We start from the raw sequence: 55973 nt of genomic DNA, 5'->3' as shown, positions 1-55973 counted from the left end.
GTGCTCGCCAACGACCGGAACGATCCCGGCGAGGCCACCGCCTGGTACCGGAAGGCCGCCGAACTCGGCAGCGTCCCCGCGTACAGCAACCTCGGCAGGCTCGCCGCCGAACACGGGAACTTCCAGGAGGCCGAGCACTGGTTCCGCGCGGCCGCTGACACCGGTGATCAAGCGGGGCAACGGGATCTGGACGAGCTGTACCGCAACGCCGGTGCCCGGCACCGTCAGCGGTTCTAGGCCTTCCAGTTCCGCGTCGCCGCGAACCCTTGGCGCAGCCGCTGGAGTTTGCGGCTGCGGTACGGGTCCTCGCCGTCGTCGAGCCGCCACCGCTCCTCGACACCGGCGCGGAACACCGCGAGCCCCTCGAAGCCGAGCCCGCCGGTGAAGTCCGCGATGCTCACGTCGACGCGCCCCGAACCGTCGAGATCGAGACGTAGCAACCACTCCGCGAGTTCCTTGGGCTCCGGCGGCGAGTCCGCGCAGGCCTCCGCGTACAACGCGAGCGCCGCCCGGACCTCTTCGCCGAGCGCGCCGAACGAGTCCTCGACGAAGTCCAGCGCCTCCACCACCAGCTCGACGATGCGGCACAGCAGCGGCCCGTCCATCACCTCTTTGGCCGTGGCGAGCACCTCGCGGACCTTCTCGGTGTACGCGAGCGTGCCCTGGAAGCCGACGAAGCCGCGCAACCGCAAGGTGCCCTCGATGTGACGCCGCAACGCGTCGAGGTCTTCGCGACCGGCCTTGAGCGAGAGTTTGCGGAACAGGACGGGGTCCTCGTTCGCGTGCCCGACGAGCAGTTCGATCAGCTCGGCGCGGTCGAGGGTTTCGACGTACCCGCGGATGTCGGCCGCGCCGCCGTCCGCCACTCCCTCCAGGACGAGCAGGCCGACGGCGACGCAGTGCTTGCAGAAGAACCCGTCCGCCGCGTGCGGACAGGAACACTCGCCGACCAGCTCGCCGTCGACGTCGCGCAACCGGACCGTGTACCGGTCGGTGCCGCTGACCACCGCCGCGACCCCGCCCGCGACGTCGTCCAGCGTCTCGACCGCCTCCAGGTACTTGGCCCCGCGCGCGAACGACACGTCACCGGCTTGCCTGCGGAGATCGTCCTCGCTGAACCACGTCACCGGCCCATTGAACCCCCTCGGGTCCGCGGCCCGAGGAACAACCCGCCGCTCGCGTCGAGGACCTGCCCGGTCACCCAGCGCGCGTCGTCGGACGCGAGGAAGGCCACGACGTCCGCTATGTCGTCTGCGGTACCGAGCCTTCGGTGCGCGGTGAGGCTCGCGATCGCGGCTTCCAGCTCCGGCGTGAAGACCTCTCGGTTGTCCGGGGTCTTCGTGGCGCCCGGCGCGACGACGTTGACCGTGATCCCGCGGGGGCCGAGTTGCTGGGCGAGCGTGCGGCTCATCGTCTCGAGCGCGCCCTTGGTCATCGCGAAGGACGTCTGCGCCGGGTTGGCCATCCGCGTGGCGACCGAGGACACGGTGATGATGCGGCCGCCGTCGTTCATCCGCGCTCGCTGGATGAGGAAGTACGGCGCGCGGACGTTCACCGCCATCAGGTGGTCGAAGCTCTCGGGCGTGTCCGTCTCGATCGGCCCCGCCGGCGGCGCGGCCGCGTTGTTGACCAGGATGTCCAGAGTGCCGATGCCCTCCAGGGCTTTGCCGATGCCCTCCATGGTCGACAAGTCGGCCTGGCCGCTGTCATGCCCTCGGACTTTGACGCCGTCTCTCTCGAGCCTCCGCACGATCGCCGCCCCGATCCCGCGCGAGCTTCCCGTCACCAATGCCGTCTTCATGCGCACCCCAGATGTTAGTGACTAACACTTTGGTAGTGTCTACCACGTGAACCTCCGCGACCGCCAGCGCGCCGAAACCCGGCTTGCCATCCAGACGCACGCGATCCGCCTCTTCGGCGACGTCGGTTACGACGCGACCACCGTCAACGACGTCGCCACGGCCGCCGGCGTCTCGGCGATGACGGTGTACCGGCACTTCCCGACGAAGGAGGACCTGGTGCTCTACGACGAATACGACCCGCTGACCGCTTCTGCCGTCGCAGCCCAGCCTGCTGGGCCCTTGCCTGCGCGGATCGGTCGCGCTTTGGAGTCGACCGCGGCTTTGGGTTCGTCGCAGGAGAAGGCGTTTCTGCTGGCGCGGCTGCGGCTGATGATCTCGGTGCCGGCGCTGCGGGCGCGGCATCTGGACAGCCAATACGCGACGGCGGATGCGATCGTGGCCGCTCTTTGTGGGCCTTCTCCGGAGTCTGACGAGGAGTTTCAGGTGCGGGCTACGGCGATGGCTTGCCTGGGGGCGGCGCATGTGGCGCTGATCCGGTGGGCTGGGACGGATGGGGAGGCCGACTTGCCGGGGTTGATCCGGCACGCCCTGAGCAATGTGTTCGGGCACCAACTCTCCGAGCCTGACTGATCGACCTCAGACTGCGCCCTTACCGTGCACCATGCGCCTGCGACAGGGTCGACGGATGACGAGAGCGATGAACTTCTTCGAGGCGGCTGGCGACTCGAAGACGCGGCCCACCCAGTTGAATGTGGCTACGAGGTTGTTCGCGCCCCTGCCGGCCCATTGCCGCAGTTGAGCACGCATGGATCCGACGATGGGCATTCGGAGAAGGAGGTCGGTCAGTCACTGCAATTCCATCGCGAAAGCGCTGAGCGACGTGTCGCAACTATCCGGACACTTTCCAGGCTAGCGACAACCAACCTGGACAGGAGACATTACACACGGCGCGTCGGGTCCGCCAAGCCAATCCGTCCGCGGTATGCTTCCATAGTGGCTGAACACATAGCGCGTGACCGAACCTCCGTTGAGTTGTTCGCGGGTGGCGGCGGCTTGGCGATGGGTGTCGAGCGGGCCGGCTTCCGCCCCTTGTTGTTCAACGAGTTCGCGAAGTACGCCTGCGAGACACTCAGGGCGAATATCGCGAAGCGACGCAAAGCGGACGAGACCCACGACCCGTCTACCGGGGATGAGGCGCCTCTTGTGATACCGGCCCCCGGGGATGACATTCCGCTCGTGGAGGGTGACGTACAAGGCCTTGACATGGCTTACCTAAATGGTCGCGTCGATGTTCTAGCCGGGGGCCCGCCGTGTCAACCGTTTAGCCTTGGCGGAGTGGCTAAGGGCGACGAGGACAAACGGAATATGTTCCCCCAGATGTTCAGGGCAGTTAGACAGATGCAGCCGAAGGCTGTCATCTGCGAAAACGTTCGCGGCCTCTTGAGGCCGTCCTTTAAACCGTACTTCGACTACATTTTGCGCGAACTCGAGTTCCCTTTTGTTGAACGAGTCCCGGGTTCGAGCTGGCAGGAGCACGATGAGGCCCTGAAGGCCGCGAAGGAGCGCGGGGACGTTGCCGCCGACAAGCGTTATGACGTGGTCATGACCCCAGTCAACGCCGCCGACTACGGCGTACCGCAAATTCGTAATCGGATTATAATTGTTGCATTCCGCGCGGACCTTGCAGTTGATCTAGATACTTTTCGAAAGATGCTCACTCCACAATATTCAGAAGCGGCCTTGTTTCGATCGATACTGAACGGCGAATACTGGGAACGACACAAAAAGGTCCCCAAGCATGTTCGGGATCGCGTTACCGCAGGCATACCCAAGAACATTCCTCTTGACAATGGCACCAAACCATGGCGAACTTTGAGGGATGCGATCGAGGGAATCGATGTTGAGGGCATCAAGCTACCGCCTCTTCCTCCCATCTCGTGGAAGAAATTGGATCGCGTAGATTACGATCCTGACGGTCTTCGCTATCATGTCGGGTGGCCGGGCGCTCGGATCTACGCCGGACATACTCCTAACGAATACGATCGCCCGGCGAAAACCGTCAAAGCAGGTGTTCACGGCGTCCCCGGCGGGGAGTCGGTAATGCTGACAGATGACCGGGAACCTGATCCGCAATCTCCCACGGGCTTCCGATATAAGCACCGCTACATGACCGTTCGAGAAACAGCTCGGGTTATGACGTTTCCCGACAAATGGCAACTCGCAGGCCCACGCGGTGAACAAATGCGACAACTTGGCAACGCGGTGCCTGTTCTACTAGGGGAGGTCTTTGCGAAAGCCGTCGCATCAGCGCTTGACGATGCGGAGTCTCGCGCATGACCTCAGCACGCAATGGTCAAAGCTCATGGAAGGAGAAGTCACCGCCAGTTCGCGCCTGGAAGGGTCGAGCGGGACGGAGTCGGGACGCCTTAGCGGCGGAGCAAGATCGTGCCTCTAAAGGCCGCCATCGGCGATTTGTAAATCTCGGCGACGGGCGCTACGCGCGCGCCTCAGTCGAGCTCAAAGTTCTTCCGAATACTCGCCGTATCCGCGCATATCTTCGCTGGTCAGACAAAGGAAGATCTCCTGCTAAATATCTCGGACAGGTAGATCACGATACTCGTTTCGCCAATCTGGTCGAGGCCTGGGAAATGGCCTGGGCCAAGGGACTCACGTCCGAACAACAACTTCCCGACAACTCGTGGGCGTCCTCACCGTCGGTCAGGGCTTCGATGCGAGGCAACCGAGGCAAGGACACCAAGCCGGAAATACGGCTGCGGAAGGTACTTCACGCGCTCGGACTTCGTTACCGCGTTTCGATAAGACCACTTTCGAACCTTAGAAGGACAGTCGACGTGGCTTTTCCTGGACCACGCGTTGCCGTATTTGTTGACGGTTGCTACTGGCACGGCTGCCCAGATCATTATCGACCCGCGACTACGAACGCAGAATTCTGGCGGAAGAAGATTGAAACCAACCAAGAACGGGATCTTGAAACAACAAGACGTCTAGAGGATGCTGGATGGCGGGTTTTGCGCTTCTGGGAACACGAAGATCCAGAATCTGCAGCTTGTCGCGTGTTCTCACTCGTTCGCGAATAGCCGCCATATAGTTGGCTGACCGGGTTATGCCACGACAAATATCACAGCTAGGACCGGACCGCCCACGACCCGAATGGACCTCTCGGATCACGTAATGAGGCGCTCGAGAGTTCTCAAAAGAACATGATATTCCCCGACGTCCCCGTTGATCTAGGATAACTATGTCTCGACTCGACTTTCAGAACCTCCGAAACCCGACCGATTCATCCCCCTTGATCCAGCGCAATCGGCAGACTTCTACGGGGAGCGGCTCGAACAAGAGAAGGACCACGCGTTCCCGCCAGCGCCCTTCGTGGCGCTGGCCTTTATTCTCTATATTACGTCGGTGATCGAGTCAAGGTCTACCGTCCATTAGCGGAAGCGTTCAAAAAGGCCATCACGTACCCGTGTATGTCGGCAAAGCCGAAGCGGGCAACAGCGAATACGGCTATGAACCAAACTATGATGCCACCAAGCTCTTTGAACGCATAAACAAGCATGCGAAGTCAGTTTTCGAGGTCGAAAATTCGGCTGCCGGGGGAAACCTGAGCCTAGATGACCTCAGAGTGAAATTCCTATTCTTGGACCACTCTTGGATTTCACTAGGGGAACGTGCACTACTACGCGCGTATAGACTAGCTTTTTGGAATACCATAGTCAACGGCTTTGGTTCAACCCTCAGAGGACAGCTCGCAGAAACGCTCGATCGGCCTGGGATACCCTTCACCCAGGCCGAGGGCGTGCGGAACAAATACCACATCGGAAATTTACGTTGCAGCAAATTAGGGATCGAGTGACCTAAGTAGTGAAAATATCATTAAATCCCGAGGGTGATGCGCGTGAGGAATTGATACGGCTCTTTACGTTTAGACGAACGCCCATGATTTGGACGCCAGCGAACAAATGGACAAGGATCAGCGGATACTAGTTTCGAACGAAGACAGGTTTCTTTCCGGGATAGAACGCATAGGATTGCCGACTCCTAAGTATAGAACTACATCGCCAGCCCTAAATACCGTTTGAAGAAGACTTATAGGGTCTCTTACCTCGCCTCAAGTTTAGGTAGATCACAGAGCCGGCGTCCCATAAGTAAACTCGTTCGATTACAGGAACTTCCATGCAAGAGAAACATACAGATTTAAAATTAGCGTGGCCCGCCTTCGCCTTCAGCTCTGTCAGCGGTAAGTCTTCAGCGCGTGAGGATAGGGGCCATCCTTGGGATACATGATCACGTAGCCAGGTAGCGCTGTAATGCGCCAAGCATCATTGACATCGCTGATCCTAGGTGCGATAAGACCAAAGAGATCGTCGGCACTCATCGCGTCGCGAGGCACGTCGACACGTATCTTTTCATGGATATAAGACTTCTCGTAGCGAAAAAGGAATGGTAAATCACTCTTGATGTACTTCAAGAGGTTTGAGGCCTTGTAAGGGCCGGCTTTGATTTGTTCGCACTTCACTTCCAAATTAATCGGATGCGTAGCATCGAAATGATCGGCATCCACCTTGGTGGTATCCCGTTCTTTTCCTGGGTCCTTACTCCCAAAGCCCATGAAGTTCCATCGAGCGGTTTTCTCCGCACGATACTTTGTAATCAGTAGCTGCTCAGGAGATACGGCGTGCATGTCCTCATGCACATAGAGACAGGTGAATGTCATGCGGCCGACGTAGAGGCGGCCACCCAATTTGTCGTGGTGCTGACGGAGTCGTTTAGGCAGTGGTTCCGTGTCTTGCGCTTTACCGACATAGACCAGGATATCGTCCTCGTAGAGCTGATAGACACCTGGCTTTGACTGCACCGCCGACAAGTACCTGGGCTCCAGAGGGTCCGGTGTTAGCGCAGCCAGCCCTTCAGCTAACTGGTCCGCCAACGCCTTCGTGATGCTTAACCGAAACTCACCCGATGCCGGCATATCGACTTCTCCCCTCGCCGGTCAACTACGTCGCCTTCTGCAGGATAGCGACTATGCGGCGCTCGTCACACCGAAATAGTGGATCGGAGTCGAGAAGTGGAACGCACGGCCCCGTCGCGGGTTGATGGCGACGACGAAGGTGCAAGCTAAGGCTCGAGGATCGGCTTGCTTAGAACGACTCTACTGAGGCTTGCGTCTCGCGGCCAAACGAGACTGGAAGCTGGACCGACAAAAAGGCCCTCCCGCGAACGGGAGGGCCTTAGTGCTGTCTCAACCAGACGTGCGCCCGAAGGGATTCGAACCCCTGACCTTCTGATCCGTAGTCAGATGCTCTATCCAGCTGAGCTACGGGCGCTTGTTCAGTTATCAATCTAGCACCTGCCGAAACAGGGGCCAGCGGAGGCTCCGGGATTTGAACCCGGGAGGGGGGGTTACCCCCAACCGCATTAGCAGTGCGGCGCCATAGACCAGACTAGGCGAAGCCTCCCAGGTCGAACGACCACTGCCCAGATAGGTTACACACCCCATGGATCCCCGCGAAAGGGGCCCCCCTTAGACCCGTCACAGCGCTCTGAGCAGCAGCGGAGAGCGTCCGCCGAGGCCTTCGGCTTCACGACGCGCGGTAGGTCGCGGGCCACGGGGTAAGTCAAGTAGCGCGGGACCCAGCGGGGCTGGAACTTCACGTTGAAGCGGTGGAGGGTCTCGATCTGGATCCAGCGTGAGAAGAATCGCAGTGTCCGGGCGGATAGGCGGGCGACGGCCGGCGCTGATGCGTTGGCCTTGTTCCAGGACTGCGTGGAAGGCGGCGAAGTTCAGGGAGACTGCTGTGCGGGGGTCGTCAGGAGCAGTTCGGAGATCATCAGCTCGTTGTCGGCGGTCCTGTCGCGGCGCATGACGTCCAGCGAGAGGCCCTTCTCGGCCCAGGGGACGAACTGAAGCAGACCGCGAACGCGCCCCTCGTGCTCGGCAGTCACCAGGACCGAGCCCGCGTCGCCCATCCGTCCGAGCGCCATCGAGAAGCCGCGTTCGGTGTCCGTGCCCCGCCAGGTGGCGGCCAAGGTCCGGAGATCCTCCAACTCGGCGGGGAGCAGGTCTTCGGCTTGGCGGACGCCTCGCATGACGCGGCCGTCGAGGGTGAAGGGTTCCGTGTCGACGACGGCTTCGTCGCCGATCTCCAGGACCTCGAGGCCGAGACGTGCCCAGACGGTCGCGCCCAGTTCCGAGCAGCCCATGGTCGCGGAGTTCCACGCGTACCGGCGGCAGACGTCTAGGTACTCCTCGATCGCGTCCGGCCACGCTTCCGGGTCACCAAGGGGGTCCGCCGGGCACAGCGCGACACCGGCGATCACGCGATAGGTGACCGCGGCCTTCCCCGACTTCGAGAAGACGACGAACTTGTCCCGGCGCAGGGCGAAGTATCCCAGCGAGTCACGCTCGTTTAGCAGCGCCCTGAGCCGTTCGACCTCGTCGACGGTCAGCTCGGGCGCGGGTTCGGCCGAGCGGAGGAGGAAGTACGCCGACAGGTCCTCCAGCCACAGCGCGGGAAACACCACCGGACCGCGCGCCACCGTCCGGTGACAGCGATGAAGTAGCGCCGCGTCGCGATCAGGGCGATCAGCAGCGCCAGCGACACGAGACCGGCGCCGAGGACGCCGCAGCCCGAGGTGCGACACCGTCAGCAGTACGGCGGCGGCGACCGCGAGTTGCCAGGCCCGCCGCTTCCGCCGGTTGAGGCCGGCGGCGAGCAGCACCAGCAGCAGCACCGGTCACCAGCGCTCCCGTCGCCGCGCCGCCCGGCCGGGACCAGCACCGAGACCAGGGCCAGCAGTCCGGCCAGCCGCGTCACGCAGGTGACCACCACCACCGGACGTGGCACCCGCCAAGTCCCGCCCCTACGTTCAGCTCCTCGCCAGCTCCACGAACGGTACAAGGGCGTCGGGGTTCAGCAGCGCATCCCGGCTGACGGCGCGGTCAGGTGAAACACCCGAAAGGATCTTCTTCACCGGAACCTCGCATTTCTTGCCGTTGAGCGTGCGGGGCACCTCGGTCACCTGGACGAACCGGTCGGGCACGTGCCGCGGTGAGAGGGCCCCTCGCAGCTCCTTGCGCAAGGCGGGCTCGACCTCGTCGAGCGAGGCGCCCTCGGCCAGGACGAGGAAGCACAGCAGCTGCCCGTCCTCGTTCCCCGCCGCCGACGTGTCGATCACCAGCGAGTCCGCGACCTGGTCGAAGGCCTCGACGACCCGGTAGAACTCGGCCGTGCCCATCCGGACGCCGCCGCGGTTCAAGGTCGAGTCGCTGCGCCCGTAGATGACCGCGGAGCCTCGCCCGGTGATCCGGATCCAGTCGCCGTGCCGCCAGATCCCCGGGTACATCTCGAAATACGCCTCGCGCAGCCGCGAGCCGTCCGGGTCGTTCCAGAAGAACACCGGCATCGACGGCATCGGCTCGGTGATCACCAGTTCGCCGACCGTCTCCACCACCGGCTTCCCGGCCTCGTCGAACGCGGCGACGGCGGCGCCGAGCGCGCGGACCGAAAGCTCGCCAAGCCATACCGGGACGTCCGGGGCGGCGACGACGAACGCCACGCACAGGTCCGTGCCGCCGGACACCGAGCAGATCTGGACGCGTTTGCCGACCTCGTCGACGATCCACCGGAAACCCTCGACGCTCAGCGGGGCACCGGTGGAACCCAAGGCGCGCAGCGCGGTGAGGTCGTACCGTTCCGCCGGTTTGATCCCGGCCTTCAGGCAGCTCTGGATGAACGGCGCCGACGTGCCGAAGTAGGTGATGCGGTGCCGTTCGGCCAGATGCCACAACACGTTCAGGTCCGGATGTCCCGGGCTGCCGTCGAAAAGCACGATCGTGGTGCCCGTCAGCAAGCCGGAGATGAGGAAGTTCCACATCATCCAGCCGGTGGTGGTGAACCAGAAGAACCGGTCACCCGGGCCGAGATCGCTTTGCAGGGCAAGGGATTTGAGGTGTTCGAGGGTGATCCCGCCGTGCCCGTGGACGATCCCCTTCGGCAGGCCGGTGGTCCCCGAGGAATACAGGACCCACAGCGGGTGGCCGAATTCGACCGGTTCGAAAACCAGTTCCGCGCCCGCGTTGCCGGTGAGCAGGGTGTCCCAGTCGAGTGTGCCGTCGAGGCGGCCGCCGGCGTAGTCGATCAGCACGGTCGCTTCGAGCGTGGGGATCTCGTCCCGCAGGGAGTTCACCGTCGGCCTGCTGTCGAACCACCGTCCATTGTAGACGTAGCCGTTGACGGCGATCAGCACCTTCGGCTCGATCTGCGCGAAGCGGTCGCTGACCGCGCGCACCCCGAAGTCCGGCGAGCACGACGACCAGATCGCGCCGAGGCTCGCGGTGGCGAGGAAGGCGATCAGCGTCTGCGGGCAGTTCGGCGCCAGCGCGGCGACTCTGTCCCCTTTGGACACTCCCAGCTTCCGCAGCCCTTCGCGCGCGGCGGCGACAGCGGAACGCAGGGCGCCGTAGGTCAGTTGCGAGGAGAGGCCGTCTTCGCGGTGGAAGATCACGGCGATTTCGTCGTCGGCCTTCGCGGCGCCCGCGACGCCGGGCATGAGCGAGTTCTCGGCGTAGTTCAGCGTGCCGCCCTCGAACCAGCGCGCGTTCGGCATCTCGCCGGTGAGCACCTCACCGGGCCGGTCGTGCCAGCGCAGGCCGAGGAATTCGCCGACGGCCGACCAGAATTCGGGCACGCGCCGGACGGAGAACTCCCACAACTCGTTGTAGTCGTCGACTTCCACGCCGCGTTCGGTGCGCAGCCACTGGCGGAACGCGTCGATCTTGGTGTCGGACAGGCGGCTCGGCTCGGGGCGCCAGAGCACTTCTGGGGCGTCGGCGTTGTGCGTCACCCCGCGATGTTAACCCTCGTTAACCGACTTAGCGAGCCCCCGTGAACAGCTCGTACGCCATCGTCTTGAGCCGCCCTGCGTCAAGCGGAGTAACGGTGAGCCAGCCTCGGTCGCGGCGAAGCCCGTAGCGGCCATCGGGGGTGTCCACCCAGGTCAGCGTGCCCTCGCCGCGCACCCAGCGGCCCTCCCACGACTTCCTGGCCGCCCCGAGCCGTCCGCTGCCGATCCGCTGCGTCGCGATCCGCACCAGCACGATGACTTCGGGTTCGCGCAGCCCGGCGTCGCGCAGGACGTCGGAGAACGCGGGCTGCCCGCCGCGCTCCCCCGCCTCGCACGCCGCCGTGTAGTCGTCGACGCGCAGGTTGACCGAGAGACCCCGCCCCTGCTCACACGGCGGCAACGCCTGCAGCAGGGTCGCGGCGACGAGTGGTTCCCGCAGGGCCGACAGTTCGACATCGGTGCCGGCGACCCCGATCGCGACGGCGCCCCGATCGGACACGCAGCCGACGGCCCGGTACGCCGGATCGCCGTCGAGCCGCAGATCCAGCGTCAGTTCGCTGTTCGCGAGGGTGTGCAGCAAACCCAGCAGTTCCGGCGCGGGGGCCGCCACCGTGCCGAGGCCGCGTTCGGACAACGTCCCGCTCGCCGTGGCGACCAGTTCCGTCCGGAACTCCGGTGTCCGCCCGACGTGCGGAACCTCCAGCACCGCGGGCAGTTCGTCGCGTCCGTGCGCCGACCACAGCAGGAACAGCTCGCCGATGTGCAACCGGATCCAGTCCATCAGCGGCCGCCCCTCGGGTCTTCGCCGATGACCGGCGGGGTCACCTGCCCGCCGAGGCCCCAGACGTCCGAATCCTCGACGAGGTAGTCCGGCGCCTTGTGTCCTTCCTCGTCCTGCCGCCCTTGCTGGGGCGCCATCCCCATCGGCATTCCGCCGAAGCCACCCATGCCCGCGGCCGCGGTCCGTGTCCCGGCCACCTGACCCGGCTGCCCCGACGGCCCGAAGCCGCCGGCACCGGATCGGCCGCCCTGTCCGAGCTGTTCGTGCGTTCCGGCGGAGGCGCCGGGCGGCGGCGGTACGAAGGCGCCGCTGCTCGCGCCGGGCGTGCGCGGTGCCTCGACCGGCTCTCGCACCTGGATAGGGGCGGCCTCGTCGGCGCCGCTGCTGCGGGTCGAGTCGTCCGCCGATGTCTCCGGTACCGGCTCGGGTTCGGGCTTCGGCTCCGGTTCTTCGGGTGTCTCGAGGATCCGCGGCTGCTTGCCGTACGACGTGAAACGAGGGACGTTTTCGTAGACCTCGCCGGAGTTCCGCTGCATCCGCGTCATCACGTCGGCGGCCTGTCGGTGCAGGTCCTGCGAACTCTCGTCGGTCGGCTCGGCGACGATCCGCCCTGCCGCGGCGAAGTCGGACTCCGGTGGCTTCGACGCCGACATCGCCTGCGTCGAATCGGAGACCGGGATCGGGTGGCGTTTCGACGACTCCGGCACCTTGGGGCGGGGCGCGTAGCCCGGCGGCTCGGGCATCACGCGCCGCGCGGTGTCGGCGATGTCCGCCTGGCGGCGCACGCAGTTCGCGACGTTCTCCGCGCGCCAGCCGGTCTCGCCCGCCCAGTCGACGAGTTTGATCGCGGCGTCACGGGCCCTGTCCGCGCCCTCGCCCGTCCACCCGTCGGCGGTGGCCACGATGGCCGCCCTGAGCTCGGAACCGACCCGGTCGAGTAAGCCGCTGATCTTCGCCCACTGCGCGGCGACGGCTTCCGCGCCCGCCAGGTCCAGCTCGTTGTGGACCATCTCGTAGAGCTCGCGGTGCGGGTAGCTCATCCAGTCGATGTCGGCGGCGAGGTGATCGGGGCCCGGTCGCGGCTCGGGCTCGGGCGGCGGCCACGGCGTGGGCAGGATGCGCATCAGTGCTCGTCCTTCCGCTCGGTTTCGACGATGTCTTCCATGTCGAAGCGGCGGGCGACCCGTTCGAGCTGCTCCTGCCCTTCCTCGTCCGCGGCGACGTACATCTTCCGTGCCGCCATCACGGTGAGCTGGAGGTCCTTGAGCACCACGGCGAAGTCTTCGAGGACGGGCACGGCGGCCTCGGTCCCTTCGGTCGCGGCACCCTGGAAACGATCGCTCATCGTGCGCCCGACGAAGTTGTCGCCCAGTTTCAAGGGCACCTTGAACTCCGTCGAATCCTTGATCAGCGCGTTAAGCTCTTGACGGGCCTTCATCAGCGCGTCGATGAGCTTCTTGGCGGCGTCTTCGGTGACCTTGACGGTCCCCTTTTTGGCATCGGTCCTGGTGTTCCGGATCTGACCCGCCACCGGAGCCAGCGCCGGAGCCGAGGCTCCGAAAGCGGCTTGTGGCGTCACGGGCACCTTGGGTGACTGTGCCATTTGACCCTCCCCTGTCACATCTCAGGGAGAATGCTAGCGCGAATGACGTCATCGCAGGTGGGCGTCGAACCAATTCAGCGTGCGCTGCCAGGCCTCCGCGGCCGCGGCCGGGTCGGCGTCGAAGCGGTGATTGGCGCCCGGGTAGTGGACGACGTTCGTCGCGACGTTCGCCGTCGCCGCCGCGTCACGCAGCTGTTCGACCTCGGCGCCTCCGGCCTCGTCACCGGCGTCGCCGTACATGCCGAGCCACGGACTGGTGAGCCGTCCGGCGATCTCGACCAGGACCGGCAGCTCGGTGACCCCCTGCCCGCCGACGCTGACCGCGGCACCCAGCCTGCGGTTCGATGCCACGACCAGTGCCGCCGTCCCGCCGAGATCGAAACCGACGACACCGACCAGATCCGCCTCGACACCGCGCTCGGCGAGCCAGGCGAGCGTCGCGTCGGTGGCTTCGAGCAGATCCTGCTGCGTGAGGTTGTCGCGATCGAGGTGCGGGGTGACGGTGAGCCAGCCTTCGCCGGCGAGACCCGCGAGAAGCAGGCTCAAACCCTCTTCGACCTCTTCAGCCTCTTCATGCAACACCACGAGCCCGCCACGGACGACGCCATCCGGTTCGGCGAAGGTCAAACGCGACGTGCGGCCGTCGGCATGCTGGTGTTCCACGGTGGTCGTCAGGGTCATTTCTCCATCAGACCACTCTTAGGTAAATATTCGGGGCTTGCCGTTGCGCGGGAGGATACGGTGTCGGAGCCGTCCCCCAGACGTAGGAGCGCCGAAGATGTCCCCTGTTTCGCCGCGTGCGGATCTCGAATCGTTGCCGAAGTACGTCCCTGGCCGGACAATCCAGGGCGCGATCAAGCTTGCGAGCAATGAGGTCCCCGGTGGGCCACTGCCGAGTGTGGCGCAGGCCATAGTCGAAGCGGCACAAGGCATCAACCGGTACCCGGACATCACGGCGTCCGCGCTCGTCGAGCGGCTGGCCGGCGAACTGGGCGAGCCCGTCGAGCGGATCGCCATCGGCTGCGGCTCGGTTTCCCTTTGCCAGCAAATGATCCAGGCCCTGTGCGGGCCGGGTGACGAGGTCATCTTCCCGTGGCGTTCGTTCGAGGCGTACCCGATCGTCACGCAGGTCGCGAACGCCGTCAGCGTGAAGGTGCCGCTGACAGCCGGGCACGGGCTGGATCTGGAGGCGATGCTCGCCGCGATCACGCCGAAGACGCGCCTGGTCTTCGTGTGCAACCCCAACAACCCGACCGGGACCGTCGTGCGGCGGGCTGAGCTGGAGCGTTTCCTCGACGCCGTGCCCGCGGGTGTGCTCGTGGTACTCGACGAGGCCTATAAGGAGTTCGTGACCGACGCCGAGGTGCCGGACGGCGTCGAACTGGCGCGTGGCCGGGACAACGTCGCGGTGCTTCGGACGTTCTCGAAGGCGTACGGCCTCGCCGGGCTCCGCGTGGGCTATGCGGTGGCGCCGGAACCGATCACCGTCGCGCTGAAGCAGGTGTACGTCGCCTTCTCGGTGAACATGATCGCCCAGGTGGCGGCCATCGCCTCGCTCGACGCGGCCGGTGAACTGCTGGAGCGCTGCAAGGAGATCATCTCGGAGCGCACCCGCGTCCGGGATGCCTTGGTGGCCCTGGGTTACGAGGTTCCGGAGACGCAGGCGAACTTCGTCTGGCTGCCGCTGGGCGAACGGACGGCGAAGTTCGCCGAGCACGCGCTGGAGCGGAAGCTGATCGTGCGCCCGTTCGCGGGCGAAGGCGCGCGCGTGACGATCGGGACGCCCGAGGAGAACGACCTCTTCCTCGAAGCGGCTGGGGATTTCCCGCGCTGAGGCGTTGTCGTGTCGCGTGATCCTGCTTGCTTGACGTTGGGTTTCGTTCCTCAGGCGGCGATCTCGCGTGACTGGGCGGAGATCGCGCGTGATCAGACGGCGATCTCCCGTGACTCAACGGCGATCTCCCGTGATCAGGCGGCGATCTCGCGTGACTCGACGGCGAACGCGCGTGACCAGACAGCGAACGCGCGTGACTGGACGGCGAACGCGCGTGATCAGACAGCGATCACCCGTGACTCGACGGCGAACTCGCGTGATCAGACAGCGATCACCCGTGACTCGAGGGCGAACTCGCGTGACCAGACGGCGATCACCCGTGGTTGAGGACGGATGCACCCGGCGGAATCCGACTGCGAGGGTGTCGTCCCTCCAGTCACGCGCGATCTCCGTCCAATCACGGGTAAGACCTGCAGGATCACGCGACACTAGGGCCGAGTCGCCACTCACGCGCTATTTGAGGAGTAGCTGCACCATCGCGGCGAGACCGATCACGACGATCAAGCCCCGCAGCACCTTCGGCGAAAGCCTGCGGCCGATCTTCGCGCCGATCTGGCCGCCGATCGTCGACCCGACCGCGAGCAACGCGACCACGGGCCAGCTGACCGGCGCGATGAAGGCGTAGATCGCGCCGGCGACGATGTTCACGACGGCCGACAGCGCGTTCTTGATGCCGTTGAGCCGTTGCAGCGACTCGGACATCAACATGCCCATCACGGCGACCAGCATCACGCCCTGCGCGGCCGTGAAGTATCCGCCGTAGATGCCGATCAGGAAGATCAGGAACAGCAGGAGCGGCCCGATCTTGTGGACCTTCCCGTTCTCCTCGCGGCGCTTCGCGACCCAGCCCGCCACTCGCGGCTGGACGATCACCAGCACCACCGCGAGCCCGACCAGCGCGGGCACGACGGTCTCGAAGGCGTCCTTCGGCAGCGAGAGCAGCAGGATCGTCCCGCAGATCGCACCGAGGAACGACGCCACGGCGAGCCTGACGAGCTCGGGCCAATAGCCCTTGAGCTCCTGGCGATACCCGATCGCTCCGCTGACCGTGCCGGGGGCGAGGCCGATCGCGTTGGACGTCGTCGCCGTCAGTGGCGAGTAGCCGAGGGCGACCAGTACCGGGAAGGTCACCAGCGTGCCCGAGCCGACGACCGTGTTGATGGTGCCCGCCCAGAGCCCCGCGACGAAGATCAGGATCGCGTGCCACCACGTCATAAAGCGCTCACTTCGGCACCCTAAGCACCGTCGCCTCCTTTCGCGCTCTGGATGTGTCTAGTCGAACAATCAACTGACCGATATGTCTTTTTCCACCTCCGGCAGGTGGGCCGCGGTGATCTCCGCGTCCACCGTCCAGCCGAGTGCCAGGTACAGCGCCCGCCCCTCTTCCGTCGCGACCAGGACCGCCTTGTCCGCCCCGGCGGCGACCGCCACCTCGTCGAGCCGGCGCATGACGAATCGGCCCAGCCCGCGCCGCTGGTGCTCGGGCTCTGTCACGACCTGATCGACCACCGCCGTGCCGCCGGCGATCGCGACCCGGCCGGTGGCCGCGCGCGAACCGTCGGGCGCACGCACCACGACGTCGGTGACCACGCCATCGCCGACCAGCTCCGCCCGGTACGGCTCGGGCGCGGCCATGACGGGCCGCATCGCGAGCGAGGTGCTCATCAGGTACTCCGGCGGGCCGACCGTCCAGTTCGGCGGGACCGTCTCCGCCACCTCTTCACGCGGACCGCTCACCTTCAGCCACGTCCCGGGCGCGGTGAGCGCGCGAGCCCGCCGCGCCACCGATCCGACGTCCGCCAGCACATATCTCACGCGATGCCCCGGACGCCCGACGTCGAGCCGGTAGCCGTCCGGTTCGGCCACCGGAACCCCGACGCCACGGGAAAGCGCCCACCCGTGCACCCATGCCTTGATCAGTCCTGCCACCCCAGTCATCACTCGATGATGACACCGGCCACCGACAATCCCGGGCGGTTCGCCGGACCTGCGAGGATGGGGCGGTGGCCGACGACGAGCGCGAGCAGGTGTGGAGTGCGACCGTCGATCATCTGCGCGCGATGATCGACTCGGGCAGGCTCCCCGCCGGGTCGAGGCTGCCCGCCGAACGGGCGCTCTGCGAACAGCTCGGGATCAGCCGCGGTTCGCTGCGGCAGGCGTTGCGGGTGCTGGACTCCATCGGCTACGTGCAGGTGCGGCCGGGTTCGGGCACGTATGTCCGCGAGAACCTCGACGAGAAGCCGCTGCGCGGCTGGTTTTCCGAGCACGAGCAGCTGGTCGAGAAGCTGTTCGACCTGCGGACGATCGTCGAGCCGACCCTGGCGGAGCGACTCGCGCTCGATCACACGCCGCGGGTGCTCGAGCGACTGGAGAGCACCGTCGACGAGATGGACCAGGCCGCGGCCGACGACGACATGCTGCGCGTGATCGCGGCCGACGCGGAATTCCACCGGGTGATCGCGGGCAACGCGGGCAACGACGACGTCACCGATCTGCTGCGGTCGGTGCTCTCACTGGTCGGCGAGGAGCGGCGGGCGGCGTTGCGGCTGCCGGGGCAGATCCGCAAGGCCGTCGACGAACATCGCGCGATCCTCGAAGCCATCCGCGGTTCGGACGCGGCGGCCGCGCGGGAGGTCACCCGGCGGCATCTGCTCGACGCCAAGACCTACGTCCACGACTACACGTCACGGGATTGACGTTTCCTTGACGGCGGGACCGGTTCGGCGCGAGTATTATTTTCAGAAGATTATGAAACTTCTGACGGGGGTGTGCGGTGGAGAAGGTCCGGTTCACCGAAGAGAAGGCGACGATGCTGGCCACGCTGTACGGCCGGGCGCTCGACGCCCGCAGTGACCGGCCGATCCTCGGCGACAAGGCCGCCGACGAGGCCGTCAAGCGGATCGACTACGACTTCGGTTCGCTCGGCGTGAACCCCGACATGGGCTTGACCGTCGCGATGCGAGCCAAGCCGATGGACGACTGGGCCGCGGACTTTCTCCGGAAGCATCCGGACGCGACCGTCGTGCAACTCGGCTGCGGGATGGACAGCCGCGTGTACCGCGTCGACCCGCCGCCTTCGGTGCGGTGGTTCGACGTGGACTACCCGGAGGTCGTCGACCTGCGCGGCCGGATCTACCCGGCGCGGGACGGATACCGGACCATCGGGTCTTCGGTGACGGATTTCGGCTGGATCGACCAGATCCCGTCGGACAAACCCGGCCTGGTGATCGCCGAGGGACTGACGATGTACCTCCAGCCGTCCGAAGGCGAGGAATTGCTGCGGCGGCTGATCGCGCGTTTTCCGCAGGGCGGCGAGATGGTCTTCGACGTCTTCAGCAGGCTGGGGATCAAGCTGCAAAAGCTGAATCCCGTGGTGCGCAAGGCCGGAGCGACGTTGTACTGGGGTATCGACGAGATCGCCGAACTCGAACGGCTGGGGCTGACGCTGCTCTCGAAGCTCGACTCGACAGACTACGCGACGCCTGAGGTGAAGGACCGGCTTTCGGGGTCGATGCGGGCGCAGTTGTGGTTCGCGGGACTGTTCCCGGCGTTCAAGAAGATGGGGCGGATCCTGCGATTCCGGTTCTGAGGCGCGTGGCGTTTTTTCCCAGTACAGGAAGGCCCCTTCCTGCGATCTAGCGTGATCAGACGGCGATCTCGCGTGATTGAGGACGGAGGACACCCAGCGGAATCCTGCTACGGGTGTGTTGCCCCTCCAGTCACGCGAGATCGCCGTTCGATCACGGTTAAGACCTGCAGGATCACGCGACACTGGGCGCAAGAAAGGGCCTTCCCCCGCTTCAGGTGAGCCAGGGCGCTGGGTGCCCGCTCACGAGGGTCAGCGGGACTCCAGTACCCGCTCCACGAACCGGTGCAGTTTGTCCTCCAGCCGGAGCACGCGTTCCTCGAGCGTCAGCGTCTCCGACGGCTGCGGCACGTCCGGCTTCAGCTCGCCGCGGATGTACTGGCTGCAAGCGAGGTTCGCGCACGCGTAGATGCCGAGCGTGTTCCCCTCCCGCCCGGGTTTCCCCGCGCGGCGGCCGGAGAACAGCGCGATGTCGGACAGCGGATGTGTCGTCGTGCACAGGCCGCATATGTTGCTCAGCAGGACTCGGCCTTTCGGCCGGGGCGCGGCGCGAAGGGACAGTCCGACGGTTTCCCCTCGATAGGGCAGCACGAGATACGCCCTGGCGGCGGCCTTCGGATCGCGCCAGCCGAGGAATTCCCGTTCCTCCCAAGGGATCTCGTCCGGCCGGGCAGGCAGCGTGACTCCCTTGGCTTCGCCCCGCGTGCAGTTCACGAAGGACGCCCTGATCTCGTCCTGACCCAGCGGTTCCATACCGGCAAGGTAGCCACCGCACCCGGGAACGGGCCAACCGTTTTCCGGCGGAGGTCATACGATCACCGGGTGCGCGGGAAGACGATGTCGAGCCGGTTCCGGCTGGTGCTCAGGACCAGTCTCGGTTTCGCCGCGCTCGGCATCGGCTCCAGTGTGTGCGGCGCCGGGGTCGTGGCGTTGCTGCTGCTCCTCCAGGGCCTGCCGAGCGAGGTCGGCGACCGCGGCTGGATCCTCGGGGTCACCGCGGCCGGGATCGTGGCGCTGTCGCTGGTGGTCGGCACCCTGTGGACGGCGTGGTTGCAGCGGCGCACGGCGGTCTGGTTCGTCTTCGGCCGCCCGCCGACCGGCGCCGAAGCCGCGCGGGCGCTGCGGCTCCCGGTCGACATGGGGATCGTGAGCGGGACGCTCTGGCTGATCGGCACGATCGTGCTCGGCTCGCTCGCCAGGGTGCTCGGATCGTGGATGGACGCCCTCGGGATGGCGCTGGTCATCGGGCTCGGCGGGCTGACCACCGTCGGCCTCACCTACCTCGCCGCGGAGTGGGTCGCGCGGCCGGTGATGACGATCGCGCTCAAGGTGACGCCGCCGACCGGGACACTCAGGGTCACCGTGCGGACCAGGGTGGTCGTCACCTGGTCGCTGGCGAGCGGGGTCCCGTTCCTCGGCGTGCTGCTGGTGGCCACGCCGCCGGACCTCGGCCAGGGCGACCACGTCGCGAGCCTGATCATGCTTTCGGTGATCGGGCTGAGCGTCGGCGCGATCGGGACGGGCCTGCTCGCGAAGGCCGTCGCGACCCCGCTGCACCGGCTCCGGGTCGCGCTGGACGAGATCGCGCGCGGCAACAAGGAGGTCGTCGTCGAGGTCGATGACTCCAGTGAGATCGGCCTGCTCCAGACCTCGGTCAACGACCTCGCCGCCGGGCTCCGCGAGCAGGATCGGATGCGGGATCTGTTCGGCAGGCACGTCGGGGACGAGGTCGCCCGGCACGCGCTCGAGTACGGCGCCTCCCTGTCCGGTGACGTGCGCGAGGTGACGGCCCTGTTCGTCGACGTCGTCGATTCGACGGCGCTGGCGAGCCGCACCCCGCCCGAAGACCTGGTGACGATGCTCAACCGGTTCTTCACCAGCGTCGTACACGCGGTCGGGGCCCGCGGCGGGCTGGTCAACAAGTTCCAGGGTGACGCCGCGCTCTGCGTCTTCGGTGCGCCGACCCGGCTCGCGGACGCGCCGACGGCGGCGCTTTCGGCCGCGCGGGCGATCCGGGACGCCGTCCAGAAGACCGGCGAGCTGGACCTCGGCATCGGAGTCGCGAGCGGACGGGTCTTCGCCGGTCAGCTCGGTACGAGCAGCCGGTTCGAGTACACCGTCATCGGCGACGCGGTGAACGAGGCCGCGCGCCTGACCGAGTACGCGAAATCGGTGGACGGCCGGATCCTGGCGAGCGAGGCGGTGCTCAAGGCCGCGTTGGAGAGTGAGCGCTCACACTGGAAGCCGTACGCGGAACTCGAGCTGCGCGGGCGCCAGGAGCCGACGCACGCCTGGGAGGCGAGCGCGCTCAACCCGGAATGACGTCCGGCCAGCGCAGCAGCGTCGAGCCCCAGGTGAGCCCGGCCCCGAACGCCCCCATCACGACCCGGTGCCCGGGCTGGAGCGTCCCGTCCTTGACGGAGTCGGCCAGCGCGATCGGGATCGACGCCGCGCTCGTGTTGCCCACCTTCTCGATGTTCGAGTACATCACGTCGTCCGCGAGCCCGAGCTGCTTCGCGCAGGTCTGCAGGATGCGGATGTTGGCCTGGTGCCCGATGAACCGGTCGATGTCGCCGACCATCCAGCCCGCGGAAGCCAGCACCGCGCGCGCCGATTCGGCCATCCGCGCGCAGGCGTGCCGGAAGACGGTCTGGCCCTGCATCACCAGGTAGTGGTCACGCGGGTCGTCCGAGCGGCGGTTCTTCGCGCCACCGGCCTCGACCCACAGCAGCTCCGCGAGTTCGCCCTCGCTGTGCAGGTCGAACGGGCCGAGCGCGCCGAGTTCGTCTTCCTCGCCCGCGCGCAGCAGAACGGCGCCCGCGCCGTCGCCGAAGATCGGCACGGTGCCGCGGTCGTCCGGGTCGACGAGCGAGGTGAAGACGTCCGCCCCGATCACCAGTACGCGGCGCGCGATGCCGGCGGCGATCAGCCCGGCGCCGGTGGCGAGCCCGTAGATGAACCCGCTGCACACGGCGTTGACGTCGAACGCGGCGACGCCGTTCAGGCCCAGTTTGGTCGCGACCTGCGGCGCGCTGGCCGGGCACGGCTGGTCGGCCGTCGACGTCGCGAGCACCACGGCGTCCGCGCCGCCCTCCCCTGCCGAGATCAGCGCCCGGCGCCCCGCCTCGACCGCGAGGTCCACAGTGGACGTCCCGGGGTCGACGACCCGGCGCTCGGCGATCCCGGTCCGCGAGCGGATCCACTCATCGGAGGTGTCCAGCCGCTGGGCGATCTCTTCGTTGCCCACCACGCGCGGAGGCAGCCACGAGCCGAGACCGGCGATAACGGCCGCCTGAGATGAGGGCACCAAGAAATCCTTTCGCGCGGAAAAAGAGGGGTCTGCCATTCACTTGTAAGCGCTACCATTCAGTAGACCCGTCAGTTGTGTTCCGGGTCACAATTCAAAGAATTCTCACTTTCTCCCGGAGCGCCGCGCCGGACCAGCATCGACTGCGACCGGCCTGGCAGGCCGGGTGACCGGGCACACGGGCCGCAGCCGTCCGGCCGTCAGCGAGCCGAACCGTGACGCGGTGACACTCGGTTACCATCGGGGCGGTGGCCGGGTGTCGAAGGCGAGGCCCTCGGCAGCGTGATCCACACCGCCCGGCGGCACGGGTGAAGATCGGGCGTTCGGACGACTCGCCCGGTTAGCCTTGCCTGGTGCACACACCCGACCTCGACCGCATGGACGTCGCCATCCTCTCCTGCCTGCAAGCGGACGCCCGCACCATCGCCGAGTCCATCGGCGCGAAGGTGGGCCTGTCCGCCGCGGCCGTGCAGCGGCGGATCAAGCGGCTACGCGAGGCCGGGGTGATCGAACGCGAGGTGGCGGTGCTGTCGCCGCAGGCGCTCGGGCTGTCGATGACGTTCGTGGTGATGGTCGAGATGGAACGGGAGAACCTCGCGGTCCTCGACGGGTTCCGGCGGCAGGTGCTCGCGGACGACAACGTCCAGCAGTGTTACTACGTCACCGGCAACGCCGACTTCGTGCTCGTGGTGACCTGCCGGGACATGGCGGACTTCGAGGCGTTCACCCGGCGGATGTTCTTCGACAACCCGAACGTGCGGCACTTCACGACGTCGGTGGCGATGGACCGGGTCAAGACAGGGTTGACGCTGCCGTTGGACCAGTGACCGGGAAACCCGGCGTCCAAAAAGGACATCGGACCTCGTCACCACGGGTGTCCACCCGAAACGCAAGGGGTCTGTGCCCGGCGTTACACCACTATGGACATATGCAGCCGATAGCGTGAACGTCGCCGCGGCCGCGTCATCCCGCGTCAGTCCGGCCATCTCTTTGCCGAGACGAAAAGTTCGCGCCGCGCGAACCACGAGCACCGAGGAGTGGCCGTGCACACCGACGCAATTCACCAGAGCCAGTTCGTTCTGCTGAACAACAGCAGCACGCCCGTTCTCTCCCGCCTGTCCTTCCACGTCGCGGAGCCGTACGCGGTCACCGTGGCGTTCCGGACCGAGCGCGGCCGGTGGGTCGAGTGGACCTTCGCGCGTGAGCTGCTCGCCGCCGGTCTCACCGACCCCGCCGGTCTCGGCGACGTCCGCGTCCGCCCCGACCTCTCCGAGGACGAGGCGATGCTGACGCTGGAAATCGAGTCACCCGACGGTTATGCGTCGTTCGAACTCGAACGTGAGGACGTCGAGTCCTTCCTCGGATCGACCTTCGAGCTGGTCCAGCTCGGCTGCGAGAGCGAGTACTTCGACGTCGAGGCGCTGATCGAAGAAATCAGTAACGTCTAGAGCGGCCCGCGGTAACAGGCGAAGGGCGGCCCGAGTGCGCTGGAGGCACTCGGTCCGCCCTTCGTCGTGTTCAGGGTCAGCCGAGGACCAGGGACGTCCCGGTCGCGGACATCGCCGGCCGGACCGGGAAGAAGTACGTCACCGAGCTGTTACCGCCCGACAACATGCCCTGTGCCTGGTTGCCCGCGATGAACGAGCCGCCGGAGTCGCCTGCCTGCGAACGCACGTTGGTGGCGGTCATGCCGTAGACCGCGCCCTCGGCGTAGCGGACGGTCTGGTTCTTGGCGCCGACGGTGCCGCAGGTCCAGCCGGTGGTCGAACCGGACTTGCAGACCGAAGCGCCGGTCGAGGCCTCGGTCGAGCCGCTCACGCGGGTGCCGTTGTTGATGATGCCGCGCGGCACCCAGTTGCTGTTGACCCGGACGTGGCCATAGTCGTTGCCGGGGAAGCTGGCGCGGGCGAACGAGCCCATCGCGACCCGGTTGGACCCGGTCACCGTGCCGGGGCCGCAGTGCCCGGCGGTGAGGAAGCCGCCGTTGACCGAGAATCCGATCGAGCAGCGCGAAGAGTTGTTGATGTAGTAGGCGTCGCCGCCGCGGACGTCGTACTTCAGCGTCGGCGCCGAAGTGGTCTCGACCACCGAGACGGCGGTCTTGTCCACACCGGTCTTCTCCAGGTATGAGTCAACGACGCCGCTCTTGCCCGGCAGGACGTTCAGCGTCACACGGTTGGCTTGGGTGTCGACTCCCCAGCCGGTGATCGCGCCGTCCGCCGCGCGCTCACCCGCGTTCAGTCTGTCCACGGTGGAATCGAGCTGGGCCGCCGAGAAGCGCACGAGTTCCGCTTCCGCGCCGCTGGCGAGGACCTGGCCCAGTTTCGCCGCGTCCGTGACGCCGACGCGGAGCTTGCCGGTGGCCTCGTTGTAGCTCGCGCCGCCGAAGCTGCCGGCGAGCGCCGAGGCGAGTGACTCTTCGAGCGCGCCGGCGGCGGTCTCGCTCTGGATCCTGGCGAGTGCCTGTCCGGCGGTCAGTCCGAGGTCCCGTTGCAGGGCGGGAACCATCTCTTGGTTGAGCAGGGTGTCCGAGGACGCTGCCGCGGGGGTACCCGTGACCAGCGCGCCGGTGGCCAGTGCTGCCGTGGCGGCCACACCGAGGAGCTTCGTGATCTTCATGCTTCTCCCTCGTCATAACGCACGGCTCCGGTTCGCCATGCGATGCCTCCCCTGACGGGTGAGAGTTCTGGAACCGGGCAAGACCCGCAATCCGGGTCGGCGCTGGATAGGTATACCCATTCTTCGGGAGCTGAATCCCCTGCTCCAAGGGCGCGCACCTAGCGACGGCACCCGTACGGGCACGTCCGTAAGTAGGGATTCCGGTGAATACCTTGCGTAGTCATGACGACCCCCTGAACGTGGGATGAATCGCCGGATCGAGTTTTTCGCCGATGTTTCGGGCGTCCGGTGATTTTCCCACCGACGATCCGTCAGCCAACCGGTGACGGTGCGTTCGCGGACGGCCTGGCAGGGTGCCCGTGCTGTCCGTGTTGGGTGGTTTACGACCAGGTAGGCAGTGCTTAGGCTCCGCAGGACAACGCACAAGATCGTGTCGGGCTCAGCGGGAACTCCCAACCGAGGAGCGCATGATGTGGCTTGCCACCCCTCGCCCGACCTCGGTTTCGGTCCGCGCCGGATCGACGGCACTCGTGGGCCGCGACGTCGAGGTCTCGGCGATCGTGAAGATCCTGCTGCGCCGTCCCGCCGCCGTGCTGATCGAAGGCGAACCCGGGATGGGCCGCAGCAGGCTGCTCGAAGAGCTGGCCGGACGCCGCGAGTTCGCGGCGGGCCGGATACTCACGGGCGCCTGCCAGCCGATGCGCGAACCGTTCCCGTTCGGACCGGTGCTCGAAGCACTGCGTTCGGCGGGCGACCGGCCGCTCGGCCCGCTCAGCCCGGTCGCCGGGGTACTGAGGCCCTTGCTGCCCGAACTCGCGGAAAGCCTTCCGCCCCAACCGGAACCACTCACCGACCCGTGCGCCGAACGGCACCGCCAGTTCCGCGCCGTCCGCGAACTCCTGATCGCCTGCGGCCCCGCGATCGTCCTGATCGACGACCTCCAGTGGGCCGACGAGGGCACCCGTGACCTGATGCGGTTCCTGGCCGCGGCCATGCCGGCCGAACTCGCCGTCGTCGCGGCCTACCGGACCGGCTCACCGTCGAGGCACGGCGGCGCGGGCATCCCGTTCCGTACCCCGCCGAACGTCCAGACCGCCCGCGTGACGCTGGGCCCACTCGACGTCGAAGCCGTCGGCAAGCTGGCGGAGGAACTGCTGGACCTGCCGAGGGTTTCCGCGCCGTTCACCGCGAAACTCCACGAAAGCACCGCAGGGATCCCGTTCGTGGTCGAGGAGACCTTGCGCGCCCTGCGCGACGCCGCCGGACGGCTACCGATCGGCGAAGTACTTTCGGACCGGCTGCTGGAAAGCCTCGAAGTCCCGATCTCCCTGCGCGAAGCCATCACAGAGCGGCTCGAAGGGCTGCCCGAACCCGCCGTCCGGCTGGCCCGCGCGGCGGCGGTGCTCGCCGTCCCGTCCGAACCTTCCGTGATCGGCGAACTCGCCTGCCTCACCGGCGACGCGCTCCGCTCGGCACTTTTGTCCACTTTGGACGGCGGTGTCCTCGGCGAACTCGGCGGCGATCGCTACGGCTTCCGGCATCCCTTGGCCCGCAAGGCCGTCTACGACACCATCAGCGGTCCGGAACGGACCTTGCTGCATTCCCGCGCCATCCAGGTGCTCGCCGAGCAGCCGGTTCCCCCGCTGACCCTGCTGGCGAACCACTCCCGTGCGGCGGGGCGGACCGAACAGTGGCGTCACTACGCCGAAGCCGCCGCCGACGAGGCCATCGCCCACGGTGACACGTCCCGCGCGATCGACCTGCTCCAGTCCGTCCTGGCCGACGCCGGGCTCGGTGAGGACGACATCGCCCGGCTCGCCACGAAACTCAGCCAGGTCGCGCTGCGCGGATTCCGGCCGGACGTCATCGAGACACTGGAGCGGATCCTCGAAGACCTCACCGACCTGCGGCCCAGTGTGCGCGGGACGATCCGGCTCAGCCTCGGGATGCTGCTGGTCCGCACGATCGGACGGCTCGGCCGGGGCAGGGTCGAGGTGGAGAAGGCGATCACCGAGCTGGTCGACGAGCCGGAGCTGGCCGCCCGCGGGATCAACCTGCTCGCCCAGCCGATCGACGGGCTGACCCCGTTGTCCTGGCACGAGGTCTGGATGGAGCGCGCCCGCGAGGTCTTCGACCGGATCGAAGACCCGGAGCTGCGGCTCGCGCTCCTCGGCGACCGGATCTCCACCCAGGCGCATATCGGCGACGGCTCGGCCTGGACCGAGTTCACCGAACTGCCGGATCAGGGCAGCGGTGTCGCCGAACGCGTCCAGCTCGCGCGGCTGTGGTGCAACCTCGCCGACGCGCAGTCCTGGGCCGGACATCTGACCAGGGCGGAAAAGCTGGTCACGGAAGGGATCCGCCGCGCGACCGACGCCGGCGCGCTCTACGCCGCCGGGCTCGCGCAGGGCACCAGGGTCCGGCTCGACTGGGTGCGCGGCAACTGGTCCGGGCTCGCGGAGGCCACCGAACAGCTTCGCGACGGCTACCCCGATCTCGGCCCGATCGTCATGGAGTCCTCGCTCGTCCTCGGCGGGCTGGCCGCCGTCCGCGGGGAATTCGCCGCCGCGCAACGACATCTGACCGCGGCGAGCGTGCACGCCCCGGAACACGGGCCCATCCCCGTCGTCCTTTCGGCGGCGGGGGTCCTGATCAGGGTGCTCCTCGCGACCGATGACGTCGACGGCGCGTGCGCGACGGCCGACAACGCCGTCTCGGCGGCCCGGCGCAAGGGTGTCTGGGTGTGGGCGGCGGGGCTGGTCCCCGCCGCGGCCGAGGCCTACACGCGAGCCGGGCGCTGGTCGGAGGCGGACGCCGTCGTCGAGGAATTCGCCCGAGGCGTCGACGGCAAGGACTCGCCGGTCTCCCGGGTCGCGCTGCTCGCCGGCCAGGCGATCCTGCTCGACGCGCGCGGCAAACACCCCGCCGCGGCAACGGTTTTCGACGAGGCGGCGGCGGGCTACGAGGCGCTGCCGATGCCGTACCAGGCCATCGGCGCCCGGGAACGAGCGGCACTGTCCCGTCTCAACGCGGGCCGTCTCACCACGGGCGACCGCCCCGCGATCGAGGAACTCGCGGCGGCCGCGGAGGCCTACGAGCGGCTCGGCGCCACCCGGGACGCCGGCCGGTGCCGCCACCAGCTGCGGGAACACGGCGCGTGGGCGCCTTCGCAGCGCGGGCGCCGCGGCTACGGGCAGGAGCTTTCGCCCCGCGAACTCGAGGTCGCGAGGATGCTGTCCGACGGCCGCACGAACCGGGAGATAGCGGACGGACTGTTCCTTTCGCCGCGCACCGTGGAACAACACGTCGCGAAAGTCCTCCGGAAACTCGGGGCCCGATCGCGGACCGATGTGGCCCGCCGGATGTCGACCTACACACCGGCGGCGGCCGACCGGTAGCATCCCGGCGAACGGCCGTTATTCCTTTAAGGGCAGGAAAAGTGCCCGATCGGGCATGGTGATCCATTCCATCGGGTTCAGCGGTGTTCGTATGGTTCCGTACAGTCATGCGCTGTGCTAGTTTGTTTTGGCCATTAACAAAGTCGGCCCCCTCTCTGCAGGTCAGCCGATCAGGACGGGGTCCGACCCCCGTGAGGGAGTAGCGCAGAAGCATGGCTGAACGAGCCGATTTCGCGCTGGGGACGGCAGAGGCGACCGTGGTCGGGCAGGCGCTGGGCGTCGATGTCCGGCTGTTTCCCTTGCGCGTCCGCAACACTTCGATCGACCCGGAACGGTACACCGCCGTCATCCGGAAGGTCTACACCGATCTCGAGCAGCGCCGCCTGTCGGTCAACGGCGAGCTGAACCCCGCCATCCGCACCGCGTTCGCGCTGCTCGCGAACCACCGGATCACCGTTTCCGTCAACGGCATCGACGGTATCGGCGAGGACATCGCCGTCCTCACCCTCACCGACGGCAGGCAGGCGCTCGGCATCACGCAAGCCCACGGCGAAGACCTCTTGCAGTTCGCCCTCTTCTCGGACGAAGAACTGGTCGAGGTCCTGTCCGGGGTCCTGCCGCGGATGCGGCCCGCGTCGACCGGCCGCCGCACGATCGTGCAGAAAGAGGAGCGCGCCGTCTCCGCGATGGCCGCGCGCCGCCAGGCCGAGGCGGAGTTCGACGAGGAGGAGACCGACGCTTTCGGCAACCTCCAGTTCACCGGCGTCGTCCGCGCCAGGACCGAGGCTCCGGCCCCGCGTAACGACGAGAGCGACCTCGAGGTCCTGGAGAAGGTGCTGTCCGGGACCCGGCTGGGCGGCGGGCACATCATCGTAAGCGGGATCGGCCGCCACGGCGAGCGGCTCCGGTCGACGCCGTTGAGCTGGCTCGACACCGAAGACGGCCGGTACCTGGTCTGGACCGAGACCGACGAAGCCTCGGGCGCCGTGATCGGACATTACGACCCGGCCAGTCAGTCGGGCGTGGCGAACGCGATCAAGAACGCCATCGCGGACATCTACTGAACTTACCGATCCCCGGCGAGAGGAGCCTCCGTTGACCGAGGAAGCACAAGAACTGAAGCCGGCGAAGTGGACCTCCGCACGCGTCGGGCTCGCGGGTGGACAGCTGAAGCTGATGGCCAAGCAGGGCAGCTTCGCCGTCGACGAGAGCACCGGCCAGGAGATGATCCGTTCACTCCAGGGTGTGATCGACAGCCTCGAAGAGCGCTGGAGCGCGCTGACCAAGCTCCAGAAGTCACCGCAGATGAGCGACACCGCCACCGCGCGCTGGGTTTCCCAGCACATGCAGGGCACCGCGACCGACGCGCAGGGCCTGCTCACGCAGCTCGAAGCGGCTCGCGCGGAGTTCCCGACCTACGTCGAGGCGATCGAACTCGCCAAGAAGAACTACCGTGAACGCGACGAAGACAACCAGCGCACTCTGAAGCGGATCGACACCGAGATCTAGAGGAGAGACCCGTGACCGAATCCGCGGAGAAGACCACGAAGGTCTCCGACCCGAACTCGCCCGAATACGACAAACTCGACCCGCACTACGACGTCACGGCCGATTCGTCGTCCGAGTACTACGTCGGGCCGCTGGCGGACAAGGCCGCGTCCGGTGACGAGATCCGGGCCGGGGCCACGGTCGGGACCGACCTTCTGTTCAATCTCCTCGGCTGGGGTGACACCGCGCTCAACGGCTTCAAGGACCAGTTCACCCAGAAAATGTACGAGGGGCAGCTGGAGAAGGCGCGTGAAGGTCTCGAGAAGAATTTGGAGATCCGCAAGCCCGGCCAGCCGCCGTCGACGGTGTGGAGCAACGCCACCCACGAGCAGATGCAGACCGCGATCGCGGGCAACGCGGATCCGGCGGCGGTCGGCGAGACCTCCGAGGAATGGGTCCGGGTCGGCAACGACCTGGCCTCGCACCAGCGCAACCTGGCGAAGGCGATCAACGCGAGCACAGCCAACTGGCAGGGTGAAGGCGGCGACGCGGCCCGCGAGCACCTCGCCGGTGTCGGCAAGTGGCTCGGCTCGACCGCGAACGGCGCGACGCTGACCGGGCGTCAGCAGCAGATCCACTCGCAGACCCTCAACGAGACGCAGAAGCTGATGAAGGCCAACCCGCCGGTGGCGTTCAGCGTGCAGGAGGCCAACGCCAACCTGCAGACGATCAAAGATCCGCAGCAGTACATGTCGCAGCTCGGCAAGGACCTCGAGACCTTCAAGAAGCAGCAGGACGCGCGCGATCAGGCCGCGAAGGTGATGACCGACTTCGACAGCACGGTCGGCTCGGCGATCGCCACCCCGGCGTTCCCCGCTCCGCCGAAGCTGCCGACGGCGCAGGCAACCCCGATGTTGCGGGGCGCCTCGGCCGGCAGCGGTGGCGCGTCGCCTGCCTCGCTTCGCGACAGAATGTCTCCCGAAGGCGCTGACGGCACACAGCGGCCCAGCCCCTTCAACGTCGGCTCGGAGGGGACACGGCCGGACGGCATCGCCGCTTCGGTGGACGGGATTCCGCAGAGCGGACCCGGCGGCGGTCCCGGTGGCGTGTCGCCGTTCAACGCGCCGAACGGCCCCGGCGGTCCCGGCGGCGGTGTTCCTGGCGGTGGCATGCCGGGTGGCGGTGTTCCCGGCGGCGGCATGCCGGGTGGCGGTGTTCCCGGCGGCGGCATGCCGGGTGGTGGCTTCCCCGGTGGTGGCTTCCCCGGTGGCGGACCAGGCGGTGGCGGGCCCGGTTCGAACCAGTACCGGCCCGACATCAACGTCCCGAACTTCCCGGCGGGCGGTGGCCCCGGCCCCGGGACGTCGTCGTCGCCCTACTCCCCGAACCTGCCGAAGATCGACGACGGGACGCGCACCACGGGCTACACGCCGCCGTCCGTGACGCCGCCGTCGTTCACCCCGCCGAACATCCCCGTTCCCGAGTCCGGCGGCCCGCGGCCCGGTGGCGGTCTCCCGTACACCCCGCCGAACATCCCCATCCCGAACAGCGGGCCGGGCCCGGTCATGCCGAAGATCCCGCCGATGCCGCGTCCGGGCGGCATCGGCGAACGGCTCGGCGGGCCGACGTTCCCGGACACCGGCTCGTCGTACAAGCCCACGCCCTACACCCCGCCCAAGATCGGCATGCCGAACATCCCCGGTGGTGGTGGCGGTAGCGGAATCGGTGGTACCAGCGGCTTCGGCGGCGGTGGCACCGGCGGTACCGGTGCGGGTGGCTCGGGCGCGGGTGGCTCGGGCGCCGGCGGTCTCGGCGGCGCCGGAAGGTCGACGGGCGCGCTCGGCATGGGTGGCGCCGCGGGTGCGATGGACGCCGAGGCGGCCGCGGCCCGTGCGGCCGGTTCCGGTTCCGGCAAGGCGGGCACCCCCGGTGCCATGGGCCCGATGGGTGGCGGCATGGCGCCCGGCGCGGGCAAGGGGCAGGGCCAGGAGGACAAGGAGCACAAGGTCGCCGACTACGTCGAATCCGACGACCCGTCCTTCTTCGCCGCCGACGAGATCGTGGCACCGCCGGTGATCGGTGACTGGAAGAACAAGGACTGGAAGTGACGGCTTCGTTCGAGGTCGATCCGGACGACCTGACCGCGCACGCGAGCCATCTCGAAGGGCTCGTGGACCGGTTGGACACCGCGCACGGCGCGACCGGTTCGGCGATGTCGGCGGACGCGTATGGCCTGCTGTGCGCGTTCCTGCCGCCCATCATCAACCCGACCGGCGAACGCGCGGCGGAGGCGATCAAGTCGGCCGCGGAAGGGGTCCGGACGACGGCGGACAACGTCCGCACCGCCGCGAAGTCCTATGTAGAGGGTGACAAGACCAACGCGGAACCGTTCAACGCCGATTTCAAGGCGTTGGACATCGGAGGAAAGAAGTGACCGGCACCAACGGTCTCGGGGATCTCACCACGGACCCCGACGAGGCACAACGCAAGATGGACCAGTGGGCCCAAGGGCTCGAGGAAAAGGCGCAGCGTTACGCGGCCGCCCAGGAGCGGACCGAGCAGTTGCGGCTGACCGCGTCCAGCTCCGACGGCGCCGTCAAGGTGACCGTCGGGGCGGACGGCGGCGTGACGGGCCTCGAATTCGGGAACAAGGCGAGGACGTATCCGCTGGAGGAACTGTCGCGGCAGATCCTCACCACCATGCACCAGGCGCAGGCCGGGATCTCGAGCCAGGTCGCCGAGGTCATGCAGGAGACGCTCGGCGACGAGGACCAGGAGACCCGGTCGCTGATGATCGGCACCCTGCGCAGCCGCTTCCCCGAAATCGAAGAGGAAGAGCCGCCGCCGGACGACACTCCCCCGGCGCCTCCGTCCGCCGACACCCCGCAGGCGCCTCGCGAGAGGCGCCACGAAGCACCGGAGGACGAGGGCAACTCGCCCTGGTGAGTCCGCCGTCCGTCGCGTTTCGTCCTCTGGTCGCCGTCGTTGGTAGTGCGAACTACCGCAACCAGAGGACGAAACGCGGGCGGGTCAGGCGGCGGCGAGCGAGACGACGCGGTTCCGGCCGCTGTTCTTCGCCTGGTAGAGCGCGGAGTCCGCGACGTGCAGCAGCCGCTCCAGCACCGTCCCGCCGGACGGATAGACCGCGACGCCGATCGACACCGAAAGCCCTCGCACCGTGCGCGGCCCGGAGGCCGTCGCGACTTCGACCTCGATCGCCATCACCGCCTGCCGGACCCGCTCGGCCACCGGCAACACCTCGGTCTCCGTCGCACCGGGCAGCAGCACGACGAACTCTTCGCCGCCGAAACGCCCGACGGAGTCGTAGTCGCGCACGTGCTCGGAGATCGTCGTCGCGACGACCTTGAGCACGGCGTCTCCCGCGAGATGCCCGTAGACGTCGTTGACCTGCTTGAAGTGGTCGAGGTCGAGCATCAGCACGCCGAGTTTGCTCTTCGCCCTTGCCGCCGACGAAAGCTCCTGTTCGCTCAGCACATGCCACGCGTGCGCGTTGAGCACCCCGGTCTTGCCGTCGATGTTCGCCGCGATCTCCAGCTGCCGCACCAGCACACTGCGGTGCAGCACCAGCACGGGCAGCAGGATGAACGGAACGAGCGCGGGCGCGTGCACGATGGCCAGCGCGGTCGAGGCCCCGAGCACCAGGGTGGTGACTTCCAGCAGGTTGTCGTCACCGGTCCCGAACAGCGAACGCAGGGACCGGCCCCCCGTGTGCAGGTAGACCGAGAGCGCCACGATGAACGCGTTCGCCGCGGTGAACACGGCCGCCGCCTCGACGATCCGCAGTGACCCGGCGAACCCGGCAGGCAGACCGTTCCAGGCGGAGACGATGGCTCCCGACGCCAGGCAGGAGAGCACGATCGCCGCCGCGCAGTACACGACGCGGTAGGCGGGACGGTGGCTCATCCCCCGCCACACCCGGAGCCAAAGATGCAGGTAGATGAGCAGTCCGAGGGCGAGCGCGAGTCCCGCCGGGAGGACGAGCACCCCCGCGAACGTCCACACCGAAGTCATGTTGATGTGCGGCCGGTCACAAAGGGTGCGCCGCAAGCGTTCCACCGAACGCGAAAGCTCGGCCTGAAGGACAGCGAGGCCGAGCAGTGATCCAAATCGGACGAATTCCGTGGTCTCGTAGTTCGATCGGAGCAAGGCGATTACCGCGACTGCCGCCGCAAGTCCTTCCACGACAAGAAAAACCGCAGGTACGCCACGTGGTCCGGACCAGAGATCCCACCGTCCGACCCGCGCTCTCAAACGTGTGCCGTCCCCTTCTCCGGCGAGTTCCGTATCCCCCATAATCATCGTCACCGGTCCCCCTCCCGTACACAATTCAATGTATCCGAGGTAGTACTGAGGGTGGCCCGAGTCATTTCCGGAACACACAGATGGAGCAGTGGGAGGGAGGATCATCATGAACGGTCGCGAGGACTGATCCCCTCGATTAACCGGTCCGGCTCCCGGCCGGGAGCCATATATCGGGCCCGGTGGCGATGGCACGTTTCCACGCCATCGCCATCGGGCCCGCCCGCCAGCATGATCCCGATTCCCTGCACGGTCACCAAACTCGTCGAGGTCAGGCCCATCACCTGCGCCCGGACGCCGTCCGGCACCGCGCGGGCCATCAGCGCGACGGCTTGCAGGTGGTAGGGCGCCGCACAGGCCCCGCTGAGCGCGATCAGCGCGAGACAGACCGGTAGCGAAGGGCGAAAGAAGACAAAAAGCAACGGAACAACGGATGCGAAGGCGAGAATGCCCACTATTCGCGTTTTCCGCCGCGCGGGAACCCATTTCGTGAAGATCCACGATCCCATTACCGAACCGACCGGATCGGCCGCGAGAATGAGGCCGACCGCGTAACTCCCCGTCCCGAGTTCGACGGCGAGCGGTGCCGCGAGCCCTTCCGGCGCGATGGCGAACCCGGCGAGCATCTTCAACCCGAACAGCACCCGGATTCCCTTGCCCTGCCACAATTCTCTGGCACCTTCGCCACTGAAAGCCCGCGCTACCCGGCTTTTCACCGAGGATTCCGTGACGACGGGCGCCCGGTGACGGACCCAGGCGGACACGAGCAGTGCGGAGACCACAAAGGTCACCGCGTCGATCACCAGTCCCCAGTGGGGCGTCACGAGCCCGATCACCAGTCCACCACCGCCGAATCCGGCCAGCTGTGCCGTTTGGATGGTGATCGTGCGGACCGCGAGCCCGGCGACGTACCGCTCGCCTTCGAGTACGTCCGGGAGCAACGCGAGTTGCGCCGCCCGGAACGGCCCACCCGCCATCGTCAGGATCACCAGCAGTCCGGCGAGGACCGGCAGCGGCATCCCCGGTACGGCCATCAGCACCGCGAGCGCCGCGCGGAGCAGGTCGCAGACGATCATCACCGTCCGTCGCGAATAGCGGTCGGCCAGCCCGGCGAACAGGGTGCCGCCGATCAGCGTCGGCAGATACGTCAGCCCGTAGGTGAGCCCGGTCAGCCCCGCCGACGCCGTTCTTTCCCAGACCAGCACCGACAACGCGACCCTGGCCAGCTGGTCACCGGCCTGCGAAAGCGCCTCGGCCGCCCACAACGCACGGAACTCGCCCACCGCGAAAGCGGCCTTGAACGTGGTGCTCCGAGCGGAATCCCCCTTTTCCATGAGCCCCTCCCCCTGGCTCACGGTAGTCGATCACTTCCGTTGTGTCAGCGGCCATCCGGCCCACGACGCCCGGCAGTGTCCACTATGGAGAGACGATTTCGGATGGTCAGCGGCCTGCGCCGTAACCCAGCATTCCCTGCGCCATTTCCATCGCCAGCGCGTTCACCGCGGCGGGATCCATCATGTTCCGGAGACCGTTCGTGGTCCGGTCCGGCGCTCCGGTGTCGGCACGCGGCTGCTCCGTCTGCCGCGGCCCGGACGGCGGCAGAGCGACGGTTTGTTCCTTCGTGGCTTTTTTCTTCGTCGGCGCGGGCGCCTGCTGCTTCACGGTGACCGGGACGAAGACGGTCACCGGTGCGGGCTGCGCGGGCTGGGCGACCGGGGGCGCGGCCTGCTGGGTCGCCACCGCGGGCAGCGGCGGCTCGGGCAGCGCGGTGTCGTCGACCGGTTCGAGGGTGAACGTGCCCGCGAACCAGCCGATCGCGAGCAGCGCCACCCCGGCCCCGCCGACCAGCCAGGACCTGGCACGCCGATGGATGACGACGGCCTTGGGCCGCAGATCCTTGTCGACGACCGGTTCGCAGACCGGGGCCCGGACCGGCAGCGGCTGCGGCTCGACCTCGTTCTCCGGGCTGCGCCGGCGCTTCGGCAGGCTCGCCGCGATGATCCCCGTCCGGTCCAGCAACTCGGCTGTCTCGACGGGCACACCGCCACAGAGCGCGGCATCGGTCGACGGACGGCGCTGGGCTGCGCGCGGCATGGGGACCTCCGGAAGGGGAATCACGAACGTGAGCATTGTGGTGCATTTCCGACGCCGCCGTAAGTAACGCACCCCGATCGAGTTATCCCGAGCCGTCCGGACCACGGAGGGTTACTCCGTTCAGAGGCCCCGCATTCCCCACCGCCCCAGCAGTGCGAGTGGGCGCTGATAGAAAGAGCCGAGCACGCGGGGAATCGCGTCGATGACGTAGGCGTCGCCGCCGATCAGGATGCGCGGCGTCTTCCGTTCGATACCGCGCACGATGGTCCGCGCGGCCTTCTCCGGCGTCGTCCTCGCGATCTTTTCGAAGCCCTCGGCGGCTTTGCCGATGTCCCGTTCGACGCCACCCCGCGCGTCGCGGGCGATATTCGTCTTGATGCCCCCGGGATGCACACAGCTGACCGCGACCGGATGCCGGGCGATCAGCATCTCCTGCCGCAGCGCCTCGGTGAACCCGCGCACCGCGAATTTCGCCGCGTTGTAAGCACTTTGCGTGGGCACGCCGATGAAGCCGAACACACTCGAGAGGTTGACGATATGCCCGTCACCCGAAGCGATCAGCTGCGGCAGAAAGGCTTTCGTGCCGTTGACCACCCCGCCGAGATTGATCCCCATCAGCCAGTCGTAGTCGTCCCAGGTCATCTCCTCGACCGTCGCGCCGAGCGCGACCCCGGCGTTGTTCACCACGACGTTGGCGCCCCCGAAATCGACGGCGACCTCCTCGGCGTGCGCGAGAACGGCGTCACGGTCGGCGACGTCCAGTTCGTACGCTTTCGCGGTGGCGCCCGGCTTCTCGCACAGTGCGACGGTTTCGGCGGCGCGAACGGCGTCGACGTCGGAAAGCGCCAGCCGCGCCCCGCGTCCCGCCAGTTCGATGGCGAGCGCCCTGCCGATTCCCGAGCCGGCGCCCGTGATCACCACGACCTTGTCCGTGAACGACTTCATCCCCGCTCCTTGCAGCTCGACTGTTACCGGAGGTAACACATACTACGGCTGTGAGCTTGCTGTGCGTTGATCGATTCAAGCTGTGTTCGTGGACCACTTATGGTGATCTGTAGCCAAGACAGTCGTGGACGAGCGGAAGGAAGGCGATGCGCCGCGCCCTGTTGTTCGCGCTCTGTGTCGTGCTGACCGGTTGCTCCGCCTCGTCGGGCGCCGAGACCACCGCCGACGACACCGGCGCGACAGTGCGGGCCACGCCCGTCTCGCCGCGGTACAACCCGGCGATCGGCGCGTTGTTCCTCGACGGATCGCATTTCTGCACGGCCAGCGTCGTCCACAGTGGCCCGGGAGATCTCCTGCTCACCGCGGCACACTGCCTTCACGACGGTGAAGGCGGCGAGTACGCGACAGGGATCTCGTTCGCGCCCGGCTACCACGACGGCGTCGCGCCCTACGGCTATTGGGACGTCTCGGATCCCCAAGTTCCCGACGGCTGGGCCGATTCGTCCGATCCGGACCTCGATGTCGGATTCGCGACCGCACGTCAGGCGGGCAACCCGAAGTCCCTCGAAAGCGTCACCGGCGCCAACACCCTGGTGACCGGCGGCGGGTTCGCGCACACGATCACCCTGACCGGTTATCCCGACGAACGGGAAGCCCCGGTCGTCTGCCACGGCACCAGCGCCCAGGCCGACACCTACCAGCTGCGCGTCGCCTGCCCCGGCTTCACGACCGGCACCAGCGGCGGCCCGTGGGTGGTCGACCCCGATCCGGCGACCGAACTCGGCACCGTCGTCGGCGTGATCGGCGGCTATCTGTACGGCGGGGACGATCCGGACACGTCCTACAGCAGCTATTTCGACACCGACGTCGCCACCTTGTACCGGAAGATGGACGCGCGGGGATGATCTCCCCATGAGCATCCACGACGTCCCGATCACCGGCGAGCCGATCCGCCTCGGCCAGTTCCTCAAACTGGCCAACCTGGCCGAAGACGGTTCGCACGCCAAAGACCTCCTCGACGCCGAAGAGGTCACGGTCAACGGCGAGGTGGAGGTCCGGCGCGGCCGTCAGCTGACGAACGGCGACGTCGTGGAGGTCGGCGGCGAAGGCGGCCGCGTCGTCCTGGCGTGACTCACGTGCTCAGGCGGCGAACTCTCGTGATGGGACGGCGATCACGCGTGCTTGAGCGGAGATCTCACGTGATTGGACGGCGATCACGCGTGTTCGCGGCCCTGTAGCGGCGCCAGGCGCAGGGCTTTGGCGAGGTCTTCGAGTTCCCGGTGCACCTGCTCGTTCAGCGGGACACCCAGCGCCTGGCACTGTTCGAGGTACTGCGCCTCGCGCCAGCCGGGGTAACGGACCGGGGTCCCGCCGTCCCAGCCGAGCAGGCTGCCGAACAACGCGCTCGCGGCCTTGTAGAAGCCTTCGGCGCTGCGGAGCGTCGTCGGCGCGATGGCCATCACCATGAGGCCGGTGTCATGATCGTGGTCACCGACGCCCGACAGGACCCCGGCGAAGATCTCGACCAGCAGGGAGAAGCCAGCAATCGAGGCGCTGGCTGCGCCCGCAGTGTCGGCGAGGGTGTCCAGGTCCAGGACGAATTCGGGGTACGCGCCGGCGGGGGCGGCCATGCCGAGCGGGTTCGCGGCCGTCCCGTGCTCACCGCCCGCGGCCATCACGAGCCCGATCATGGTGTGCGGCAACGCCCTCGCGGCGTGGTGCCCGGCGCGGCCGAACGGCCCGACGCCGCGGACGGACATGAGCCCGACGCCGTAACGGCCTGCCCGGGTCACCGCCCGGTCCATCGCGTCGCCGACGGCCCACAGGCCGGGCGCGCGGCGGTAGTCGATCAGGGCGGCGGCGCCGCGGTCGGCGATCATCAGCGGTTCGGCGCGGGGCCGCACCATGCCGTTGACCAGCATCGGCAGATGCAGTCTGGTCAGTTCGGCGACACCGGATTCCGGGGTTCCGGTGAGATCGCCGTGGCACACCGCCTCGGCGGCCATCCTGGCGCGTGACCACGGCAGGTCGTGGGCGGTGAGGATCTCGGTGACGAGGTCGACGAGCGCGTCGATCGGGACGCGCTGCCAGACCTGTTCCGGGATCGGGGAGGGTTCGGCCGGTTCGGCGATCGGGACAACAGGGGCACGGCGCAGGGAGCGGGGTCTGAGGGGCACTCCGCCGAGAGTGCCCAACCGTGTTTTTCGGCGTCAACGAACCGGGGCAGCTTCTAACCGACTGTGTGATCGAAGCGCACGAAAGCGTCGGTGGGCGGACGTACCATCGGGGCATGTGCCGGAACATCACCACGCTTCGAGGCCTGGAGCCGGCGGCGACGCCGGACGAGATCGAGGCCGCCGCCCGCCAGTACGTCCGCAAGGTGTCCGGGGTGCAGAGCCTCTCCGACGCCACGCGTGAGCCGTTCGAAGCCGCCGTCGCGGAGATCACCGAGATCACCCGGCGGCTGCTCTCCGAGCTGCCCGCGCGCCGTCAACCCCCGGCGAAGGTGCCGCCGTTGCGCCGCCCGGAGGTCCAGGCGCGGATCGCCGCCAAAGCCACGAAGAGTCAGGCGTCCTGAACCAAGCTCCGGCGGTTACGGTGAGCCGGTGACATATCCGCAAGACCCCTACGGTCAGCAGCAGCCCTATGGTCAGCAGCCTCCGTACGGCCAGCCGTACCAGCCGGGTTATGGCTACGGCCCGCCGCAGCCGCCGCAGGAGCAGGGTCTGGCGATCGCGGCACTGGTCGTGTCGATCGCCAGCCTGGTCGTATGCAGCGGGCTGCCCTCGCTGATCGGCGTCATCTTGGGGCATATCGCGCATTCGAAGGCCAAACGCGGTGAGGCAGGCGGCCAGGGGATGGCGCTCGCGGCGATCATCATCGGCTACATCGGCGTCGCGATCATCGTCGTGCTCTTGGGGTTCTTCATCTTCGTCGGGATCCTGACCGACTGGGACTTCGACTAGCCGGCTTCGACTACATCCGAAGCATCCCGGCAAAGCCTCGTCGGATATCCTCGGCGGCGGTAGCGTGTCCGAGCGGCCGAAGGAACATGTCTTGAAAACATGCGAGGGCTCTGTCCTCCGTGGGTTCGAATCCCACCGCTACCGCCAGTCTTAGAAGACAAAGCTCCCCAGGTCCGTGGACCTGGGGAGCTTCGCGTTACGCGGGTACGAGACCCCAGACGGTCTCGTCGCTACGGCCGCCCACGAAGGGCCGTTGCTCCAGGAGCGAAGCGGTGCCGTTGTTGACCTGCCGCACCGCCAGCGAACTGGCCCGGTTCACCAGTCCGTAGCGCGTGTCGGCGCTCCGGAGCAGCTTCCACTGCTGGTTGGTGGCCGAGCCGCAGTGCGTCTGTTCGAGGAGCGCACCTTCCGCGGTGCTGCCGGAGACCGGCCGCAGGCACTGGCCGCTCCGCTCGTTGACGATCTTCCAATACCCGCCGCCCGCGTCGGTGAGCTTCCATTTCTGGCCGTTGTCGTTCTGCCTGGCCACGTGGGTGATCTTCGCGCCGGCGGAGGTCGAGCCGTCGACCACGGCCGCGCTGTTGCCGTTGGTGGCGACGGAGAGGTAATACTTTTTGCCCGTCTCCGGGCCGGGGTCGGCGACGGGGTTCAGGGTCCACTGCTGGTTGGCCGCCCCGGTGTAGGGCTGCTGGACGAGCGGGGCCGGGTACGCGCCACCGTCGGTGATCGCGTAGCCCGTCAGGTAGTTGAAGATCGCCACCTTGCCGTTGCCGAGCGGCTGGAACGCCCACCGCATGCCGTTCTGGCCGTTGCAGTTGTACTGCAGGATCTGCGTGCCGGGCGCCGTCCCGCTCTGGGCGCTGTCGGCGCACAGCTGGCTGTTGGCGTTCACGAGTTGCAGACCGGTGTTGTACCCCAGGATCCACTTCTGGCTCGTGGAGCCGGTCTGGGGTCGTTTGCTGAGGTTGACGAGCCCGCCGGTCGACGAGCCCACGACGTCGATCGCGTCGCCGCCGGCCCCGGTGATGACGTACGTCTTCCCGCCTTGGGCGTGGCCGTCGTCGTTGTCGGGGGTGTCCTTCTTGATCAGGAACGCGCTGTTGGCGACGTTCCAGTGGGTGGCGAGCCAGCTGCCGGGAACGGGGTTCGTGCTGAAGTAATCGTCGTTGCCGCAGTCCAGCAGCCGATCGAAATCACGCTGGGTGCAGTCGAAGGACTGGGTGTCGCCGTAACACATCAAGTCCCATTCCTGGGAGCAGTGCCCGCCGCCCTGGTAGTGCGGGGCCCCTGGCAGGACCGCGCCGAGCATGTGGCCCACCTCGTGGGCGACGGCGTTGACCCCCCAGCAGGGCACGGCGATCTCGGTGTAGTGCCTGCCGTTGTTGAAGGCGTTGGCGGGACCGGGCTGGTCGTCGCTGTCGCCCCAGGTGCCCGCGCAGGTGTGGGGATTGTCGGAGAACAGGATGTAGTCGCGGTCGGCGTTGTAGTGGCCCGCCTGGATGGCACGGTCGCGGATCGTGCCGGACAGGTACGTGCCGTCGGGCACCACCAGGTTGGCGACGGCGACCTGGCAACCGGCACCGGCGGTCGTCACGTACCGGACGTGCCTGCTGGCGCCCGTCAGCGCGGCGCTGTCGTTGAACGAGTCGTCCATCCCGGACGCGTAGGCACGCAGGGACGGCACGACGGTGGCGTACCGGTCGGGTTGACCGGCTTCACGAACGTAGACCAGCTCGATGCGCTTGCCGGAAACACCGTCTCCCTCGCAGACCACCGGGTTGGCGGCGATCTGGGCTTGAGCGACAGCGGGGGCGAGCGGGGCCACCGGGGTCGCGCCGGGCGGCAACGCCCGAGCGTGATCCCTGGCCGTGGAGGCGACAGAGGTAGTAGAGGTATCGGAGGCGGCGGCACCCGCGGTCTCACCCGCGAGCAAACCACCTACGAGGCCGGCGATCAGCAGCACGCCGGTGTATCTCCGTTTTGCTTGGGACAAGTGCTCTTCCTTTCGCGATGAAGAAACGCACACTTCGACCTGACGCGATAAGAAGGCTAGAGATCAGAGGTATAGACCACCAGGCAGAAGAACCGGCAGACTCGTTAGGCTTCCCGCCATGGCCAAGTACCTGCTGCTCAAGCACTACCGCGGCGCTCCGGCGTCGGTCAACGACGTGCCGATGGACCAGTGGGCTCCGGAAGAGATCACGGCGCACGTGCGGTACATGAGGGACTTCGCGACCCGGCTCGTGGAGACCGGTGAGTTCGTCGAAGAGCGGGCTCTCGCCCCCGAAGGCACCTTCGTCCGGTACGACGGCGAAGGCAAGCCGCCGGTCACCGACGGCCCCTTCGCCGAGACCAAAGACCTCATCGCCGGCTTCATGGTGATCGACGTCGACAGCTACGAGCGAGCGCTCGAACTGGCGAGTGAGCTGTCGGCCGCACCGGGAGCGGGCGGGAAACCGATCCACGAGTGGCTCGAACTGCGTCCGTTGTGGGGCGAGCCGCTCGTCATCACGGAGTGAGCACCGAAATGGACGAGGTGCTGCTCCGGGGCCTCACGCCGAACGTGCTCGGGGTCCTCGTCCGCCGCGGAGCCGACTTCTCGGCGGCCGAGGACGCCGTGCAGGAAGCGCTGATCGAGGCCGTCCGCGTCTGGCCCGGCGACCGGCCGAAGGATCCGAAGGGCTGGCTCGTCACGGTGGCGTGGCGCAAGTTCCTCGACATGGCCCGGTCGGACGCCGCCCGGCGCCGTCGCGAGGATCTCGTCGACGAGGAGCCCGAGCCGGGGCCCGCGCCCGATTCGGACGACACGCTCCAGTTGTATTTCCTCTGCGCCCACCCGTCGCTGACGCCGTCGTCCGCCGTCGCGCTCACGCTGCGCGCCGTCGGCGGGCTGACCACCCGCCAGATCGCCCAGGCCTATCTGGTGCCCGAATCGACCATGGCGCAGCGCATCAGCCGCGCCAAGCGCACCGTCTCCGGTGTGCGGTTCGACCAGGCAGGCGACGTCGCCACCGTGCTGCGCGTGCTCTACCTGGTGTTCAACGAGGGCTACTCCGGCGACGTCGACCTCGCCGCCGAAGCCATCCGGCTGACCCGGCGGCTCGCGGCCGCGATCGACCATCCCGAGGTCGCGGGACTGCTCGCCCTCATGCTGCTGCACCACGCCCGGCGTGCCGCCAGGACCACGGCCGACGGCAGTCTCGTGCCGCTCGCCGAACAGGACCGCGGCCGCTGGGACACCGGGACGATCGCCGAAGGCGTCGAGATCCTGCAAGCGGCACTGGCCCGCGATGAACTGGGGGAATTCCAGGCACAGGCCGCCATCGCCGCACTCCACGCCGACGCGCCTGCCGCCGAAGAGACCGACTGGGTGCAGATCGTCGAGTGGTACGACGAACTCGCGGCGCTCACCGACAGCCCTGTCGTCCGGCTCAACCGCGCGGTGGCCGTCGGGGAGGCCGAGGGACCGCGCGCCGGACTGGCCGCGCTCGCGGAACTGGACGACTCACTCCCCCGGCACACCGCGGTCGCCGCGTACCTCCACGAGCGCGACGGCGACCTGGTCGAAGCGGCGAAACTGTACGGACAGGCGGCCGAGAAGGCGGCCAACCTCGCGGAGAACGCCCATCTGACCCGTCAGGCGGCCCGGCTCAACGCCCTTCTGTGAACCTTGGGCGGAGCTGAGAACCAACTCGTAAACCGGACATAACGCGTGAACCTGTCAGGTCGCGTCCTGCCGACGTCGATCGCGGCGCGGGTCCACCGAGGTGGCACTCAGGTGACCGGCGGCAGGCGCGGGAGGCCGTCGATCTCCGACAGATGCTCCAGCACTCGCCCGAAAGCCTGCCCCAGCACCTTCTGCTCTTCGGGACTCAGCAGGTCGATCAGGTGCTCCCGGACGCCTTCGACATGTGTCGGCGCCGCACCCTCCAGTAGTTCCGCGCCGCGTCCGGTCAGCTCCGCGACGACTCCGCGCTTGTCCGCCGGGTCGCGGGTGCGGCGGATGACGCCCTCGGCCTCCAGCCGGACCATCTGGTGCGAAAGCCTGCTCTTGGTCGAGCCGAGCATGCTCGCCAGTTCCGTCATCCGCATCCGGTTGTCGGACTGGAGTGAGAGGCAGACCAGCACCTCGTAGTCGGCGAGCGTGACGTCGTGGCGCTCGGCCAGTTCACGGTGCAGGCGTTGCCGGAGCCGCATGGTGGCGACGATGTACGAGCGCCACGCGACCATTTCCGGCTCGGACAGCCAGCGCACGTCCTTCTGCTCCACCGCCATCCACGCAGGGTAGAGCGTTGATCGCACCGGGCGCATACCCACCGGTCACTTTTCGGCCCCCGGAAAACCCGGCGGGACATTCGCCCGAAGGAGGGGTTACGAAAAGGTTGAGACTCGGCGAGAAAAGGCGCATTCTTCTTGTCAGCGGATGGTCGGGCAAGTATCGGGCGACTCCTCGTGAGGTCGCCGGACCTGCTCCCAGCCGGGAAGGGTCAGGTGGTGGTATGGCGGGTGATTCTCGCGGTTGACCGCCTGCTGTGTCCCGCGACCGGAACGGAAAGGACCGGGTCGGTCGCGACGGTGAACAGCGACGAGCACGGGTATCTCGGATGCGCTCGACAATTCTCGCGCATTCGGCGTCACTCCAGCCTGTTTCGGGTTCGCGGCCTCTTCGACCGCCTCGGCAGTGCCGGACGCCGGCCCGGTGATCGCGGCCAACCGGCGAACAGAACAAGACAACCTCGGTAGCCCCTGGGTGCGGCCACTTCGCGTGGCCGCACCCAGGCATATCCGGGCCTCTCCGGTTACGCTTCCCCCGTGCGATTCGACGAAGGCGCGGGCCTGGACACCTCCGAGGTCGAGGATCTGCGCGGTGGTGGCGGTGGCGGTATCGGCGGCCGGGTGGCACTCGGCGGCGGCGGGCTCGGCGTGGTCGGCCTCGTCATCTACTTCCTGCTCTCCCAGTTCGGCGGCGTGAGCCTGAACCCGTCCTCCGGCGGGCTGGGCGGCGTGGGCTCCGGGCAGCAGGTGGACAACACGTCGCTGTCGCAGGAGTGCAGGACCGGCGCGGACGCGAACCGGAACCACGACTGCGCGATCGTCGGCATCATCAACTCGGTCCAGGACTATTGGGGCCAGGAATTCCAGCGCTCTGGATCGACTTACCGCAAGGCCACCACCAGCTTCTTCAACGGCGGCGTGAACACAGCCTGCGGCAACGCGACTTCGGACGTCGGGCCGTTCTACTGCCCCGGCGACTCCAAGGTCTACATCGACCTCGGGTTCTTCAACGAACTCCGCACCAGGTTCGGCGCGCAGGGCGGGCCGTTCGCCGAGGCGTACGTGCTGGCCCACGAATACGGTCACCACGTACAGAACCTCACCGGAGTATCCAAGAAAGGCACCGGTAGCGGACCGACCTCGGGCTCGGTGCGGTTGGAACTCCAGGCCGACTGCTACGCCGGGGTCTGGGCGAACCACGCCACGACCGCGCCGACCGAGACCGGACGGCCGCTGATCAGCGAAGTCAGCCAAGAAGACGTCAATTCCGCGCTGGACACCGCTTCGCGGATCGGTGACGACTACATCCAGTCCAAGCTGGGCGGCGGCCGGGTCGACGAGTCGAAGTTCAGCCACGGCACCTCGGCCCAGCGGAAGAAGTGGTTCACCACCGGCTTCCAGACCGGTCAGCCCGCGCGGTGCGACACCTTCGCGACCAACAGCCTGGGCTGAAGGGACTTTCGCCGCATAGGACGCGGTGAAGGGGCCTTTACCCGCATCGGATGCGGGTAAAGGCCCCTTCAGCTTTCGCTACTACGCGGCGACGTGGTGGTCGTCAGCGTGGACGGAAGCTGTCAGGCTCCGCTGCTTGGACCGCTCAGCCGCGCGAAGGGCCTTCGCCTTCGCGGCGCTGCCACCCGGCACACCGTTGATGTTCTCGGTGCTGGTCGCGTAGACGCCCAGCGCCCAGGCGACGGCATCGGAGTTGCGGTCGAGTGCGACGCGGTCGACGTTGCCGAGGTTGTCGCACTTCTGGTGGTAGCACTTGTCGTAAGGAACGTTGGCGCTGCCGCCCCACTTCGCCGCCTGCGCCGCGGTCTTCACGCCTTCGGCACCGGTGAACAGGCCACCCGCCGGGATGCCGGCGAGGATGAAGCCCTGGTAGTCCGAGCGGCCGGTGAAGTCCGTGCCCTCGACCGGGACGCCCTTGCCGAGCTGCAGGTAGTCAACCAGGGTCTTTTCGAGCTGACCCGAGCCGTACGGACCCTCGCCCTCGCCGACACCGTCGGAGTTGTCGCCGTCATAAGCGAAGTACCCCGTGTTCGGCGAGCCGATCATGTCGAAGTTGTAGTACAGCGCGATGTCGAGCTGCTGCTCGAAGCTCAGCGAGTTGACGTAGTGGGTCGAGCCGACGAGCCCGAACTCCTCGGCGCTCCACCAGCCGAAGCGGACGGCGTTGTTGACCTTGGCCTTGCTGCCCAGCTGCAGGGCGGTCTCCAGCAGCGCGGCCGAGCCGGTGCCGTTGTCGTTGATGCCGGGGCCTTCGATGACGCTGTCGAGGTGCGCCCCGAGCATCACGACGTTGTCCTTGCGACCGGTCTTGGTCTCGGCGAGGACGTTGTAGGTGGTCCGCACCTCCTGGAGGGCACGCAGGTCGAGGGTGACCGAGGAGCCGGCCTTGCCGGTGAGCGCCTGGCCGTCGGCCTGGGTGATGCCACCGGTCGGGATCTTGCCGGCGGCCGGGTCACCGAGGGTGCCGTTGACCGGGCCGGGAACGTTGTTGTAGACGATCGCACCGACGGCTCCGGCCTCGGCGGCGGTCGCCTGCTTCTGCGCGAACGAGCAGCCGCCGCGCTGGATCAGCGCGATCTTGCCGGTGACCCCGCCGGCGTAATCGGCCGCTTCGCAGCCGCTGGTGTCGTCGACCGGGACCACCGCGAGCGGCGCGGTGATTCCGCCGGTGGGTGTCAACGGGCTGTAGGACATCATGATGACCGGGACGTCGGCGTCCGCGACCGTCAGCTTCTCCGCGAGGGTTTCCTCGTAGGTGAACGGGAACTCCTGGCGGGTGACCGTGAAGCCCGCCTGCTCCAGCTTCGTGGCGATGTACTCCGCGGACTTCTTGTGGCCCTCGGTGCTGGCGGCCCGGCGGCCGCCGTTCGCGTCCGAGATCCGCTGCAAGGCGATCAGGTGCCGGTTCACTGCTGAGCCGTCGACCTTGTTGACGAGCTGCTTGGCCAGCGCGGGGCCGTCGATCTTCGGCGCGGCTGCGGCGGCGGGAGCCATTCCGACCGTGAGCGCGGCGGTGGCCATCACCACGATCGAGGGAACAATGCTTCTTCGCGAATATGACATGGACGTCACCTTTATGTGGTTTGTGCCACAGGTCAACCGACGTTCGGCGGACTTCCCAGCACCGGGATAGGGTCGTTTGTATGTATGCGATCACCATCCGTGAGCCCGGCGATCCCGATGCTCTCGAATGGACAGAGGTGACGGATCCGGTAGCGGGCGAAGGCGAAGTGGTCATCGACGTCGCCGCGAGTGCGGTGAACCGCGCTGACCTGCTGCAACGTCGGGGTCTTTACCCGCCTCCGCCGGGCGCCGGCGAAATCCTCGGCCTCGAATGTTCGGGCACGATCGCCGAAATCGGCGAAGGCGTCGAAGGATGGCAAATCGGGGACGAGGTTTGTGCTTTGCTCGCCGGTGGCGGCTATGGGGAAAAGGTCGCCGTTCCGGCCGGGCAACTGCTTCCGCTTCCCGCCGAAGTCGAATTGCTGGCGGCCGCCGGACTTCCCGAAGTCGCGTGCACGGTTTGGGCGAATGTGGTGATGCACGCCAAGCTGTCCGAAGGCGAGGTGCTGCTCGTCCACGGTGGCGCGGGCGGGATCGGCACGCACGCGATCCAGGTCGCCAAGGCGCTCGGCGCGACGGTCGCGGTGACCGCGGGTTCGGACGCGCGACTGGAGAGCTGCCGCCAGCTCGGCGCCGACATCGCGATCAACTACAAGGAGCAGGACTTCGTCGAGATCCTGCGCGCCGAGACCGGTGGCGCGGACGTCGTCCTCGACAACATGGGCGCCAAGTACCTCGACCGCAACATCGACGCGCTGGCCATGGACGGCAGGCTCGTCGTCATCGGCATGATGGGCGGGGTCAAGAGTGAGCTCGACCTCGGGAAGCTGATGGGCAAACGGGGCAGCGTCCACGGCGCCGGCCTGCGGGCGCGGCCGCTGGAGCAGAAGGCGGCGATCGTCGCCGACGTCCGCGAAAGGCTGTGGCCGCTGGTGGAGCAGGGTTCGGTGAAGCCGATCGTCGGGCAGGTCGTGCCGATGGCCGAGGCCGCTTCGGCACACCGCGCGCTCGAAGAAGGCACCGTGTTCGGCAAGGTTCTTCTCGCCGCGAAGTCCTAGCGGATCTCTTCCAGGACTCGCACAAGCTGGTTGACCTCGAAGACGTTCGAGTAATGCGCGAGTCCGATGCGGACGGCGCCGCCGACTTCGGCGGCGCCGAGTGACCCGAAGACACCGCTGGTGCCGTCGTCGGCGAAAGCGCAGAGTCCCTGGGACGCGAGGTACTCCGCGACCTCGGGCGACTTCTTGCCCGCGACGGCGAAGGCCAGCGCGGGGATCCGGCGCATGGCGTCCCCGATGACCATGACATGCCGCAGCGAACGCAGGTCCGTGGACAGTTGCGCCAGAAGTCCCGCGTGGTACGACTTCGCCGAACCCAGCGACGTCACCAGCCGCTCGCGCCGCGACCCCATCGCCGCGTCGTCCAAACCGGCGAGATAGTCGATCGACGCGATCAACCCGGCCAGCAACGGGTACGCGTGCGGTCCCAGTTCCATCCGGGCCGGACCGCGCGCGGCCGGGTCGAGCGAGACCGACGGCAGCCGTTCGAGCAGTTCGGGATCACGGAAGACCAGCGCCCCCACCGACGGTCCGCCCCAGGCCTGCGCCGAAACCACCATCACGTCGGCGCCGAGCGCGTTGAGGTCCAGCGGCACGAACGGCGCCGCGTACGTCGCGTCGACGACGACCAGCGCGCCGACGCGTTTGGCGAACTCGATCACCGTCGGGACGTCGGGCCGGGTGCCGACCGAACCGGAGGCCAGCGTGACCGCGACGACCTTGGTGCGCGCGGAGACGAGGTTCTCGTACTGCCAAGCGGGCAGCTCGCAGGTCTCGATGTCGATCTCGCCCCAGCGCACGACCGCGCCGACACGTTTCGCGGCGCGGCGCCACGGCGCGAGGTTGGCCTCCTCGTCGAGCCGGGAGACGACGACCTCGTCGCCGATCGTCCAGCGGTCGGCCATCGCGTCGACGAGACGGCGGATGAGGTCGGGCGCGTTGGGTCCGAGCACGACTCCGGCCGGGTCGGCGCCGACCAGGTCGGCGACCGCCCGGCGAGCGGCCGTGACAATGCTTTCCGCACGCTGGGAGGCCGGAAACGCTCCGCCCGGCCCCGACACCGGAGCACGCATGGCCGTGGATACGGCCGAAGCGACCTGTTCAGGTACGAGCATTCCGGCGGCGCCGTCGAAGTGAATCCAGCCGTCACCCAGCGCGGGAAACAACCCACGGATACGAGCGACGTCGAACGCCATGGGGACACCGTACGGACGTGCGGTTTGGCGCTTGACCCGGGGTTGGGTGCCCGGCCACGGGGCGCGACGATTCCCGCTACGCTCGGAGACGGCGCCGAAAACCACGCTGCGCTTCGTGCCCGACGTAAGCCAGGATGGAGCACATGACCGACCCAGCTTCCCGTGAATCGACCACCCCCAGCGACGGGGACTCCGCTCCCCACGTCGTGGTCGTCGGTCCCGACGGCACCCCGGTCGGCACCGCGCGCCTCGCCTCCGGCTCCGGCTCCGAGGAGGAGACCTCTCACGAGGAATCGCTCGGCGACCTCGTCGAAGAGCCCGCCAAGGTGATGCGGATCGGCACGATGATCAAACAGCTGCTGGAGGAGGTCCGCGCCGCGCCGCTGGACGACGCCAGCCGCACCCGCGTGCGCGAGATCCACCAGACGTCGATCCGCGAACTGGAGCAGGCGCTGGCGCCGGAACTCCAGGACGAGCTGGAGCGGCTGGTGCGGCCGTTCACCGAGAACTCGACGCCGTCCGATGCCGAGCTGCGGATCGCGCAGGCTCAGCTGGTCGGCTGGCTGGAAGGGCTGTTCAGCGGCATCCAGACCGCGCTGTTCGCGCAGCAGATGGCGGCCCGGGTGCAGCTGGAGCAGATGCGGCGCGGACTCCCGGCCGGACCTTCCGCGGGTGGCGGCACGGGCTTTGGCGGCGGCACCGGCGAGGCACACGGGCCCGGGCAGTACCTCTGACGCCTGTTATGAACGGACCTTTCATAACAGAATTTGTTATAAACGGTCCGTTCATAACACCCGGGGGTTGCGCAGCGGGCGGAAGAACCTCCGCAGGTCCACGATGAGCAGGTCGGGCAGCAGCACTTCGCGGAAAACCTCGTTCACGGTTTCAGTGTCCGCGCCGCTACAAGCGATATTCCCGCGGAACCCAATCCGACATCAGGTCGGCGACGTTCTCGACCCGTTCCTCTTCCGCTTCCCTGCCCTCCGCCCGGAGGAACAGGATCGTGTCGATCAGCTCTTGATGAAGCTTCGCCCGCGACACGCCCCGCTCAAGCTCCCCCGCGAGCCGCGAGCAAGGGCCGGATCTCGAAGATGCTCGTTTCCCTGGTCACGGCTTCAAGGAGTCTGGCCCGGAAATCACCGCTGGCTCAGTCGCCCGCCAAAATGGCTTCCAACCGGTCCAGTACCCGGTCCACGCCCTGCCCGTCCACAACGGACGCGGCCGTCTCCGAGAACCGCTGCCGCGCGACCGGGTCCCGCAGCAAGGTCCGCAGCGTCTCGACGGCTCCGGCGTCCAGCGCCTCCGCGCTCCCCAGCCCGGCCGCCAGTCCGAGGTCGAGCGCGCCCCGGTAGCCCGTCACCTGGTTGTCGACCAGCCGCACGACGCCGGTCGGGACGCCGAGGCAGCACAGCTCGAGCAGCGTGACGCCGGCCGCGCTCACCGCGACGTCCGTCTCCACCAAGAGATCGAGCAAGCCCGGTCCGGGCGGCGCGATGCGGAATTCCTGACCCGGCAGCGCCTCCGGCACGACGGGTTCGCCGCGCACGAGCACATCGGCGACGAACGGCAGTTCCGTGTCGCGCAGGGCGTGCAGCAGCCCGCCGACCGTCCCGGCCCATTCCGTCCCCCCGCCGAGCACCACGGTCACGTGCGGCCGCTCGGCTCCCTCGCGGCCGCGACGCTTCTCTCGCGCCTCCCGGACGACTTCCCGCAGCGGCGCGTAGGCCACTCCCCTGAGCAGTTCGGCGGAACCGTCGTCGGGCCTCAGGGCGGGCGCGAAACCACAGTCGACGACGAGGTCCGCCGCGCGCCTGCCGAACACGTCGTCCTCGATGGACACCAGCAGCGCACCGGCGGCGTTGACGCTTTCGCGTAGCTCGCCGAGGCCGTAGTGGTCGACGATCACCGCGTCGAAGCCTTCGAAGGACGCAGACGGCACCACCGGCACGGACAGCTCATCGAAGCGCGCCGCCAGCCATTCGGCGTTGTCCACCTGTCCCGAGAACACGACCTCCCAGCCCCGCGCGACGGCGCGCTCGGCGTAGGCGACCATGCGCGAGATGTGGCCCGCGCCGATCGTCCCGGAGGCGTCGGCCCGCAGCACCAGTCGCGTCACCGGGCCACTTTTTTCTGCTCGACGTGCGCGTTGAGCTTGGCGAGATCGGGTCGCGCCCGCAGCACGGCGACCACCTCACGCCAGTCGCCGACGCGGTCTCCCAGCTCGGCGACGACACCTTCGATGACCGCCCAGTCCTCGGCGGTGTCCAACGTCACGCGCAGGTCTTCGGCGGACGGGCTGACCACGATCCCGGAGCACGAGTAAGTCTCCGGCCGCGAGTAGATGCCCGAGGTCACGTGCTCCCGGTCGGCGCCACGGGCGGTTTCGACCTGCTCGGCCAGTACTTCCGCGCGCACCAGTTCGGCGTCGAAGCCGCGAGGCAAGGTGCGCACCAGGGTCGTGCTCAGGTAGTCCAGCGAGGGCCGGGCGCGCCACAGGGTGACGAGCTGCCCGATCAGTGCCGGGTCGAGCAGCGGGCAGTCGGCGGTGAGCCGCACCACGGCGTCGGCCGGGTACGACTCGATGGCCACCGCGAAGCGCGCGAGGACATCGTCCAGCGGTCCTCTGGCGACCAGGGCGCCGTGCCGCTCGGCCTCCGCGGCCACCGCGTCGTCTTCGGCTTCGGTGGAGGTCGCGACCACGACGTCGTCGATTCCCGGCGAAGCCGCCGCGGCACGGACGACCCAGCCGAGCACGCTCCGGCCGGACAGGGGCCGCAGCACCTTGCCCGGCAGCCGGGTCGACGACGCCCGCGCCTGGATGACGGCGTTGACCACGTGGGCCCCGGGGGCTCGATCCATGGGTGACATGATGGCCGACGGCAGTAGCACCGAAACGCGGAGGTCAACGATGTCCGAGCTGGATGGCTCCAGCATCCTGCTCACCGGCGGGACCGGTTCGTTCGGCAAGGCGTTCATCACCTACGCCCTGGCCGAGCTAAACCCGCGACGGCTGGTCGTGCTCTCCCGAGACGAGCTCAAGCAGTACGAAGCGCGTCAGCAGTTCGACAACGACCCGAGACTGCGCTGGTTCATCGGCGACATCCGGGACCGCCGCCGCCTCGAGCGCGCGATGCACGGAGTCGACTACGTGGTGCACGCCGCCGCCCTCAAGCAGGTCGACACGGGTGAGTACAACCCGTTCGAATTCGTGCAGACCAACGTCGTCGGCTCGCAGAACGTCATCGAGGCCGCGATCGACACGGGCGTGAAGAAGGTCGTCGCGCTCTCGACCGACAAGGCGTCGAGTCCGATCAACCTCTACGGCGCCACCAAGCTGTGCGCCGACCGGATGTTCATCAGCGCGAACCACTACGCCGCGACGCATCCGACCCGGTTTTCCGTGGTCCGCTACGGCAACGTGATGGGTTCCCGCGGCAGTGTGATCCCGTTCTTCCGCGCGCTGGCGGCCAAGGGCGAGTCACTGCCGATCACGCACAAGGAGATGACCCGCTTCTGGATCACGCTCCCGCAGGCCGTGCGGTTCGTGGTCGACTCGTTCGACCAGATGAACGGCGGTGAGCTGTACGTGCCGCGCATCCCGAGCATGCGGCTGGTCGACCTCGCGCAGGCCATCGCGCCCGGGTCGCCGATGCACGAGGTCGGCATCCGGCCCGGCGAGAAGCTGCACGAAGAGATGATCGCCCCCGACGACGCCCGCCGGACCGTGCGGTTGAGCGATCGGTACGTCGTCCAGCCGCATATCGCGGGCTGGGGCTACGAGCCGCCGTCGGACGGCCAGGCCGTGCCGGAGAACTTCGCGTACCGCTCGGACACCAACGACCTGTGGCTCGACGCCGAGGAACTGCGCGACCTGGTCGAGCAGTATGGCTGAGTCTGATGCCGCCTCCGCGGGAAAGAGCACGTCGGCCAAGTCGTTCCTGCCCTACGGCCGTCAGTCCATTTCGGACGAGGACATCGCCGCCGTCACCGCCGTACTGCGTGGCGACTGGCTGACCACCGGCCCCGCCGTCACACGCTTCGAAGAGGACTTGGCCGAGCACACCGGCGGCACCCCCGCCGTCGCCGTCACCTCGGGCACCGCGGCACTGCACGTCGCCTACGCGGCGGCCGGGATCGGCCCCGGTGACGAGGTCGTCACGTCACCGATGACCTTCGTCGCCACCGCCGCGACGGCCGTGCTGCTCGGTGGCAAGGTCGTCTTCGCCGACGTCGAGGCGGACACCGGGAACCTCGACCCGGCCGCGGCCGCCGCGGCGGTCACCTCGCGGACCAAGGTCGTCGCGGCCGTCGACTACGCCGGCCACCCCGCGGAACTGGACGAACTCGGCCGCATCGCGCACGACAACGGCGCGCTGCTGCTGGAGGACGCCGCGCATTCCGTCGGCGGGAGCTGGCAGGGCAGGCCGGTCGGCTCGCTAGCCGACCTCACCACGTTCTCCTTCTTCCCCACCAAGAATCTCACCACGGCCGAAGGCGGCGCCGTGATCGCCGGTTCGGACGAGCTGCTGGCGCGCGCCCGCGGCTTCCGCAACCACGGGCTGGTGCGGGACAAGGCCGCGCAGCGCTATCCGGACGAAGGCGCGTGGCACCAGGAGGTGCACGAGTTCGGCCTCAACTACCGGTTGCCGGATGTGTTGTGCGCCCTGGGAAGCAGTCAGCTCCGGCGGCTCGCCGAGTTCAAGAGGCGCCGCGCCGGGATCCACGCGCGCTATACCGCAGCACTGTCCTCTTTGGACGGAGTACTGACTCCCGCGGTGCGCGAAGGCGCGGACCCGGTGTGGCACCTGTACCCGCTGCGAGTCCTCGAAGGACGACGTCGTGCGTTGTTCGATCACTTACGTGTCAAGGGAATCGGCGTGCAGGTCAACTACATCCCCGCGTACTGGCATCCGGTGTTCGAGGACCTCGGATACCAGCGGGGCCTGTGCCCGAACGCGGAGCTGTACTACCGCCAGGAGCTTTCGCTGCCGCTGTTCCCGGCGTTGACCGACGCCGACGTGGACCGCGTCATCGACGAGGTCCGCACCTTCTTCGGCTAGATCAAGCCCCAGGTGAGCGCGGTGCCCTTCGGGACATCGGAGGCGAAGGTGCGGCCGAGTACGTTCACGATCTCGGCCGGGGCCAGGCCACCGGCCGGCCGGATCGAGCGGACGTTCTCCCTCGTCACGGTGTCCCCGGCCCGCACGTCCTCGACGACGTACAGGGAACGCCGGAACCGCAGGCCTTCCTTCTCGCTCTCGCGCGGCCCGATCACCGCCGCGCCCAGCGCCTCCCAGGCGCGGTGCGACTCGGTGACCAGCGCGGCCAGCTCGGCGGGCTCCAGGGAGAACTCCGAGTCGACGCCGCCATCGGTCCTGGCCAGGGTCACGTGCTTCTCGATCGCGACGGCGCCGAGCGCGACGGCCGCCAGCGGGGCGCCGATGCCGGGCGTGTGGTCGGACAGGCCGACGAGCGTTCCGGTCACCCCGGCCAGGACGGGCAGCCCGCGCAGGTTGCTCTCGGCGGGCGACGCCGGGTAGCTGGCGGTGCAACCGAGCACGATCAGCTGGTCGTTGCCCGCCTCGCGCGCGGTCCGCACCGCGGCGTCGATTTCGGCGACGCTCGCCATACCGGTCGAGATGATGAGCGGCTTGCCGGTCTTCGCGCACAGTTCGATCAGCGGCAGGTCGACGATCTCCGACGACGCGATCTTGTACGCGGGCGCGTCCAGCGATTCCAGCAGGTCGACCGCGGTGGGGTCGAACGGGCTGGAGAAGATTTCGAGGCCATGGGCGCGGGCCCGCTCGAACAGTGGCTCGTGCCACTCCCACGGGGTGTGGGCGCGCTCGTAGAGCTTGTAGAGGTTCTCGCCGCCCCACAGCGAATGCGAAGCGCCGATCCGGAAGTCCGGGGTGTCGACGTCGATGGTGATCGTGTCCGGCCGGTAGGTCTGGAGCTTGACCGCCTGTGCGCCGGTCTCGGCGATCGCGTCAACGATCTCCAGCGCCCTGGCCAGTTCGCCGTTGTGGTTGCCGGACATCTCGGCGATGACGAACGGCGGGTGCGCCGCCGACAGGACATGTGCGCCGATGCGCACCTCGCTGGCGGTCATCGGGGTACGACTACCTCTTCTTCCTCATCCGGCGGTCGGCGGCACGCAATTCGGTCCAGACGACCTCGCGCGGCTCGCCGTCGACCTCCCGAACATACCTGCGTGTCTCGGTGAAGCCGAATCGCTTGTGCAGTTGCAGGACCTGACGGTTGTCCGCGAGCGTCGCACCACCCAGCCGGCTGAGGCCGAGTACGTCGAAGCCGTAGTCGACGGCCGCGCCCTCCAACCGCAACCACGCGGGGAGGGTCTCCCGGCCGAGCCCTTCGACGTCCAGGTAGAAGTGCCATTCCGCGCTTCCGGCCTCGGTGTCGATGTCGCTGAACAGCACGACACCGGCGGGCACCCCGTCGTGCCGGTAGACGAGCACGCGACGGCTCGGGTCGGCACGGACCGCCTCGAACCAGCCACGATGCTCGTCGGCACCGATCTCGTGCGTGGTGAAACTGACCTTCCGCACCGACGGGTGGTTGCGCCACCGCCGGATCCGCTCGAGGTCGCCTTCTCCGGCCTCGACCAGCGAGCCGGTCATTCGCCTGCCGGGACGGTGGCGGTCTCCTCGAGACGGCGCAACCGGTCCTCGTAACGGGCGATCCCGGCCAGCCGGACGCGGATCTGGGCGTGCTGGCGCTGGATCTCCTGGATCAGGCTG

57 protein-coding genes, 3 tRNA genes and 2 pseudogenes (2 of these 62 running past the window's edge) are annotated in these 55973 nt (G+C 67.7%); 31 read left to right on the top strand and 31 right to left on the bottom strand.

The window, feature by feature from the left end:
* On the top strand, window positions 1–237 hold the final stretch of the coding sequence (locus BS329_RS27425; protein ID WP_076164111.1) for a tetratricopeptide repeat protein. Its footprint begins 771 nt before the window's first position; only the last 237 of its 1008 coding nucleotides appear in the window; its start codon lies beyond the left edge, outside the window; it ends in the stop codon at window positions 235–237.
* Here the strand turns inward: BS329_RS27425 and BS329_RS27420 are convergent.
* Together BS329_RS27420 and BS329_RS27415 are read right to left on the bottom strand one after the other, a co-directional pair.
* Window positions 234–1127 carry an SWIM zinc finger family protein gene (locus tag BS329_RS27420; RefSeq protein WP_076164110.1) on the bottom strand — a complete coding sequence of 298 codons (894 nt, stop codon included), beginning with the start codon at window positions 1125–1127 and terminating at the stop codon, window positions 234–236. The genes BS329_RS27425 and BS329_RS27420 overlap by 4 nt on opposite strands.
* Window positions 1124–1801: an SDR family oxidoreductase gene (locus BS329_RS27415; RefSeq protein ID WP_076164473.1), complete on the bottom strand. Its 678-nt coding sequence runs from the start codon at window positions 1799–1801 to the stop codon at window positions 1124–1126. Before BS329_RS27415 ends, BS329_RS27420 begins: the two co-directional genes overlap by 4 nt.
* A 46-nt stretch (window positions 1802–1847) precedes the next feature.
* Between BS329_RS27415 and BS329_RS27410 the strand changes: the two genes are divergently transcribed.
* From BS329_RS27410 to BS329_RS45550, 5 genes and pseudogenes are all read left to right on the top strand, one after another.
* On the top strand, window positions 1848–2432 hold the full coding sequence (locus BS329_RS27410; protein ID WP_076164109.1) for a TetR/AcrR family transcriptional regulator: 585 nt from the start codon (window positions 1848–1850) through the stop codon (window positions 2430–2432).
* Between the two features lie 402 nt (window positions 2433–2834).
* Entirely contained in the window at window positions 2835–4139 is a 1305-nt protein-coding gene (locus BS329_RS27405) for a DNA cytosine methyltransferase (RefSeq protein WP_279628200.1), read from the top strand.
* Complete coding sequence (locus tag BS329_RS45395; protein ID WP_076164108.1) at window positions 4136–4900, top strand: very short patch repair endonuclease; 765 nt, start codon at window positions 4136–4138, stop codon at window positions 4898–4900. Before BS329_RS27405 ends, BS329_RS45395 begins: the two co-directional genes overlap by 4 nt.
* Before the next feature lie 350 nt (window positions 4901–5250).
* Window positions 5251–5547, top strand: a pseudogene (locus tag BS329_RS27395) (Eco29kI family restriction endonuclease); the annotation flags it as partial.
* Window positions 5523–5681: an Eco29kI family restriction endonuclease gene (locus BS329_RS45550; RefSeq protein WP_425266378.1), complete on the top strand. Its 159-nt coding sequence runs from the start codon at window positions 5523–5525 to the stop codon at window positions 5679–5681. The pseudogene BS329_RS27395 and the gene BS329_RS45550, both read left to right, overlap by 25 nt.
* Window positions 5682–6054: 373 nt before the next feature.
* Here BS329_RS45550 and BS329_RS42805 read toward each other — a convergent pair whose 3' ends face one another.
* From BS329_RS42805 to BS329_RS27355, 9 genes and pseudogenes are all read right to left on the bottom strand, one after another.
* On the bottom strand, window positions 6055–6792 hold the full coding sequence (locus tag BS329_RS42805) for a GIY-YIG nuclease family protein (protein ID WP_143253218.1): 738 nt from the start codon (window positions 6790–6792) through the stop codon (window positions 6055–6057).
* Window positions 6793–7073: 281 nt separating this feature from the next.
* A tRNA-Arg gene (locus BS329_RS27390) sits at window positions 7074–7147 on the bottom strand.
* Window positions 7148–7189: 42 nt separating this feature from the next.
* Window positions 7190–7279 (bottom strand) — tRNA-Ser (locus tag BS329_RS27385).
* A gap of 28 nt (window positions 7280–7307) precedes the next feature.
* Window positions 7308–8342 (bottom strand): annotated as a pseudogene (locus tag BS329_RS27380) (phosphatidylglycerol lysyltransferase domain-containing protein).
* Between the two features lie 348 nt (window positions 8343–8690).
* Window positions 8691–10667 carry an acetoacetate--CoA ligase gene (locus BS329_RS27375; RefSeq protein WP_076164106.1) on the bottom strand — a complete coding sequence of 659 codons (1977 nt, stop codon included), beginning with the start codon at window positions 10665–10667 and terminating at the stop codon, window positions 8691–8693.
* A gap of 28 nt (window positions 10668–10695) precedes the next feature.
* On the bottom strand, window positions 10696–11448 hold the full coding sequence (locus BS329_RS27370; protein ID WP_076164105.1) for an ESX secretion-associated protein EspG: 753 nt from the start codon (window positions 11446–11448) through the stop codon (window positions 10696–10698).
* A complete protein-coding gene (locus tag BS329_RS27365) occupies window positions 11448–12572 on the bottom strand; it encodes a PPE domain-containing protein (protein WP_076164104.1) in 1125 nt (374 codons plus the stop codon). Before BS329_RS27365 ends, BS329_RS27370 begins: the two co-directional genes overlap by 1 nt.
* Window positions 12572–13051, bottom strand: coding sequence for a hypothetical protein (locus BS329_RS27360; RefSeq protein ID WP_244197309.1), 480 nt, complete (start codon window positions 13049–13051; stop codon window positions 12572–12574). The genes BS329_RS27365 and BS329_RS27360 overlap by 1 nt, the downstream gene beginning before the upstream one ends.
* A 48-nt stretch (window positions 13052–13099) precedes the next feature.
* Entirely contained in the window at window positions 13100–13732 is a 633-nt protein-coding gene (locus BS329_RS27355) for a dienelactone hydrolase family protein (RefSeq protein ID WP_076164103.1), read from the bottom strand.
* 97 nt (window positions 13733–13829) lie between these two features.
* Between BS329_RS27355 and hisC the strand changes: the two genes are divergently transcribed.
* Both hisC and BS329_RS44185 read left to right on the top strand, forming a co-directional pair.
* The gene (gene hisC / locus BS329_RS27350) at window positions 13830–14885 is read left to right on the top strand and encodes a histidinol-phosphate transaminase (protein ID WP_076164102.1); all 1056 of its coding nucleotides are present in this window, start codon (window positions 13830–13832) and stop codon (window positions 14883–14885) included.
* Window positions 14886–14915: 30 nt separating this feature from the next.
* Window positions 14916–15212 carry a hypothetical protein gene (locus BS329_RS44185; RefSeq protein ID WP_076164101.1) on the top strand — a complete coding sequence of 99 codons (297 nt, stop codon included), beginning with the start codon at window positions 14916–14918 and terminating at the stop codon, window positions 15210–15212.
* A 126-nt stretch (window positions 15213–15338) separates the two neighbouring features.
* Here the strand turns inward: BS329_RS44185 and BS329_RS27340 are convergent, their stop codons facing one another.
* Both BS329_RS27340 and BS329_RS27335 read right to left on the bottom strand, forming a co-directional pair.
* On the bottom strand, window positions 15339–16100 hold the full coding sequence (locus BS329_RS27340; protein WP_076164100.1) for a sulfite exporter TauE/SafE family protein: 762 nt from the start codon (window positions 16098–16100) through the stop codon (window positions 15339–15341).
* 69 nt (window positions 16101–16169) lie between these two features.
* Entirely contained in the window at window positions 16170–16814 is a 645-nt protein-coding gene (locus BS329_RS27335; RefSeq protein WP_076164099.1) for a GNAT family N-acetyltransferase, read from the bottom strand.
* 74 nt (window positions 16815–16888) lie between these two features.
* On the opposite strand from BS329_RS27335, the gene BS329_RS27330 reads away from it, so the two are divergent.
* Both BS329_RS27330 and BS329_RS27325 read left to right on the top strand, forming a co-directional pair.
* The gene (locus tag BS329_RS27330) at window positions 16889–17581 is read left to right on the top strand and encodes a FadR/GntR family transcriptional regulator (RefSeq protein ID WP_076164098.1); all 693 of its coding nucleotides are present in this window, start codon (window positions 16889–16891) and stop codon (window positions 17579–17581) included.
* A gap of 77 nt (window positions 17582–17658) precedes the next feature.
* Window positions 17659–18474: a class I SAM-dependent methyltransferase gene (locus BS329_RS27325; RefSeq protein WP_076164097.1), complete on the top strand. Its 816-nt coding sequence runs from the start codon at window positions 17659–17661 to the stop codon at window positions 18472–18474.
* A gap of 249 nt (window positions 18475–18723) precedes the next feature.
* Here BS329_RS27325 and BS329_RS27320 read toward each other — a convergent pair whose 3' ends face one another.
* On the bottom strand, window positions 18724–19224 hold the full coding sequence (locus tag BS329_RS27320; RefSeq protein WP_076164096.1) for an FBP domain-containing protein: 501 nt from the start codon (window positions 19222–19224) through the stop codon (window positions 18724–18726).
* A gap of 84 nt (window positions 19225–19308) precedes the next feature.
* Between BS329_RS27320 and BS329_RS27315 the strand changes: the two genes are divergently transcribed.
* A complete protein-coding gene (locus BS329_RS27315) occupies window positions 19309–20793 on the top strand; it encodes an adenylate/guanylate cyclase domain-containing protein (RefSeq protein WP_076164095.1) in 1485 nt (494 codons plus the stop codon).
* Here BS329_RS27315 and BS329_RS27310 read toward each other — a convergent pair.
* Window positions 20780–21817 (bottom strand): beta-ketoacyl-ACP synthase III, encoded by a 1038-nt coding sequence (locus tag BS329_RS27310; RefSeq protein ID WP_076164094.1) that lies wholly within the window; start codon window positions 21815–21817, stop codon window positions 20780–20782. The genes BS329_RS27315 and BS329_RS27310 overlap by 14 nt on opposite strands.
* Before the next feature lie 314 nt (window positions 21818–22131).
* Between BS329_RS27310 and BS329_RS27305 the strand changes: the two genes are divergently transcribed.
* Together BS329_RS27305 and BS329_RS27300 are read left to right on the top strand one after the other, a co-directional pair.
* On the top strand, window positions 22132–22605 hold the full coding sequence (locus BS329_RS27305; protein WP_076164093.1) for an Lrp/AsnC family transcriptional regulator: 474 nt from the start codon (window positions 22132–22134) through the stop codon (window positions 22603–22605).
* 216 nt (window positions 22606–22821) lie between these two features.
* The gene (locus BS329_RS27300; RefSeq protein WP_076164468.1) at window positions 22822–23226 is read left to right on the top strand and encodes an SsgA family sporulation/cell division regulator; all 405 of its coding nucleotides are present in this window, start codon (window positions 22822–22824) and stop codon (window positions 23224–23226) included.
* Window positions 23227–23302: 76 nt separating this feature from the next.
* On the opposite strand, the gene BS329_RS27295 is transcribed toward BS329_RS27300, so the two are convergent.
* Complete coding sequence (locus BS329_RS27295) at window positions 23303–24397, bottom strand: S1 family peptidase (protein WP_076164092.1); 1095 nt, start codon at window positions 24395–24397, stop codon at window positions 23303–23305.
* 470 nt (window positions 24398–24867) lie between these two features.
* Here BS329_RS27295 and BS329_RS27290 point away from each other — a divergent pair, with 470 nt between their 5' ends.
* The 6 genes from BS329_RS27290 to BS329_RS27265 all read left to right on the top strand — a co-directional run bounded on the left by BS329_RS27290 (window position 24868) and on the right by BS329_RS27265 (window position 32229).
* Window positions 24868–27795, top strand: coding sequence for a helix-turn-helix transcriptional regulator (locus tag BS329_RS27290; protein ID WP_076164466.1), 2928 nt, complete (start codon window positions 24868–24870; stop codon window positions 27793–27795).
* Window positions 27796–28007: 212 nt separating this feature from the next.
* A complete protein-coding gene (locus BS329_RS27285; RefSeq protein ID WP_076164091.1) occupies window positions 28008–28859 on the top strand; it encodes an ESX secretion-associated protein EspG in 852 nt (283 codons plus the stop codon).
* Between the two features lie 31 nt (window positions 28860–28890).
* On the top strand, window positions 28891–29304 hold the full coding sequence (locus tag BS329_RS27280; protein ID WP_076164090.1) for a hypothetical protein: 414 nt from the start codon (window positions 28891–28893) through the stop codon (window positions 29302–29304).
* Window positions 29305–29315: 11 nt separating this feature from the next.
* Window positions 29316–31391 carry a hypothetical protein gene (locus tag BS329_RS27275; RefSeq protein ID WP_076164089.1) on the top strand — a complete coding sequence of 692 codons (2076 nt, stop codon included), beginning with the start codon at window positions 29316–29318 and terminating at the stop codon, window positions 31389–31391.
* A complete protein-coding gene (locus BS329_RS27270; protein WP_076164088.1) occupies window positions 31388–31717 on the top strand; it encodes a type VII secretion target in 330 nt (109 codons plus the stop codon). Before BS329_RS27275 ends, BS329_RS27270 begins: the two co-directional genes overlap by 4 nt.
* Entirely contained in the window at window positions 31714–32229 is a 516-nt protein-coding gene (locus BS329_RS27265) for a YbaB/EbfC family nucleoid-associated protein (protein ID WP_076164087.1), read from the top strand. The genes BS329_RS27270 and BS329_RS27265 overlap by 4 nt, the downstream gene beginning before the upstream one ends.
* Before the next feature lie 84 nt (window positions 32230–32313).
* On the opposite strand, the gene BS329_RS27260 is transcribed toward BS329_RS27265, so the two are convergent.
* From BS329_RS27260 to BS329_RS27245, 4 genes are all read right to left on the bottom strand, one after another.
* Window positions 32314–33450, bottom strand: coding sequence for a GGDEF domain-containing protein (locus BS329_RS27260; protein ID WP_076164086.1), 1137 nt, complete (start codon window positions 33448–33450; stop codon window positions 32314–32316).
* A gap of 260 nt (window positions 33451–33710) precedes the next feature.
* Entirely contained in the window at window positions 33711–34937 is a 1227-nt protein-coding gene (locus BS329_RS27255; protein WP_244197308.1) for an MFS transporter, read from the bottom strand.
* 106 nt (window positions 34938–35043) lie between these two features.
* Entirely contained in the window at window positions 35044–35697 is a 654-nt protein-coding gene (locus tag BS329_RS27250; protein WP_244197307.1) for a hypothetical protein, read from the bottom strand.
* Window positions 35698–35817: 120 nt separating this feature from the next.
* Window positions 35818–36642: an SDR family NAD(P)-dependent oxidoreductase gene (locus BS329_RS27245; RefSeq protein WP_076164084.1), complete on the bottom strand. Its 825-nt coding sequence runs from the start codon at window positions 36640–36642 to the stop codon at window positions 35818–35820.
* Window positions 36643–36788: 146 nt separating this feature from the next.
* On the opposite strand from BS329_RS27245, the gene BS329_RS27240 reads away from it, so the two are divergent.
* Window positions 36789–37547: a trypsin-like serine peptidase gene (locus tag BS329_RS27240; protein WP_076164083.1), complete on the top strand. Its 759-nt coding sequence runs from the start codon at window positions 36789–36791 to the stop codon at window positions 37545–37547.
* 7 nt (window positions 37548–37554) lie between these two features.
* Window positions 37555–37773, top strand: a complete 219-nt coding sequence (locus BS329_RS27235; RefSeq protein ID WP_005149665.1) for an RNA-binding S4 domain-containing protein — start codon at window positions 37555–37557, stop codon at window positions 37771–37773.
* 83 nt (window positions 37774–37856) lie between these two features.
* Here BS329_RS27235 and BS329_RS27230 read toward each other — a convergent pair whose 3' ends face one another.
* Window positions 37857–38819, bottom strand: coding sequence for an Ldh family oxidoreductase (locus BS329_RS27230; protein ID WP_208619279.1), 963 nt, complete (start codon window positions 38817–38819; stop codon window positions 37857–37859).
* 113 nt (window positions 38820–38932) lie between these two features.
* On the opposite strand from BS329_RS27230, the gene BS329_RS27225 reads away from it, so the two are divergent.
* The 3 genes from BS329_RS27225 (at window position 38933) to BS329_RS27215 (ending at window position 39755) form a co-directional block, all read left to right on the top strand.
* Entirely contained in the window at window positions 38933–39220 is a 288-nt protein-coding gene (locus BS329_RS27225) for a DUF2277 domain-containing protein (protein WP_076164464.1), read from the top strand.
* 28 nt (window positions 39221–39248) lie between these two features.
* On the top strand, window positions 39249–39608 hold the full coding sequence (locus BS329_RS27220; protein ID WP_076164081.1) for a DUF4190 domain-containing protein: 360 nt from the start codon (window positions 39249–39251) through the stop codon (window positions 39606–39608).
* A 58-nt stretch (window positions 39609–39666) separates the two neighbouring features.
* Window positions 39667–39755: transfer RNA gene (locus tag BS329_RS27215), tRNA-Ser, on the top strand.
* Between the two features lie 49 nt (window positions 39756–39804).
* Here the strand turns inward: BS329_RS27215 and BS329_RS27210 are convergent.
* Complete coding sequence (locus tag BS329_RS27210; protein WP_076164080.1) at window positions 39805–41601, bottom strand: RICIN domain-containing protein; 1797 nt, start codon at window positions 41599–41601, stop codon at window positions 39805–39807.
* Between the two features lie 118 nt (window positions 41602–41719).
* Here BS329_RS27210 and BS329_RS27205 point away from each other — a divergent pair, with 118 nt between their 5' ends.
* Both BS329_RS27205 and BS329_RS27200 read left to right on the top strand, forming a co-directional pair.
* Window positions 41720–42127 (top strand): YciI family protein, encoded by a 408-nt coding sequence (locus BS329_RS27205; RefSeq protein WP_076164079.1) that lies wholly within the window; start codon window positions 41720–41722, stop codon window positions 42125–42127.
* An 8-nt stretch (window positions 42128–42135) separates the two neighbouring features.
* The gene (locus BS329_RS27200; RefSeq protein ID WP_076164463.1) at window positions 42136–43275 is read left to right on the top strand and encodes an RNA polymerase sigma factor; all 1140 of its coding nucleotides are present in this window, start codon (window positions 42136–42138) and stop codon (window positions 43273–43275) included.
* Between the two features lie 107 nt (window positions 43276–43382).
* Here BS329_RS27200 and BS329_RS27195 read toward each other — a convergent pair whose 3' ends face one another.
* On the bottom strand, window positions 43383–43883 hold the full coding sequence (locus tag BS329_RS27195) for a MarR family winged helix-turn-helix transcriptional regulator (protein ID WP_076164078.1): 501 nt from the start codon (window positions 43881–43883) through the stop codon (window positions 43383–43385).
* Window positions 43884–44420: 537 nt separating this feature from the next.
* Here BS329_RS27195 and ypfJ point away from each other — a divergent pair.
* Window positions 44421–45335, top strand: a complete 915-nt coding sequence (gene ypfJ / locus BS329_RS27190; RefSeq protein WP_076164077.1) for a KPN_02809 family neutral zinc metallopeptidase — start codon at window positions 44421–44423, stop codon at window positions 45333–45335.
* Window positions 45336–45416: 81 nt separating this feature from the next.
* Here ypfJ and BS329_RS27185 read toward each other — a convergent pair whose 3' ends face one another.
* Entirely contained in the window at window positions 45417–46958 is a 1542-nt protein-coding gene (locus tag BS329_RS27185) for a M28 family metallopeptidase (RefSeq protein WP_208619278.1), read from the bottom strand.
* A gap of 80 nt (window positions 46959–47038) precedes the next feature.
* Between BS329_RS27185 and BS329_RS27180 the strand changes: the two genes are divergently transcribed.
* Window positions 47039–48016, top strand: a complete 978-nt coding sequence (locus BS329_RS27180) for an NAD(P)H-quinone oxidoreductase (protein ID WP_076164075.1) — start codon at window positions 47039–47041, stop codon at window positions 48014–48016.
* Here BS329_RS27180 and BS329_RS27175 read toward each other — a convergent pair.
* A complete protein-coding gene (locus BS329_RS27175; protein WP_076164074.1) occupies window positions 48013–49212 on the bottom strand; it encodes a cysteine desulfurase-like protein in 1200 nt (399 codons plus the stop codon). The genes BS329_RS27180 and BS329_RS27175 overlap by 4 nt on opposite strands.
* 134 nt (window positions 49213–49346) lie before the next feature.
* On the opposite strand from BS329_RS27175, the gene BS329_RS27170 reads away from it, so the two are divergent.
* Window positions 49347–49946, top strand: coding sequence for a bacterial proteasome activator family protein (locus BS329_RS27170; protein ID WP_076164073.1), 600 nt, complete (start codon window positions 49347–49349; stop codon window positions 49944–49946).
* Between the two features lie 166 nt (window positions 49947–50112).
* On the opposite strand, the gene BS329_RS27165 is transcribed toward BS329_RS27170, so the two are convergent.
* The 3 genes from BS329_RS27165 to BS329_RS27155 all read right to left on the bottom strand — a co-directional run bounded on the left by BS329_RS27165 (window position 50113) and on the right by BS329_RS27155 (window position 52071).
* Window positions 50113–50253, bottom strand: coding sequence for a hypothetical protein (locus BS329_RS27165; protein ID WP_244197306.1), 141 nt, complete (start codon window positions 50251–50253; stop codon window positions 50113–50115).
* A 106-nt stretch (window positions 50254–50359) separates the two neighbouring features.
* The gene (locus tag BS329_RS27160) at window positions 50360–51328 is read right to left on the bottom strand and encodes a spore coat protein (RefSeq protein WP_076164072.1); all 969 of its coding nucleotides are present in this window, start codon (window positions 51326–51328) and stop codon (window positions 50360–50362) included.
* A complete protein-coding gene (locus BS329_RS27155; RefSeq protein WP_076164461.1) occupies window positions 51325–52071 on the bottom strand; it encodes a cytidylyltransferase domain-containing protein in 747 nt (248 codons plus the stop codon). Before BS329_RS27155 ends, BS329_RS27160 begins: the two co-directional genes overlap by 4 nt.
* Window positions 52072–52120: 49 nt before the next feature.
* On the opposite strand from BS329_RS27155, the gene pseB reads away from it, so the two are divergent.
* Complete coding sequence (pseB, locus tag BS329_RS27150; protein WP_076164071.1) at window positions 52121–53104, top strand: UDP-N-acetylglucosamine 4,6-dehydratase (inverting); 984 nt, start codon at window positions 52121–52123, stop codon at window positions 53102–53104.
* Window positions 53097–54272: a DegT/DnrJ/EryC1/StrS family aminotransferase gene (locus BS329_RS27145; RefSeq protein ID WP_076164070.1), complete on the top strand. Its 1176-nt coding sequence runs from the start codon at window positions 53097–53099 to the stop codon at window positions 54270–54272. Before pseB ends, BS329_RS27145 begins: the two co-directional genes overlap by 8 nt.
* On the opposite strand, the gene pseI is transcribed toward BS329_RS27145, so the two are convergent.
* The 3 genes in view from pseI to BS329_RS27130 are tightly spaced (at most 10 nt apart) and all read right to left on the bottom strand, a layout consistent with a single transcriptional unit that may run on beyond the window.
* Window positions 54269–55324, bottom strand: a complete 1056-nt coding sequence (gene pseI, locus BS329_RS27140; protein WP_076164069.1) for a pseudaminic acid synthase — start codon at window positions 55322–55324, stop codon at window positions 54269–54271. The genes BS329_RS27145 and pseI overlap by 4 nt on opposite strands.
* A 10-nt stretch (window positions 55325–55334) precedes the next feature.
* Window positions 55335–55853 carry a GNAT family N-acetyltransferase gene (locus tag BS329_RS27135; protein ID WP_076164068.1) on the bottom strand — a complete coding sequence of 173 codons (519 nt, stop codon included), beginning with the start codon at window positions 55851–55853 and terminating at the stop codon, window positions 55335–55337.
* Window positions 55850–55973: the 3' portion of a hypothetical protein gene (locus tag BS329_RS27130; protein WP_076164067.1), read on the bottom strand. It continues 311 nt past the right edge of the window; 124 of the gene's 435 nt are visible here — the last part of the coding sequence; the start codon falls outside the window, past its right edge; it ends in the stop codon at window positions 55850–55852. Before BS329_RS27130 ends, BS329_RS27135 begins: the two co-directional genes overlap by 4 nt.

Source organism: Amycolatopsis coloradensis (assembly GCF_001953865.1).
GTDB lineage: Bacteria > Actinomycetota > Actinomycetes > Mycobacteriales > Pseudonocardiaceae > Amycolatopsis > Amycolatopsis coloradensis.
Note: the sequence above shows the minus strand (reverse complement) of the source record. Positions and strands in the feature narration are given on the sequence as shown.

Bases quoted from the DNA above. Each gene is read 5' to 3' on its own strand.
- BS329_RS27415 (WP_076164473.1), bottom strand. From the start codon at position 1,801: ATGAAGACGGCATTGGTGACGGGAAGCTCGCGCGGGATCGGGGCGGCG.
- BS329_RS45395 (WP_076164108.1), top strand. From the start codon at position 4,136: ATGACCTCAGCACGCAATGGTCAAAGCTCATGGAAGGAGAAGTCACCG.
- BS329_RS42805 (WP_143253218.1), bottom strand. From the start codon at position 6,792: ATGCCGGCATCGGGTGAGTTTCGGTTAAGCATCACGAAGGCGTTGGCG.
- BS329_RS27370 (WP_076164105.1), bottom strand. From the start codon at position 11,448: ATGGACTGGATCCGGTTGCACATCGGCGAGCTGTTCCTGCTGTGGTCG.
- BS329_RS27365 (WP_076164104.1), bottom strand. From the start codon at position 12,572: ATGCGCATCCTGCCCACGCCGTGGCCGCCGCCCGAGCCCGAGCCGCGA.
- BS329_RS27360 (WP_244197309.1), bottom strand. From the start codon at position 13,051: ATGGCACAGTCACCCAAGGTGCCCGTGACGCCACAAGCCGCTTTCGGA.
- BS329_RS27355 (WP_076164103.1), bottom strand. From the start codon at position 13,732: ATGACCCTGACGACCACCGTGGAACACCAGCATGCCGACGGCCGCACG.
- hisC (WP_076164102.1), top strand. From the start codon at position 13,830: ATGTCCCCTGTTTCGCCGCGTGCGGATCTCGAATCGTTGCCGAAGTAC.
- BS329_RS27340 (WP_076164100.1), bottom strand. From the start codon at position 16,100: ATGACGTGGTGGCACGCGATCCTGATCTTCGTCGCGGGGCTCTGGGCG.
- BS329_RS27320 (WP_076164096.1), bottom strand. From the start codon at position 19,224: ATGGAACCGCTGGGTCAGGACGAGATCAGGGCGTCCTTCGTGAACTGC.
- BS329_RS27315 (WP_076164095.1), top strand. From the start codon at position 19,309: ATGTCGAGCCGGTTCCGGCTGGTGCTCAGGACCAGTCTCGGTTTCGCC.
- BS329_RS27310 (WP_076164094.1), bottom strand. From the start codon at position 21,817: ATGGCAGACCCCTCTTTTTCCGCGCGAAAGGATTTCTTGGTGCCCTCA.
- BS329_RS27295 (WP_076164092.1), bottom strand. From the start codon at position 24,397: ATGAAGATCACGAAGCTCCTCGGTGTGGCCGCCACGGCAGCACTGGCC.
- BS329_RS27290 (WP_076164466.1), top strand. From the start codon at position 24,868: ATGTGGCTTGCCACCCCTCGCCCGACCTCGGTTTCGGTCCGCGCCGGA.
- BS329_RS27285 (WP_076164091.1), top strand. From the start codon at position 28,008: ATGGCTGAACGAGCCGATTTCGCGCTGGGGACGGCAGAGGCGACCGTG.
- BS329_RS27255 (WP_244197308.1), bottom strand. From the start codon at position 34,937: ATGGAAAAGGGGGATTCCGCTCGGAGCACCACGTTCAAGGCCGCTTTC.
- BS329_RS27250 (WP_244197307.1), bottom strand. From the start codon at position 35,697: ATGCCGCGCGCAGCCCAGCGCCGTCCGTCGACCGATGCCGCGCTCTGT.
- BS329_RS27245 (WP_076164084.1), bottom strand. From the start codon at position 36,642: ATGAAGTCGTTCACGGACAAGGTCGTGGTGATCACGGGCGCCGGCTCG.
- BS329_RS27240 (WP_076164083.1), top strand. From the start codon at position 36,789: ATGCGCCGCGCCCTGTTGTTCGCGCTCTGTGTCGTGCTGACCGGTTGC.
- BS329_RS27235 (WP_005149665.1), top strand. From the start codon at position 37,555: ATGAGCATCCACGACGTCCCGATCACCGGCGAGCCGATCCGCCTCGGC.
- BS329_RS27225 (WP_076164464.1), top strand. From the start codon at position 38,933: ATGTGCCGGAACATCACCACGCTTCGAGGCCTGGAGCCGGCGGCGACG.
- BS329_RS27205 (WP_076164079.1), top strand. From the start codon at position 41,720: ATGGCCAAGTACCTGCTGCTCAAGCACTACCGCGGCGCTCCGGCGTCG.
- BS329_RS27200 (WP_076164463.1), top strand. From the start codon at position 42,136: ATGGACGAGGTGCTGCTCCGGGGCCTCACGCCGAACGTGCTCGGGGTC.
- BS329_RS27195 (WP_076164078.1), bottom strand. From the start codon at position 43,883: ATGGCGGTGGAGCAGAAGGACGTGCGCTGGCTGTCCGAGCCGGAAATG.
- BS329_RS27185 (WP_208619278.1), bottom strand. From the start codon at position 46,958: ATGTCATATTCGCGAAGAAGCATTGTTCCCTCGATCGTGGTGATGGCC.
- BS329_RS27180 (WP_076164075.1), top strand. From the start codon at position 47,039: ATGTATGCGATCACCATCCGTGAGCCCGGCGATCCCGATGCTCTCGAA.
- BS329_RS27175 (WP_076164074.1), bottom strand. From the start codon at position 49,212: ATGGCGTTCGACGTCGCTCGTATCCGTGGGTTGTTTCCCGCGCTGGGT.
- BS329_RS27170 (WP_076164073.1), top strand. From the start codon at position 49,347: ATGGAGCACATGACCGACCCAGCTTCCCGTGAATCGACCACCCCCAGC.
- BS329_RS27155 (WP_076164461.1), bottom strand. From the start codon at position 52,071: ATGGATCGAGCCCCCGGGGCCCACGTGGTCAACGCCGTCATCCAGGCG.
- pseB (WP_076164071.1), top strand. From the start codon at position 52,121: ATGTCCGAGCTGGATGGCTCCAGCATCCTGCTCACCGGCGGGACCGGT.
- BS329_RS27145 (WP_076164070.1), top strand. From the start codon at position 53,097: ATGGCTGAGTCTGATGCCGCCTCCGCGGGAAAGAGCACGTCGGCCAAG.
- pseI (WP_076164069.1), bottom strand. From the start codon at position 55,324: ATGACCGCCAGCGAGGTGCGCATCGGCGCACATGTCCTGTCGGCGGCG.
- BS329_RS27135 (WP_076164068.1), bottom strand. From the start codon at position 55,853: ATGACCGGCTCGCTGGTCGAGGCCGGAGAAGGCGACCTCGAGCGGATC.